Raw genomic sequence first — 57,671 nt, 5'->3', positions numbered from 1 at the left:
TTTGACGAGAGGCCTGCTGAATTCCTGCATAAGCATCGTATTTGGTAATAACGGTTCCAGAACGCCCCTTCTTTGTGGTAATTAACACCACACCATTGGCAGCTCGCGTACCATAAATGGCAGCCGCAGAAGCATCTTTCAAGATATCCACCGATTCAATATCATCGGGGCTCAGGCTGGACGGGTCTATACCCGGCATGCCGTCAACCACAATTAACGCGTCATTACTGCTGTTGATGGAGCCTGCTCCACGGATCTGAATCTTTGTACCGGCCCCCGGTGCAGAGTTGGTCTGGCTAATGTTTACCCCTGGTGCTTTTCCGTTCAACAATTGCAAGGCATTTGTATTGGCGCCCTGCGTAAAGTCTTTGGCTTGCACCCCTACAATCGATCCTGTAAGATCCGATTTCTTTTGAGTACCGTAGCCCACCACCACAATTTCATCTATCTCACTGATGGAAGGGTCTAAAGAAATGGTAAGGGCGTTATAATTGGTATAATCTACTCTTTTCTCCAGATAACCCATAAAATTAACAACAATGGAACCCCGAGCAGGCGCATTTTCAAACTCAAATTTCCCGGAACTATTGGTGCTCACCGTTTGTCCGGAGGGCAATAGTTTTACCGTCGCGCCAGACACAGGACTATTATCCTGTAGAATAACGCTGCCTCGTAAAGCTTGTTGAATGGAATTGCTGTTAATTAAAGTTTCAGATTTCTGTCTATTTTTAGGGAAAATAAGCACGTTATGTTTCCGCAGTTCATAGCTCAGTCCTTGCGAACTTAACAGTTCTTCCAATGCAAGCGTCCAAAGTTTATCTTGCACCACAAGATCAACTCGTTTATTTTCATCGACAAGCCTCGCATTATAGAGGAAATCCCGTCCGCTCTGCTTTCTTATTTTAGCCAATACTTGTTTAAAACGTTCACCTTTCGCATGGATGGAAACATTCTGTCCGTAAGTATTTGCACTGACATGTATGCTGCCAATACACAGCAATAGAATAATCAGTTTCATATACAGCATAATTTTAAGTGCATTCTTTCGCAAAGGATGCAGCAATAATTGATAAGTTTTATACATTTGAGTAGGGTATAAAATGATTTATAATTAGTCGTTATTGGTCATGTATTATCCTTGGGGGGTGTGGCAGCACCTCCCTTTTTGTTTGGTTTCAGTGAATAGGTTATTTATTTAGCACATGTATTCCTCCTTCCTTGATCTTAAATGTGATACTTGAAACCTCCTCCAAATTCTTTAATAGGTCGGTTAATTGATTGGTTCTTTTATAGGTTCCGGAAAAACGCTCCGTATTATTTACCTCTATTTGTACATATTTTACATCATACCAATCTTTAATTTGGTTCATGATTTCGGTAATGCTGGCATTGTCAAATTTAAAATAGCCTTCTTTCCAAGAGAGTAAATCCAACAAGTCAACGTCAAATTTATCAATGGCCTTAGCGCCGCCAACAGCCTGCTGTCCCGGTGCTAATAACAAGGATTTGCGCGCATTAGACACCTTCACTTTTCCTTCCATCAGGGTTACTGTAGCATCCTCGGAATTGGATGAGTTGACCGAAAAGTGCGTTCCTAGAACCTCGGTCAATAAAGCACCGGCTTTCACCTGAAAAGGTTTCAGCGGATTTTTGGCCACTTCAAAATAGGCCTCACCTGTTAATACCACATTCCTACGGATGCCTGAAAAGCGCGTAGGAACCACAATAGATGAATTGCTATTTAACCAAACTTTCGTGCCATCGGCTAAAACAAGGGCTTGAATTTGGGCGTGATTACTCTTGATCACTAAATTCGAAGGCTTGCTTGGAACACCTGAAGAAGCCTGATCATGAAATAATAAGGTGCCCGAGCTATCCATTTGCACGCCGTATTCGGCTAATGCCACATCATTCATGGCGCTAGCGCTATCCTGATCTGCCCCCTTTAGATAAACGGAAGCCCGATTATTTTTTAAAAGAATATTTTCTTCCGCATACAGCTCTTCTTGGTTTATGGTTGTTTTAAAATATAGATACCATCCAGCAAGCGCCGTAAAAAACAATAATATTGCAGCAGCTATTCGGATAAGCGAGGGCCAAATTCTTTCTTTCCGGCCAATTTGTTGTTGAATACCTTTCCAAACCGCATCTTTCTGAGGCCGCGGAAACGGGATCGTTTTTTTATATTGCTCGTAATACTGGGCAAACATGGCTTCCGATTCGGCATCCAAATCGTTGGTCATATGCTCCTGAAGCTCTTGTTCTTCTTCAACAGACAATCGATCGGTAAAAAACTTCCCCAGTAAATAGGCTAGCCTTACGTTTTTCATAGCATTGGTTTCTATAGTAACAACAATACTCGTGGCCGGCAAGGACTAGTCACTTGCGGAAAAATTTAAAAAAAATAAAATTGTAGATTATTGGATTAGAGAAACAGGTAAAAATAGAGCAAGGCATAAATGGAAGATTGGGTTCTTACTTCTTGCAGCTCTTCCTTCGCGGCTTTTAGCGCCGCTATTAAATGGTTTTTTACCGTGTTTTTGGATATCTGTAGTCTATCGGCGATTTCCTGATGGGATAATCCTTCTAACCGACTTAAGCGAAACACCAACTGCTGTTTCAGTGGTAGCTTTCGAATGACCTTTTCTATCAGGTCTTTCAAGTCTCGTTCGGCCAAAGGGTCCTCTTCGTGGCCCCAAGAGGAAGCCAGTTTACTGTCCTCCAGCTCAACAAAACGCGATCGATGACGTTGATTAACCTTAAAACGGTTAAAGCTATTATTTCTGCAGATCACAAATAACAAGGCTTTGAGATTGGAGTTTTCATCCAAGCTTTCCCGCCTATTCCATAATTGAACAAAGCTATCTTGCACCATCTCCTCGGCGTGTTGCTCTTCTTTCAGAATTTGCATCGCCAATTGGTACAGGCCTTCTGCATATTCATCATACAGCCAACGCAATGCAAGTTGATTGCCTTTGGAAAGATGAGAAGTGACATTGCTTGTACAGAACACAATAATCGATTTAATGGTCATACCAATATAATTATAATTTCAATTTTATATCAATATTTTTTAATTTATGCCAATGATAATTAGGAATTAAAGAATCGTAGATTGTTGTTTCGAAAATTTACAGGTATCAATGTAAAACGCACTAACCACGATGGTTTTGGAACAAAACTATTGTTCACGTAAAACTCATTAATCCATTACATATAAAGTCGGGCATTAAGCCACTTATCAGTTGTAAATATATTTTTTTCTTTTGAATCGAAAAATTTTCGTCAAAACCATTGTTTTTCATTTTTTAATCCGTTATCGCGGCATTTCTGCTATGCCCTATTTGCGTTTTGAGCAAGAAACCAGTAAAAGCCGATATTGATGCCCTTAATTACAGCGACTCGGAGAACATTTAATAAAGAGAAGGATGGAACCATGGCTGTTTCAAAAGGATGTAGCAACAATATTTAATGTTAGCGAGAACTGTATAACAGACTGGCAGGTCAAAGGAAGTGATCCTAGAATCAAATACTATCCATCTATCTTCGGGTGCTTATGATATTGTCCTTTTAAACTTGATGCATCTAAGTTTAAACATTTACCTAATATTGAAAGGATAACTGACAGGTTTATATACCATTCCAGATATCGGAATTGTAGGTGGTTCCTTTGATTTTTATTTTGTTTATCATGGTAATGAAATCGGATTAATCTGAAGCAAATTCCTTAACAATATTTATGAAGAAAAAGGTATGGCTGTCGAATAAATTTAATTTTACAAAATAATATTTTTTATCCTTTTGGTTTGAAGTATTCAGGAAGCGTATACCTAAATATCGAAACCAAAAAGAAATGTGTTCAACTACGAAAGAAAATGGAATATTGTTCCTTTTAGATCAGAGCCTGACTAGGAACGTTTTAAAGAATTATACCAAGCGCTCGTTGACCCAGTAAAACAATTTGATAAATCTGCCCCTGAACTACAAGCCAAAATAGAGTTTAAGTGTATACAGAACTCTTCAGGTGGTCATGTTCTCAATGAAGTAGTGTTGTTAAATTGACATTGATTGACAATGTGTTGCCGAAAAAAGCTGGCTATTTTTGAGACTATAACCGATATATTACCATTGGAAAGGACACTATTAACATAGGATTATGCCAACTGCCTTTATACAAACAAGTCCATATAACTCCAGGGGTTCATGGCTGCTATTAGCATAAAGCTGGATGGATAGTCTACCGTAATTTTGGCGCGTGAAATGGTAATGTTGCGGGATTCTAACGGCTGACGCATCACTTCTAATACCGATCGTTTGAATTCAGGCAGCTCGTCGAGAAACAGCACGCCATTATGAGCAAGGGATATCTCTCCCGGTCGGGGGTTCTTGCCACCGCCAACGAGGGCGACGTCTGAGGTGGTATGGTGCGGCGCGCGGAAAGGGCGCGCGGTCATAAGCGAGGAGGCGCTAGGCAGTAGGCCAGATACCGAGTGTATTTTGGTAGTCTCCAGGGATTCATCTATTGTTAGCGGGGGTAAGATGGTTGGAAGTCGTTTCGCTAGCATGGTCTTCCCTGCGCCGGTGGGCCAATGAGAATCACGTTGTGTCCCCCTGCAGCAGCGATCTCTAAGGCTCGCTTGATGTTCTCTTGTCCGCGAACTTCGGAGAAATCCACTTCGTAGTTGTTGATGTTCTCTTGAAATATATCATCGATAGAGATGCTGGCGGTAGGGAGTCGTTCGAGATTGGTTAAATGGTCGACAACTTCCGAAAGGTGGTTGGCGGCGTAGATGGTTAATCCATCGATAATGGCAGCCTCCTCAGCATTCTCTTTGGGAAGAATCAGGCCTTTAAAACCGTCCCGTTTGGCTTGTAAAGCGATGGGGAGAGCGCCTTTGATGGGGTTGATCTTGCCATTGAGGGAGAGTTCGCCAAGAATGACATAGTCCTCCAGTTCTGTGCTGTGGATTTGATAGGAGGCGGTTAATACCGCGATGGCAATGGCGAGATCGTACGCCGAGCCTTCCTTACGGATATCGGCAGGGCTTAAGTTGATAACAATTTTTTGCCGCGGCATCTGATGGTTAATCGCAAGAATAGCGCTTTCAATACGCTGTATACTTTCTTTGACCGCCACATCCGGCAAGCCGACGATGAAGTACTGTGTTCCGGATGTGATATGGGTTTCTACGGAGATGGTTGTAGCATCGATACCATGTACTGCGCTACTGTAGGTTTTTGCAAGCATCTTAGAATTAGATATTTCTATAAAAATAATTAACTTATTTTATAGTTAATATTAATTCTTTGCTAAGAGGCTGTTGTGTATATGTTTAATTGAAATACTTCCAAGCTGCCGCTGATACCTCGGCGATGATTTTTGCGCTTCCCGCTTCTCCTTCTTCACTATCAGTTACAAAAACCGAGATATAGTAGACTTCGCCATTAGGAAGGCTGACCACACCTACATCATTCAGGGCAGCAATAATACCGGTCGTTCTATTTCTGCCGGAATAGCCTGTCTTATGTGCTACGACTGTACCTTTGGGGAGATCGCCTTTTAGACGGTCCGGACCGGTTGTTGTACCGCGCATGGTATCCCATAGAAATTGGTGCGAGCTTGCTGAAAGCAGTTTCTTGCTGTTCGTATAGTAATCATATAATATCTGGTTGCTCGAACCTACCGTCGTCCAGTTTTCGAACTGCCTATTCCACTCTTTTTGCTGCACTGCTTCGATAAGTTTGATCGAGAGGTTGCTGTATCCCTTATCTTCAAAATACTTTTGGACATATTCAGGACCACCTAACAACTCAAACAAAACATCGCATCCTACATTATCGCTGGCTGCTATGGTGTATTCTAAGACTTCTCGCAGGGGCAAAGTGATACCATTAGGATATTTATCTTTTATGGGGCTATACATTTCCGTTGTAACCGCTTCTTTAGATATTTTGATAGGCTGATCCAGGCTCAATTTACCTTTGTCTACCTGATCTAGAATAACAATCCCTAAGTGAAACTTATAGACACTTTGAAAAGGGAAGTGGAAATCTCCGTTTACAGTCAGACTGTCAGTATAATCATGATTGTGTATAGCTATCCCGACTTTAGCTTGATACTTCGCAAGGATGCTATCAATAGCAATCTTGAGCTGTTCTTTTTTCTGTGCATTGCTGTAAGTGCTAAACAGGAGAAGGGCAATAATCGGAAGAATGTTTTTCAGGCTTTTATACATCTGTCTATATTTTAATGTCTAACGAATCTGCTGAAAAATTATTGTATTTCGTTAAATACGTCTATTAAACTCTTCGTTAATATTTCTGTCTAAGTAGACAAAGTGTTGTAGAAATAAGACACTTCGTGTAAAGGAAATTAAAAGCGGACTCGTTATTTATTGAAACATAATAAATGCTATTTTGTCATTTAGAGTTAAGTTTCTACAAAGTTTTAGGAAATGAAAACGAAACGGTCTTTTTTTTGTTATATTAAATGAAAGTGGAGTTTAACAATTGTATAACTAACAAAACACTATATTAAGATGAATGATAATGGAAAAATCGTAACAGCTTTATTAGCTGGTTTGGCAGCAGGAGCTGTATTAGGTATTTTATTCGCACCAGACAAAGGTTCTGACACGAGAGAGAAAATCAACGAATCCTTAGCTGACTTAGGCGATGCGATTAAAGAGCGTGCTGAAGAGCAATTCGATCAATTAAATGATTTTAAAGAAAAGGTCGTAGCTACTTTGAAAACTAAATTAGGTAAAGCTGAGTCGATGATCGACGAGGAAATCGAAGAACACGCGTAATTTCGTTTACATCTAGTAAACTTATTCACATAATTTAATAGAGCTGTGAATAGCTTATTCTACAGCTCTATTTAATCAAATCAATGCATGGAAGAACAAAAATTCTCTTTTTCAGAATCCTTTAAGAAATCAAAGGAGTATCTCGACACTCAGTTCGAACTATTAAAGCTGCAAGCCATCTCGCGGATGACGCGGATTATGGGATCTTTAATCGTTGATGCAAGTAAGTTGTTGTTGACACTCTTAGTGATCTTCTTTTGGTCGCTCGCTCTAGGTTTCTATCTAGGCGAAGTTCTCGGAAGCTATTCGTTAGGTTTTCTTGCAACAGGAGGGATATTTTTGATCATCATTCTATTGATTCGTGTTTTTGAACCAAAATTGGAAGCGAAGTTCATGAACTTATCGATTAAGCGGATCCTTGCGAAGTGGGATGATCCCGATGATGAAGAGGAAGAGGAGAAGCTTAATACGGATACAGCTTATGCATCGACCAATACGACCTATAATGCCCAAGAAACAGCAGAAGAGAAATTGGCTGAAGAAGAACTGAAACAGGAACAAGAAGAAAAAGAGCGAGTATAGACAACTATGAGAATCAAAATTTCAAATATTACAGATTTACAAACTGAGATTGCTCGTCTGAAGCTAGAAAAGAAAGAGCATGAGCAATTTTTAGTGAATCAATATCAGCTTTTGAAACACAAAGTAGAAGCACCTGCTCGAATCTTCAATATGGTTGTTTCTAATGTGCCGGGTGTTGATATGGTTAAAGGATTAATCTCGGGAATAGGTTCGAAGAAAGGATCTGGCAAGTCGGATTGGTTAACTAAGACCGTGCAACTAGCACTTCCACTAGTACTCAATCGTACGCTATTGAAAAATGCGAGCTGGTTGAAGAAAGGACTTGTTCTATTTGCTTCGGAGACTGCTGCTCGTGAGGTCAATCAAACTAGCGTGTCTTCGGTAATTGACAAGATTACATCCTTTATTAAGCCGAAAAAGAAAAAGAAGAAAGAAAAATTAGCGGAAGCCGAAGTCGTTACGGCTCAAGTGGCGCCTCCGCAACACCCTCCAATGATTACTGCAGAGGAGAGTGTGCAAGACAATATTTACGGAATTCCGAAGGACAGCGAGACTTATTAGTCTCGTTTTTCGTTTTCCTTTGACAGGAAGTCCTGATAAGCCAAAGCTATACCTTCCTTTAGATTAATTTTATGCTTCCAGCCAAGGCTGTGTAGCTTGCTTACATCCATAAGCTTTCTTGGCGTGCCATCTGGTTTGCTGCTGTCGAACTCCAGCTTTCCGGTATAGCCGACAACCTCCTGGATGGTTTCTGCCAACTCTTTAATACTGATATCTTCTCCTACCCCGATATTGATGAACTGCAACTCATCGTAATTCTCCATCAAGAAAACACAAGCATCTGCTAGATCATCAGCATATAAGAATTCGCGGAGTGGTGTGCCGGTTCCCCAAATGGTAACTGATGCTGCGTTGGCTTCCTTAGCTTCATGGAATCTACGGATCAGCGCCGGCAACACATGCGAGTTTTCCGGATGGTAATTATCATTGATGCCATAGAGATTCGTTGGCATAACGGAAATATACTTGTCGCCATATTGCAGACGGTACGACTCTACCATTTTAATACCGGCGATCTTTGCTATTGCATAGGGTTCATTGGTGTATTCCAAAGTGCCGGTCAACAATGAGTCCTCGTTCAAAGGCTGTGGCGCCATCTTCGGATAAATACAACTCGAGCCTAGGAACATCAGTTTCTCTACATTGTTCTCATGTGCAAAGTGTATGACATTGTTCTGAATAGCGAGGTTTTCATATATGAAATCCGCCCGATACGTATTGTTAGCCATGATTCCACCGACCTTAGCGGCCGCTAGGAACACATATTCGGGCTTTTCTGACTCAAAGAATTCTTTAACTGCTTGCTGATCACGAAGGTCGAGCTCTTTAGATGTTCTAGTGACAATATTGGTATATCCTAGCTCTTTTAATTTGCGGTAGATCGCAGATCCCACCATGCCACGATGGCCTGCAACGTATATTTTCGCTTGTTTTTCCACGAGAATGTATTGATTAGTACAAATATAAGGTTATTTTTGCGACTTAATTCAAAGTAATGGGTAAGGATAAACTAAGAAAATTTGCAGAAGTAGCTACATTTCCAAATGTCGTACAATTAGATGCCGGTAAACCGTTTAAAGGCAAATGGGCATCAGAATTCTTTAAAAATGAGAAACCACTTATCCTTGAATTAGCTTGTGGAAAAGGTGAATACACCGTCAATCTGGCAAAGTTATTTCCAGAGAAAAACTTCATAGGTATTGATTACAAAGGGAATCGTATCTGGAGAGGTGCAAAGACGGCAATTGAAGAAGGCATCTCTAATGTAGGATTCTTGAGAATCCAGATTGAGACGATTCTGGAGTATTTTGCGGAGGGTGAGGTCTCTGAAATTTGGATCACTTTCCCAGATCCTCAACCACAGGAAAGCCGCGAGAAGAAACGCTTAACAAATCCCACTTTCTTAGAGCGTTATAAACACATCCTTGTTCCGGAAGGTATTATGCACTTAAAGACTGACAACGATGGCTTCTACGCCTATACGGTAGAACAGATCGAACTGCAGAATCTTCCTAAGTTGAAAGAAACCACCGATCTATATCATTCTGATCTAGTGGACGAGGTATTGTCTATCAAAACATACTACGAGAAAAAATACCTTGCCGTAGATAAGAACATCAACTACGTTCAGTGGAAGTTTAAAAAGTAAACAGCAATAGATTTTCCTGTTTGTGATGATTGCCGCTTGTAAAAGCGGCTAGATACGGTATTGCCTAAAAAAAGGTTCAAAATTCGATTGCAAAAACGGTTTAAAAGAATTGTAACTATTTTGCTATCATACTTTTTTATTTATATTTGATATTCAACCGATACCCATTACAATACCTTTTTGAATCTAGCTGATGGTGAAGACTTATGAGCCATATAATGATGAGCAAACGCTACTTCTCCGTTTAAAATCTGGAGATTATCAAGCTTTTACGCAGCTTTACCAACGGTATAGCCTCCGATTGCTTGGTCGAATCATTCGCCTTGTCAAATCCGAACACACTGCTGAAGAAATTCTCCAAACGCTTTTTCTCAAGGTTTGGGAGCGGAGGGATCAGATAGACGCTGATAAACCGTTGAAACCATTCCTATTTACGATAGCACAAAATCTAGTCTACGACCATTTCAGAAGAATGGCGCTAGACGAGCGGTTCAGGAATGAATTCATCAAGCAGTATGCAGAGGATTATCAACATATCGAAGAGGAGCTCACCTTTAAACAGACGCAAGAAAACGTGATGAATGCGATAAAAGCACTGCCCCCACAGTGTCAAAAGGTTTTTATCCTGTTTAAGATCGAAGGAAAAAGCTACGCAGAAATCTGCGAAACCTTAAATATCAGTAAATCCACTGTCAACAACCATCTGACAAAAGCAAATTCCCTATTGAAAAGCAATCTCCCGCTGTATCAGTACAGATTGCTGGCAACTTTTGTCTTCCTTTGGTGCCAACTTTAATTTTTTTTTCAAATCCGGATAGGTACTTTTTAGGAGTTGAGCGTATTAGCTTATAAAACCTAAACTGACCAATGCCGAAATCCGATATCCAAATCGCTTTTGACAGGTATCTTGCTGGTCACTGTACGCGAGAAGATTTACAGATTATTCTGGATAGCCTTCAGCGTGTAGAGGACGAAACGCTAAAGCAACGTATCCTTCAGGAGCTAACGACAGAGGAGATTAGTCCTCCGCAGAATAAACATCAAGAGATACTCGACAGAGTGCTCTTAAACCTTAATATGAAGCGCGCAGAAGAACTATCACTACGCGAGGGGGATGAGCGTGAGCCTGAGAAGCCGACGCGCGCAGAAGGGCTTAAATCGAATATTATCAAGTTCCTCAATCCCAAGAAGTGGTTTCTGGTCGCTGCCTGTTTTCTAGGTCTTTGTTTTATTATCCCTGTCTTGTGGAATAGCACGGCTACTGATACGAGCACACCTTCCGCAAAGAAATACGACATCTCGCTTCCCTCAACAAATGCTGCAACGATCTTATTCGAAGATGGTGAGGTTCTTTCACTGCTGGATGCAGATTCAGCGGTTCTTCGAAGTAGAGGCATTGAGGTACTCAAAACTGCCAATAAAGAACTGCAGTTTAAGATCAGTGCAGTAAGCAATGCCCCTAATCTGAAACAGACCTTCCGTTCTCCCAAAGGGGTTGTCTCGCACATTATCTTATCGGATGGCACCCATGTATTGCTCAATTCGGCGAGCCAATTGAGTTACAGCAATGCATTCACGCAAGCAGAACGTCGCGTTTCCTTAAAAGGTGAGGCGTACTTTCAAGTGAGTCATAACAAGAAACGTCCTTTTATCGTGAATGCCAATGAGACACAAATCAACGTCTTAGGCACCTCCTTCAATGTTGTTACCGATGAAAAAAAGCAGCAGGTAGTGACCACCTTGGAGGAAGGATCGGTATTGGTAAAAACTAAACAGCAGGAGATGCACATGACGCCCGGGATGCAGTCGGCGTCCCATCTAAACGACGGCAAAATCGATACGGCACATGTGAATATCGCCAATGAAATGGCATGGAAAGAAGGCTTATTCAAATTTGCCGATGAGGATATATACACCGTTATGGAAAAGATTCAAACCTGGTATGACATCGAAGAGATTGAAATAACCGACAAAACCACCGACCGCTTTAGTGGGACGGTCAAGCGCACGCGCCAGTTATCCGAGTTGTTTCAAAACCTAGAAAAGATATCGAATTATAAATTTCAAATTAAAGACAGGAGGATCATTGTTAGCAAAGGAACGTAAATTTTCAATTCTGAGTAGCCCTGAGCCTATCGCTTATCGGGCCGTTTAACGCATTCAATCAATTAACTTATAACCCTATCTATTAACCAATGAGAAAACTCAACCCTAAAACGACGCTCTTTGATCGGCGCAAGCTGATCCGAGGCATTATGACCGTTAAACTTATTGTTTTCATCGTATGTTTAATGTTCGTGCAAACATTTGCAGCAAGCTATGCGCAGAATGTTTCCTTAAGATTTAAAAATGCTAATCTGCAAAAAGTATTGGATGAAATCCAACAGCAGACAGGCTTAGAGCTTCTATACAACAATACCTTGGTCAACCGCGCAAATAAAAAGGTGACCATCGATGTAACGAACGTTTATTATAAGAACGCGCTAAAACAGGTGTTAGCAGAAACTAACCTCACATTTGAGATCAACAACAACACCGTTGTCATCAAAGGATCTAATGCAAGCCCGAAGAGCAACACGAACAGCAGTAGTTCCGCTGCAAAGCAACAAAGTACAGTAACGGGTAAAGTTACTGATGATCAAGGGGCTCCGCTCAGCGGCGTAACGGTGACTGTGAAAGGAACCAACGTTGGTACTTCCACAGACAACGATGGTAATTACAGCCTTTCCCTTCCGGGGGCCGCACAGGTACTCGTATTTTCAGCAATGGGCTACAACAGCCAAGAACTCCCGATCAATGGGCAAGCAACAGTGGATGCTAAATTGGTAGGACAAGTGGACAACCTCGACGAAGTTGTTGTCGTGGGGTATTCCACCCAAAGAGTTCGTTACTTATCGAGCTCGGTAAGCACCATATCAGCAGAAAAACTGAAAGATGTTACTGCCAATGATCTTCCAAGCATGCTGCAAGGTAAAGCGCCGGGGGTAGTGGTTTCTACGGCAACTGGAGATCCTTCTAGCCCTCCTCGCGTGCTTATTCGTGGAGCAGGTACCATATCAGCGAGTACTTCGCCATTGACGGTAGTCGATGGAAATATCGGAGGTACCTATAACCCGGCGGATATCGAATCCGTATCTATATTGAAGGATGTTGCTGCTACAGGTCTTTATGGATCTCGTGCTGCCAATGGTGTTATCATCATCAACACCAAGACAGGAAAGCCGGGGCAGACCAAAGTAGAGTTCAATAACTCCTTCGGGATGGGAAAAGCGACGACAGGAAGTTTCCGCTTGATGAACTCTCAGGAATTATACGACTTCCAAAACACCTTCTATAACCGCGATGCTAAGTTATTAGAAAATAACACCAACTGGTGGGATCTTGCTTTCCGAACCAGTTATGTCAATAACCATAACCTTTCCATCTCTGGCGGGTCGGAAAAAGTGCAATACTATACTTCCGGTGTTTTCTACAAAGAACTGGGAACACTTCAAGGTACCGGCAATACGGGCTACAACTTCCGTAACAATCTGAACGTACAGATTACCGATCGTTTCAAAGCAGCGGTATATGTCAATGGATTGGTCAACAAGAACGAGCTGGAGAACAGCAATACCATGTATGACGCCTATACAGGATTGCCATTTGACCCGGCATTCGATGCAGATGGAAATCCAATCGATGGCCGTTTCTATGAAGGCTGGACAGGTCGTGAGAAAGAAAACTTCCTACATTCCCTGCAATACAATTACAATCGTTCGAAAAACTGGGAAGTAAGCGGAGATCTGAATCTAGATTATAATGTTACGAGCAAGCTTACGCTATCCAGCTATAACCGTATCCAATTAGGTAATGGAGCGTCTGCAACTTACTACGATCGCAGAACTAAGCAAGGCGGCGCAAATATTGGCGAGCTCTATAACGGAACAGACGAGTTCAGAAGATACCTGACTTCCAACCGCGTTCGCTATGCTGAACAATTCGGATTGCATAACCTCGTTCTATTAGGGGCTGCCGAGGTAGAAACTACCACTTCAGCTTGGGGGAACACCTCCGGAAAAGGACTTCCTGCAGGCAAGGACGTGATGTCTGTTGCTACAGGAGTTCTGCAGAATCCTAGCGGCGCGAGAGATCAAGTAGGCTTCAGAAAGTACCTGGCACAAGCAGATTACAACTTCAATGATCGCTATTTCTTGATCGGTTCCTTTGTCAATGAGTTCTCTTCGAAATTCGGTAGAAATAACTCCACCGCTAACTTCTATCAATTGGGTGCTTCTTGGATATTAACCAACGAAGAATTTTTGAAAAATCACCCGGCAATCACCTTCGCAAAGATCAGAGGATCTTACGGAACAGTGGGTAATGCCGATGGTATTTCTAATTTCGGTGCACGAGGCTTATACAGCATCACACAGGAGGCTAGTTACTCCGGTCTTCCGGGAGCAGCACCTTATCAGAAAGGTAATCCAGACCTCAGCTGGGAAAAGATCGAGTCCGCAAATATCGGTGCTGACTTCTCCCTATGGAACCGTATTTCAGTAAGCTTGGACGTGTATGAGAAGAAGGCAAGTGAGCTCTTGTATAGAAAGCCCCTTGCAGCAACAACAGGCTATAGCTATGTATGGGTAAATGCAGGTTCGGTACGCAATAGAGGTCTTGAGTTCAGTATCCTTTCTCAAAATATCAAGAAAGAGGACTTCACTTGGGAAACCAACTTCAATATGGCATTCAACAGAAATAAAGTATTGGAGTTAAGCGATGGCGCTGAGGTATTCAACCCAGGAGCGAGACAACCAATTGCAGTAGGCTATGATATGGATGCCTATAACTTCCCAATTTGGGCGGGTGTGGATCCAGAGAACGGAGATCCTCTTTGGGAAAAGATTACCGTTGATGGCAATGGCAATCAAACCAAAACAACAACCAACAAATACAGCGAAGCAGCGTCCTCAGACTCTCGTCAGTTCACAGAAACCTCCGCAGCACCAAAGTTTACCGGAGGTATGAACAATGCTTTAACCTATAAGGATTTCACCTTCTCGGCATTCTTCAACTTTGTCTATGGCAACTATGTTTACAATGATACCCGTGCGTATTTTGATAATGATGGTTTGTACGAGGCGTTCAACTCAATGGTATTGCCTGATGGCTGGACACGTTGGGAAAAACCAGGTGATAATGCAACACATCCGAAGCCAATTGTCGGCGGAAATAAGGAGTCGAATCAGTCCTCGTCACGTTACTTGGAAGATGGTAGTTATCTGCGCTTAAGAAATATCAAGCTAGGGTATAACCTACCGCAATCCGTAATCTCCAAGATGCGTTTATCCAAACTACATGTTTTCGTAAGTGCGGACAATGTATGGACATTAACCAATTTTTCGGGACCAGATCCTGAAGTTTCCCTTAGCCAGGTAGATTTAAGCTCAGGTATGTCGAGCTTCAAATATCCGGTAACAAGACGATTCCTTTTTGGTCTAAACTTAACCTTTTAAACTTAGAGAAATGAAATTAGCATCATTATATCGCTCGATAACACTCATTGCATGCTTTACGCTGCTGTTCTCCTGTGAGAAATACTACGACCCAACCGAATACATCGATGAAGAGGCTGCCTTGACCAATGAGGCCGATGTAGCAACAGCTACTATCGGTAGTTATGCCTTACTAAAAAGCGAAGCCTATATCCGTAGCGGTCACTTCCTGATGGAATACCCGGGGGATGCCGTTGCGCAGGGACAATCTTCCGGCGACGACTTAACACGTGCGTATCGCTATAACCATATCAATACCTCAGGTCATGCAACCAACTTCTGGTCGCAATCCTATAAGATAGTTGCTGCGGCGAACAAAGTAATCGAATTCGTCCCAGATGACGCTTCTGCGGGTCTCCTTCAACTTAAAGGCGAAAATCTATACCTACGTGCAATGGTTCACTTTTATCTCGTGCGTGTATTCGGACGTCCCTATCCGCAAGGAAAAGGAGAGAATATGGGTGTTCCGATTTTAAGAGAAGGATTGACAGACGAAGAAACCGCTGTCTTAACGCGCAGCTCAGTGAAAGAAGTGTACAACTTCGTTCTTGCAGACTTATTAAAAGCTGCAGAATTAATGTCTGAGGACAAAAGCAGTTCCTTTGCGTCTAAAGAGGTTGCCTACGCATTGCTATCGCGCGTTTATCTCTATATGGAAGACAATGCCAATGCCATCAAGTATGCCAACTTAGTCATCAACTCCGGTCGTTATTCGCTCTTAGAGGGTTCGGAATATCAAGGATTCTTCAAAAGCTCGCCGGATAATAACAGGGAAACGATCTTTTGTATCCGCCATACCAAAGTGGAGGATAGAGGCATGAGCTCTATCAATTCCATGTATTTCAGTGGCGATGTTGCAGGAAATCCGCTTGGGCAAGGCGTCAGCGGATGGGCGGAGATCTATGCTTCCAAAAAATATTATGATCTGGTTCAAACCTATCCGAACGACTTAAGGAACTCATTTATCACCCCTTATTTATTGGATGGAAAACTGCAATACAATCAGAAGTTAACTCCGGTTACTCCTATGTATTATGTCAATAAGTACGCTTTACAAGAAGGGCAGATCAACCTTAGCTCGCCGATCTTCCTGCGTCTGGCAGAAATTTATCTGATCCGCGCGGAGGCACAAGCGAAGTCCGGAAATACAGCTGCCGCACTTGCCGATGTTAATTTATTGCGTCAGCGTGCCGGCCTGACAGGCGCTGCATTGCGCACGACAAGCAATCTGCAAACTGCGGGAATGTCTGTTCTTGAAGCCGTAATGGAAGAAAGATACCTGGAGCTTGCATTCGAAGGGCACCGTGCATATGACCTGTTCAGAAATAATATGCCGATGGAAAGAAATTATCCAGGAACGCACTCCTTGAATAACACGCCAACAACGAATATCACGCAAAAGGTTTTACCTACGGATCCACGCGTTGTATTTTATGTTCCGCAGGCAGAGATCAATAGAAATAGCAATTTGAAACAAAATCCTTAATCAACATTAAAACCTAACAACTATGACTTTTTCAAGAAGGAAATTTATCAAAGCAGCAGGCCTTACGACCATGTCGGGCATCTTACTGAACCAATCCGGGATTGCTTCAGAACGTGTATGGTCGCTGAATAATAAGACATTGAAGGTAGGACTTATAGGTTGCGGTGGTCGTGGAACGGCCGCCGCCATGGAAGCTCTCAATGCAGATCCCAACGTCATTCTTTATGCGATGGCAGATGCTTTTCAGGATCACCTCGACGAGTCGCATAAGACACTTACGGAGAAGATGGGTAAGAAAGTGCAGGTTTCAAAAAACAATCAGTTTGTAGGTCTAGATGCCTATCAGAAGCTTTTGGCGACGGATGTTGACGTGGTGTTATTAGCTGCTCCACCAGCCTTCCGACCAAGCCATCTAGAGGCTTCTGTCAATGCTGGAAAGCATATCTTCTGTGAAAAGCCTTTCGCAGTCGATGCACCTGGTCTGCGTCGCGTTATCGCAGCATCACAAAAGTCCAAAGAAAAGAACCTGGCGCTAGTGGCAGGATTCTGTTGGCGATATCACCTGCCGAAGCGCGAAACGTTCAACAGAGTATTGAATGGTCAGATCGGGAATGTCCTGGCTTCCGAAAGCACCTATAACACCGGCGAATTATGGTATAAAGAGCGGAAACCAGAATGGACAGATTTTGAATACCAGCTACGAAATTGGCTGTACTACAACTGGCTTTCCGGCGATCATATCATTGAACAGGCAATCCACAGTATCGACATGCTGCAATGGGCAATGGGCGATCAGCTGCCTATTCAAGTAACAGGTTCCGGCGGGCGCCAAAAAAGAACTGATCCGAAGTTTGGCAATATCTATGACCACTTCGCTTTAGTTTATGAATATCCAAACGGCTCCAAATCTTATTTCTCATCCAGACAGCAAAGCGACACGGCACCGTCCTATATGGTGGAATTGGTTGGCGATCAGGGTAAATGCCTTGTCGACTGCCGTACCGGTGTGCATAGTATCACTGGAAAATCGCCATGGAAGTATGATGATGAGACGAAGTTTACGGACGAGAATGCTTATAAGAAATCCAACTCGCGAAGCATGTATCAACAAGAACATGATGAGCTCTTCGAATCCATCAGAAAAAATAAACCAAAAAATGATGGAGAATGGATGGTAAAATCTAATTTAGTAGCATTAGCCGGACGAATGGCAGCGTATTCCGGGCAGACAGTGACGCTAGACGCCGCATTAGCATCTAACGAAACCTATAGTCCGGCCGAGTTCTCATGGGACATGAAGTACGATTTACCGATTGCGATTCCTGGTGTAAACATTAAAATCTAGACTATGAACAGAAAGAATTTCTTAAAATCTGCAGCCATATTAGCCGGGTCGTCAATCGTTGCACCCCAGCTACAAGCAGCAGCCAATTTCGACTTCCCGAAGGCCGCAGTACAGGGAAAGCTTAAAAAGGGGATAGGCTTTGATATGATCAAGGAGGAAATTCCCTTGGTTGATAAATTCAAACTGGTTAAAGATTTAGGCTTTGATGGCATTGAATTCAATAGCCCGGTTGCCCATTCAATCAAAGATCTATTGAAAGCAAAAGCGGCCTCCGGCATCGAAATACCTACTTTGGTCAATAAAGACCACTGGTCAAAACCACTTTCGGATCCTGATCCCGAAGTGCGCAAGTTTATCATCGACTCCTGCACGAAGTCATTGCAAGAGGTGAAAGAACTAGGCGGTGATACTGTACTGGTTGTGCCGGGTGTTGTGAACGAGAAAGTATCCTATAAAACTGCTTATGACAATGCGCTGGATTCCGTTCGTAAATTAATCCCTGCCGCCGAGAAGACCGGTATGAAAATAGGATTAGAGAACGTTTGGAACAACTTTATTCTGAGCCCGATTGAAGCTGCACGCTTTGTCGATGAAATAAACCACCCCTTAGTCGGCTGGTATTTTGATATCGGCAATGTCCTTCGCTACGGCTGGCCGGAACACTGGATCGAAGTACTCGACAAGCGTATCTTCAAATTGCATATCAAAGAATTCAGCCGCGAGAAGATGAACAACGAAGGCCTATGGAAGGGATTTAACGTAGAACTGACCAAAGGCGATATCGATTGGGCGACCGTCATGAAGAAAGTACGCGAGGTGAATTACAAAGGACAATGGATAACCGTAGAAATACCGGGCGGGGATAGAACCCGATTAAAAACTATTTCTGCACAGATGGATGATATTATCGCTCATTATTAATGGGATAATATTGTTCGAATTTTCTTTCGAGAGCCCTTTAGTCAAAGGGCTCTACGTTTTAGATCTTATTTACAGCCCATCTATTTGGGATAGCTAGGGATATTTAAACCCAAGCACTCCATCCACTCGCCATTTTCCCTAAGAATTTGTAATTTCATTCTATTATGAAAAGAATCTACCTAATCAGCCTATTGTTTTTAAGCCAATTTGCATTTGCGCAGGAGGCTTTGAAAGATAATTTTGAAAAAATATACCAAGATATCAACCAACATTCAGAAGCATACGACAGACTAAAATATAGTACGGAAAAGATTGGACACCGGCTCACCGGTTCAAAAAACGGAAAGAAGGCAGAGACCTATGTGCATGATCTCTTGAAGTCTTATGGCTATCAAGTATCCTATCAGCCTTTTTCCGCGGAGGCATGGTCCAGAAAGTCATTGAAGCTGCGGTTCAATAAGCAGGAGGTGCCTTCAGTTTCCCTAGCGCATTCTCCCGTTCGTGCAAAGGTTGAGGCCGAGCTTGTCGACCTTGGGAATGGCCTAGAAGCCGATTATCAGCGTGTGGGCGAAAAGGTAAAAGATAAAATCGCTTTGGTATTTCTGCATATCTTACCGAATTCAGGTCAAGGTTTAAAGAACCTGCATCGATCGGAGAAAACCGCACTTGCCGAGAAATACGGAGCTGCGGGTATTATCTTTATCAACAGCGTAAAAGGCAATGTGCTTTTAACGGGTACAGCATCTATTACCGGTAAGTTGATTAATATTCCGGCTGTTTGCATCGGTTTTGAAGACGGGATGAAATGCAAAGAAACCTTAGCTTCGCAGCCTATATTGGCGGCAATCGATATGAAGAATAAGTCTGGCGAGGCAACGGCGCGCAATGTGCTGGTGCATATTCCAGGGACGAGCCTAGCAAACGAAAAGATCGTTATTGGCGGTCACTTGGATAGCTGGGATCTGGCAACAGGAGCCATCGACAACGGAATTGGCTCTTTTGCGGTAGTGGACATCGCACGAGCTTTCAAAAAATTAGCCTTACAGAACAAGCGCTCGATAGATCTTGTGCTGTTCATGGGGGAAGAGCAGGGCTTGTTAGGCGCCAAAGCCTACGTGGATCAGGCAATTAAAGAGGGCAAAATTGACCAGATCAAGTATATGATAAACCTTGACATGGTGAATGCTCCGATAGGATTTACTACCACGAGAGAAGAAATGAAGCAACTTTTTGATCAGTGGGGAGCTGTATATGCGGAGCTTGATGACAAATTTAAAAATGAAAACAGTATAGCAGCAGGTCTACATAGTGATCACCAGCCCTTTATGCTGCAAGGTATTCCTACGGCTACAGGAAGGGGTGGCGCATTGCCAAATAATGCAGGCATGTACTATCACTCTAACCGCGATGTTTTTGGATTGGTCGATAAGGGCGGCTTAGAGCAAACCATTCGCGTAAGCGCGGCATTGCTCTATGCTTTAGCGAATGCGGACCAGATTCCGGCAATCAAATTATCGGATACCGCGATCAAGCAGTTCCTCGAAGACAAAGGGATGAAAGAGCCGCTAAAAATCTCCGGTGAATGGCGTTGGGGACAAGATTAATCGACTTCTGGTGAATAATTTTCTATTAGCAATTGTAGTTTCTTCCAGGTACTCGACTGTATCGGTGAGTGGTAGTCTGCATCAGCGTCCAATGTTTCTATTTTAGCTTCAATATAGGCTTTGCGATCGTTCGGCGAGGGATGCGTGGATGCCCAAGTTAGGTCAAGATCGCCTGTTAGATACACATCAAATAATTCCATCACCTGCTGGAGGCTTTTCGGATCTACACGAGCCTCTTCTAGATAAACCAATGCCTGTTCATCGGCCTCGCGTTCTAACTTTCTGCTGAAGGCCTGGCCAGTAAGAAAATTGGTTACTTCGGAGGTGCCCGATCCTGATAACAGTAAGTCTAGTCCGAATTGCGTAATCAGCGACTTCATCACATGTTTCTTTTCGCAATGTGCCATTTCATGCGCTAGTATCGCGGAAAGGTAGTTTGCGCTGTCAAGAAAATTGATAATACCAGTAGTGAGTACGATATGTCGATCAGGAAGCGCAAAGGCATTGATCTGCGAATCCTCCACAACGATGATTTTATAGCTCTTGCGCGAAATGCCATTTTTGGAAGCTAAGGGATTGAAAAGAGAGTCTACGATTTGCTTGACACTATCATCTCGAATTATGGTCATCGTATTCTCCAACTCATTAATCACCAATTTGCCCAACCGCTTCTCCAGTTTTTCTTGTTTCTCGTCCAACTCGAAAAGCTTGCTCCAGTTTACCTGAGAAAGACCGAAGTATAACGCTGCAATGCCTGCTAATAGTAAAATGAATTTTCCAACTATCTTCATTTCTTGAACAAATTATCTGTGATATCACCAAATAGAAACCAACGCACATGAATGCCTTTTCTGGTGCGTATTGAAGTATAAATCGTTGAAATAATCTCAATGATGTTGATGAGGATAACGATTGTTAGGTAGGAAAAATAACGATTGAATTCTGCGTCAGTCATCATCTCGTCTCTCCAAAAGATAATCCGTATCGTCCACCAAAACGCAACGGTATTGAAGAAAAAGATGAACAGTTGCGATATTAAGGCTTGCATACAATGCCATTTGACAAAGGCTGTCGACTTTCTATTCCCTAAATAGAAGATAACCGTCGCTAAAAGATTAAAAATAGGGAGGGGTAAGCCCACAAAAAGAGCAAACAATGACATGAGGTAGCTATTGGAAGCGTACTCCCGTTCATTCTCTGTAATATCTCTTGGCGAGAAGTTTATAGTCCTTTCTTGATATTCCATATCCAATTTAAAAGGATGAAAAGAATTAAGATGATACTTAATAAACGCTGCTTCTGCAAGGTATGCTCGATCCAGCGGTATGCGCGAAAGAAGTAGTCCTTTTGAAAAATAAGATCAATCAGCATCAACACGATTATTCCGATGGCAAGAATACTGACCAGCAATCCTAAGGGATTGATCATGATAGCTTGCATGATGTCGCCGTCTAGCAGACTTTTTACAGACCGAGTTGTTCCGCAGGATGGGCAGGGATAACCTGTAACATGCTTAATCGGGCATAAGGTTGTTCCGGTCGGACTATGATAATCAATATAAAGCCATATTAGTCCGAAAAAACAAACTATACCTGTCGTAAGGTATAGTTTATTCTTTGCTGATATCGTTTTTAGTAACTCAATGATTGTACTAATTTTTCGAAGTTCTTGCTTTTCGTAGCACCCATGATCAAGAAATAATCAATGATTGCCCAGATGCCGAAGCCGCCGCATGTTAAAAGTTTACCAATTCCAAGTCCTGTATCTCCGATCATAAAACGGTCGATACCTAAAGGGCCCGCTAGTAAGGATACAATCAATACCGTCGTTGGATCTTTATACTGTTGTATTTGTACGTTGGTAAATTTGCTGTCGTCCGCCTTTGTTAGTAAGTCTTTGATTTCCATTAAATGATATGATTCAAAGTACTTGTTATGAGACATTAAAAACATGTCAACTCTTTGGCTTTCCATTAGTGTTTTGAGGTTTATTGTTAGAAAATAAAAAATCCATTTATGGTATTAAGATAAATGGATTTTTTTGATAAATATAGAAAACTTTAATTTTTAATAAGTTTTTTATGCTTGCGTTTACTAATTTTTTCGATGTTCACCGGTTGCGGAACTTTTACGTAATATCCGGTTCCATCATATTCGCGTTTACGAGGATGTGTTTTACACTCGTCTGAACAACAGCCGTCCATCTCCCAGCCGCACTCATCGCACTGCGTAAAGTGTTCATTACACACCGGATTGGCACAATTGATCATCTTCGACGTGGTCTTTCCACAGTTTCTACAGGTAGAAATTACTTCCGGATTTACGGAGTTTACATCTACCGTAACGCGGTTATCAAACACATAGCATTTGCCTTCGAAATCTTTTCCGCCAGCTTCTTTACCATATTTGATGATACCCCCGTGTAACTGATAAACATCCTCAAATCCCTCTTTTAATAATAATGCAGATGCCTTTTCACATTTGATACCGCCAGTACAGTATGTCAATATCTTCTTGCCTTTATACTGCTCCAGTTCTTTTACTTTTTCAGGAAACTCACGGAAGTTTTCGATATCTAATGTAACAGCATTCTTAAATCTGCCCACCGAATGCTCATAATTTGAGCGAACATCCAAGATAACGACATCCTCATCATCTTTCATCTTCATGAAGTCCTGAGGCTCTAGGTGCTTACCTGTCTGCTTGTTCGGATCGATTACTTTAGGGTCTCTAAGTCCCGAGTGTACAATTTCCTCTTTGTAGCGACAATGCATTTTGATGAAAGAAAGTTCTTCCACATCGTCGATCTTAAATTCAGTCTTTGCAAATCTAGGATCCGCGTGTACCGTATCCATGTAGGTCTTTACAGACTCAGGCGTACCGGAAATAGTACCGTTCAAGCCTTCGTCAGCAACAATAATACGACCTACAAGATTAAGGGATTTACAAAAGTTTAAATGATCGTCAGCGAATTGTTCTGCGTTCTCGATCGGGCTGTAACAATAGTACAGCAGGGTTTGATATTTTGCCATATATTCATTGATACCGCTGCAAACGGCGTTTAATGTTAAAAATTATACGCAAAGATACGTAATTAGGAAAAATAAAAATTGATACGCATCACTTTTTGATCAAAGGGCGTAATAAATATTCCAGTCCGTTCACCTTGATTTCATACAGACTAGCAAGTTGAATCCCTAATTTTCCGGGTGGGAATCCTTTCTTTTTGAACCACACTAAATAGGGTTCCGGTAAGTTGCAAAGCAGATAGCCCTGATATTTGCCAAAGGGCATCTTTGTGTTTGCCAGCTCAATGAGCATCTCCGGGCGGAACAAATCAGTCTCTTGTTTTGCCATTTTTAAATCGATGTAACATTAAGCGCAAGGCGATAATGCCGTGGTTAAATAAATTAGGAATGAAACCGTAGTATTTTTTGAAGATCTCGTAGCGTTCTTTAAGGCTCTGTTTGTGTCGCTGCTGCGACATCCCACCCACTAAATACTTCGCTACATAATCCTTGACGTTGACAATCTTGTCCGCTTTTTTTGCTGCACGAATGACCCAGTCAATATCCGAGCTAAGTTTATATTGCAAGTCGTAGGGCTCAGCAATGCTGCGCTTAACGTAAATCGCCTGGTGGCAGACATTCATGCCATATTTAAACGACTTCCAGTCAAACTGCTCCGGACAGGCATGACGACGGTCGCCGAGAATCTTCCGATCCTCATTCACGAGCTTTGTTTCCCCATAATAAATGTCTGCATCAGGAGCAGAACTGAAGACTTTGCTCAACGTATCGCTCGCAAACAACTCGTCACCGGAATTCAAGAATAATACATAATCGCCAGTGGCAGCACGCAATCCCTTGTTCATCGCATCGTAGATGCCCTTATCCTTTTCAGAAATCAAAGTGCTTATATGCTGCTTAAATTCCTGGATAACATCCAAGGTTCCATCCGTCGATAGACCATCGACAATAATATATTCAATATTCGGATAGTCCTGCTTAGCAACGGAGGCTAGGGTATAGCGGATATCCCGAACATTATTGTACACAATGGTGATTATGGAAATTTTTGGCTTCTTCTCAAGCATGCTGATGTCCCGAATTTCAAAACACAAAAGTACGGAATATCGCGGGATTATCTTCGACCGTATTTTGGCAAAGTAATAGACTGCTTCGGGATAGTCCTATATCATACCTTAATCAAACCCAAATCAAAGCCGTTTGGAAGCGCTTTTGATTGGGTTATACATTGGGTTTGAAACGGGAATGAAAGGGTTCTAAGCGGATGATGCTAGGAGTGAATCTTCAACGAGTTCTCTACAAATTATTAGCGAACCACATTTCTATTTTTGCGAAATATTTTTAAGTTTGTGTTGCGAAATTATCTATGAAATTGCTGAGCTGTTTAAAAAAGGTTTTTCGCGATTTAACCATTTATTGATTTTTATTTGATGCGCTTTTTTCCCTTTGTCTTTCTCTTTTGGATTTCTTTCACTTCCTGTCAATCTTCTGGTTCTGATGTACGTCTTGCGGTCGAAAATTTAGACTTGGACTCTGTAGGAATCCAGTTCTCTCATTATATGACCGGGCAAGAAATATTAGATACCGTAGTGCCTGTAGGTGATTTCGTTACGATTTCGGGTCTGCCAGAGGATATGTACATCGTCATGCTACGTTGGCCGAGAACTTATATTCCGCATCATTATCTGCGGAGCCGCGAATTTCAGCAGGGCGTAGGCACGCAGTACTTAGTCAATAAGACTTTCTACGTCAATCCGAAGGAGCAAGTAGACTATAAGTTTTCGTTCGATAAGGGTCTTCGCGCTGAAGATATCGAAATGAACGAAGTGGAAAAGGTGAATTTAGATTTAGGAGAGTGCAGCAGCTGCGCTATTGCAGAAACCTATTGGAAAGCTTATCATGACTTTATTGCTCGCAAGGACTCGAAAATCAAGGAGCTGAGCCAGGTATATTATAAAGCTTTGGATGAGAAGGATGCATCTAGCAAGGAAAAGTACCAACAGATTGAAGCGTATAAGCAGGATACAAATGCTGATGAAGCATTTTTGAACGAGTTTGATAAGCTTACAGCCTCGTTCGGAAATGAAGCGGTCAGTAGCTTTTTTGTGTTCTTTCAGTCGAACATGGATAAAGAGAATAAGCGGTACCTGAAGAATTTTGAGGATTTAAAAGGGGAAGCCTTGGAGTCGCGGTATTATGAGCAGATGTTGAAGAGAAATAAGTGATACGCTATTTATACTAAAAGTTCTTCCATTCTTTATCTTTCCAGATACTATTTGTAACTTATTGCTGTTATTTAATAAGTTAAACCAGTAAACTGAATGCCCTCATTAAAAAAGACCATTTTAAAGTACTTTCCGATCGATAAGTTTTTCTTTTCCAGATCTTATTCACAAGAGGGCGAGGATATGCTCATCCGCAGTTTTTACGAGACACGCAAGCGCTACAAAGGGTACTATGTAGACGTTGGTGCACATCATCCCTATCGTTTTTCGAATACGATGTTTTTTTATAAGCAAGGTTGGCGCGGAATCAATATTGAGCCATCACCGGAAGCGATGAAATGGTTTCAGTTTTTTCGACGTCGCGATGTGAATCTGAATATCGGAATCAGCGAGAGTCCGCAGGAACTGACCTACTACTGTTTCAATGAGCCTGCTTTAAACGGCTTTTCTCAGGAGATTTCAGAGAAGCGTGATGGGCTGAATGCGAAGTATCATTTGGTCAAGAGCATTCCTGTTCCTACGCTGCCACTTTCGGAGGTTTTGGACAAGCATTTGCCCAAAGGACAGGAGATTGACTTTCTGTCGATCGATGCCGAAGGATTTGACTATATCGTATTGCAGTCGAACGACTGGGAGCGCTATAGACCTATTTTTGTGTTGGTGGAAGAAGAGCTGAGCATTAAGGATTTGAGCCAGTCGGCAGTTTACCGCTTTCTGAATGAGAAAGGGTACGAACTAGCCGGCAAAACGAAACGCACCTTGGTGTTCAAACGTGCCGATACACTTTAGCGCAATGCTTTCTTAGCCTTCCTTTGGTTTATTTTCTTTTCGATGAAGCGAGCTAAGCGTTCGAAAAATGTTCCTTTTCTATTCTTGTAGAAATGCTTAATCGCTGAGAATGCAATCGGGTCTTCCTCAACAAGGGCCGGGTATTTACGGATTGTTGTTTTCGCCAATTGGACTTTGTAGACCTGATCGACATCAGAATGGGTTCCGGAGCCGTCAGTTCCGGTATTTTGTATATAGGAATTGCGCGGATAGAGGACCAAGCCTTGCTGATTAAATACCGATAGGTACCAGCGGATTGCCCAGGAGTTGATCTTTCCGGCTTTAAATTGCTTCACCTGTTTCCAGAAGTTCTCACTATGGTCTACACTGAAAGCCTTGATGTCGCGTCGCTTAAAATCCTTCGTCAGTTCCTCGATATCCGGATTGAAATGCTTCCACGCCCGGTCCCATGTTGCCCATCCCCAGCTGCTGGCTACACGAAAGAAGAACGACTCAGGAAGCGACTTAGGGTTCTCAACGGGATACATATAGCCTGCAATTTGCATCACTTTCTCGTTCTCGGCATATTGATTCAATGCGGAGTTGAAATAGGTCAGCGCAAAGCGGGAAGTCTCGAGGTCATCTTCTAACACAATAATGCGCCCATGTTTCTGAACTACCTGCGTTACTCCGTCAATAACCGAATTCGCAAGACCTTTATTCTGTCCACGTTCAATAATATAGATGTGCTTAAACTTCCAAGGTTCTCGGATAATGGCGCGCACGCTGTTGACATCGTCGATATCATCGGCCGTCTTTGCAGCATCTGAGAAGATGTAGATTTCAGACTGATCAGCCAGTCTATTGGCTTCTAAAGCCTGTAGTGTTTTTCTAGTGTGAACGGGTCTGTTATAAACAAATAGTGCAATCGGTGCTAACATGAAGGGGTTTTACTATCTATATTGTTCAAATATATGGAGTTAATCTCGCAATGCTTATGTATATTGGTATTTTTTATATGCTGTACAAATATCTTTCCTAAATTTGATGAGTTTTAAAATTCATGAGCGATAATACAAAAAACATCACCCTCAACGGCCTTTTCTGGAATGCCCTTGATCGTTTTGGTAATCAGATCATTGTTACCCTCGTCACGATCATCACTTCCCGAATTTTAAATGAAGAGGATTTTGGAGTGATTGGTGTTTTGATGATCTTCTCGACGATCGCCACAGCATTTGTCGATAGCGGACTAGCCACTTCTTTAGTACGCTCCAAAAAAGTGGATGAATTGGATTATTCGACCATGTTCGTTTTTAATCTATTTGTCAGTATTTTTTTCTACCTGATTTTATTTTTCTCTGCGCCTTATATCGAGGATTATTATGGTATTCCGAATCTTGCGCTCTATGCGCGAGTGCTGTTCCTGCAGTTGCTGATTCACGCTTTCGGGATTGTACAGTATGTGAAGATCCTGAAGAATTTCCAATTCAATGTGACCGCGAGAATCAATGTATTGGCGATCTTTTTTTCCGGGATTATCGTCGTTGTTCTGGCTTTGACAGGCTTTGGCGTTTGGGCTTTGCTGCTACAGACGGTACTCTATACCTTGTTTCGGACCGCGATGCTCTGGTATTGGGGCGATTGGAAGCTGAGCACGCTGGTGTCCATGGCCTCGCTTAAGCATCATTCCTCCTTTTCATTGTCTTTTATGGTTGCTAATATGATGGGGAAAGCACTTTCGCCTTTGTATTATTCTTTTATCGGTAAGCATTTTTCCATTAAGGAAACCGGCTATTATTATACCGGGAATAAGTGGGGAGAGACACCCGGGATGATGATTTCTGCGATCATTCAGGGCACAACCCTGTCGACCCTTACGCCTATCCAAGATGATTATCCGCGATTCCTAAATGCCTGTAGGAAATCGATGTCTTCTTTGGCTTTTGTGTTGCTGCCGGTTAGCCTTTTGGCGATTGCAGTCGCTAGGCCGGGTTTCAGTTATTTCCTGACGGATAAGTGGCTGCCGTCTGTCGAATATTTTCAATGGTTATGTTTTGCTGGCTTCTTTATCTCCTTTGCAGATATGAATGTCAACTTCTTAAATATTAAGGGGCGTTCGAAATACGCCCTAGGCCTGGAAATTGCTAAATTTTCCTTGGCGATAATCGCGCTGTTGTTGACTTATCAACATGGTATTATATATATTGTTTACGGGCAGGTTGTGGTAAGAATATTGATCTATTTGGCAACAACCGTGATGAGCGGCAAGGTCTATGGTTATCATTTCCTCTCGCAAATGAAAGATCTTGGGCCATCATTTCTCATCAGTATCTTCGCTGCGGTATTGGCGTATCTACCTTTATATTTTCAGCTTATTTCGCACGATTTACTGCTCATCATCTGCCAAAGCCTTATATTCGTAGTCGTTTATGTCGGCATCAATCACCTGATTGGAAATGCCATTTGGATGGAGGTGCTCGGCATGCTTAAAAAGAAATTTGCTAAATAGTTTTCATGGATTTTGTTGCACAAGGAAATTGGGTTGGATATCAGACTGTTTTTTATCATGAGAAAACAGGTGCTTATGGTTTGGATATCAATGATGTCATTGACTACGGCAACCTGGAGATTGATCAGGAAGGCTTAGCAGCTTATCTGGACTTTGGTTATTCCGTGTTCGGACATACCCCTGTCAAACATGTGAAATTCTTGTTGCCGAACCAACGTCTTTATCTCGAGGATGGGAAGCCAGTGGTACGCGAGCGTGCGGATGCCATTGCTGCAGAATTGGGAAAAGAAACACATGAGGACGATGTTTTCCAATTGATACATCATCGCGTAAACAATTGGGCGAATGGTTTTTCCGAGAACATCCTTATCCCTACCAGCGGAGGCTTTGATTCGCGATTAATGAATGTATTGATCGATGACAAATCCCGTATTCATGCTTATACCTATGGCACTTCGTTTAATCAGGGTGCTTCGCGCGAGTCGGTGTATGCCGGTTTGCTTTCCGAGCGCTTAGGGACGCAATGGGATCGGATTCCTTTGGGGCAGTTCAACGTCTATATGGACGATTGGTACGATCAGTTCGGCCCAGCGGTGGCGGCTTCGGGAACTTACCATATGGAGTTTTACGAGAAGATTAGAGCGAAGGAAAATCAAGCGAAATTGGGACTGTTGAGCGGTATCATTGGCGATGCCTGGGCAGGAGCCGTCAAAGTGCCGGAAATAACGTCGGCAAGTCAGTATCGTACCTTAGGCTATACCCATGGGATGAGTGCGGACTCCAAGTTGGCGATGAACGTAGACTACACAGGGCTTGGGGAAACATTGTTTGATAAACAGAAAGAAGACTTGAAAAGTCCGGACTTCCGAATTGTTACCGCAATGCGGACCAAGATGATGATGCTACAATATTTAATCGCTGTGCCGTCGCGTATGGGTTTCCCGGGGTATTCACCTTTCGTGGAAGAGGATATTGCCTTAGCGATGCTCAATTTGCCTGTAGAGCGAAAGCAAGATCGTGCATGGCAGCGAGATTATTTTAGAAAACAAAATTTGCTCTTCGAAGAGGAGAAGCATAAATATACCTACCAAAATTCGCTAAACTATTATGCTTTGCTGCATGAACAGCTAGAACCGCTGGATGCATCTTTATTGCGCGAATTGATCAAGCCGGGGTATCTGGACTGGATAAACCAACGAATCCTAAATATCGGCGCGAAAGAGCGCGTTTTCCAAACGCTTATGCATACGCCGAAGGTGAAAGGCGTGCTGAAGCTATTAGGGGCTAGGAACGGTCTATTAGCAGCTTATTTTGCGTATATTACGATTAAACCTATCGAAACCTTATTAAAGAAACGCAATGCAAGCATCACATCAGCATAGATTTCTATTCGTCGGCGACGCGGTGTTGCAAACGGAGCCTGAACTGTCGGAAGAATTAAAGGCCTTGCTTTTCTCTGCTGATATCCGCTCATGCAATGTGGAAGCACCCTTGCAGGGCTTTGGTAGTCCTATTGCAAAGACAGGACCCTTGGTGGCACAAAATCGGCTAGCGGCAGATTGGCTGATTGCTTCGGGATTCAACCTCTTTCCCATGGCGAATAATCATATTTATGATTATGGAATTGAAGGCTTATTGCATACCATGGAAGCTTTTCCACACGATGCTACTTTAGGCGTAGGAACGGAGGAAGATGCCTATGATATTTTAGTGCAGACCTTTGACGATGTGAAGTATGCTTTTTTGGCGTATGGCGAGAATGGTTATGGGGCGTTAAATGGTGATCGAGAGGCTGGGCATGCTTGGGTAAATAGCCCGCGCGTTCAGGAGGATATACAGCGCTATAAGAAAATGGTCGACGTGTTGATCGTTCAGGTGCATGCAGGGGTAGAGCTATTGGATGTGCCGATTCCGGAATGGCGTGCTCGCTATCGTCGTTTGGTAGATTTAGGAGCTGATGCGGTCATTTGCCATCACCCGCATGTGATGCAGGGAATTGAAGAATACAAGGGCAAGCTGATTTGCTATAGCTTGGGGAATTTTTATTTCGATTACCCCAGCAATCATCCACAGTGGAATCTTGGTGCGGTGTTGACTTTAGACTTCCAGAACAAAGAGCGTGTTGCGTATGACTTCCAAGTGGTCAAGAAAACGGGGACTCGTGTGGAATTGGAGGACGAGTCGGTTTCTGCAACTTGGCTGAAGAATCTTAATGAGAAGCTAAATTCTGCCTCGTATATAGAATATGTGAACGAGGCTGCCGTGCGCGATTGGGAACAGCACCATGCAGCATACTATGCGAAACCGTTCAACGGATTAGCGAAATATAGCTTGAAGAACATGCTGAAGCATGCGAAAAGGGTGTTGTTCAATAAGAATATTGATTACAATATGATTTGGCACAATATGTTTATCGAAAGCAACAAATGGCTCGTTGAAAGAGCCATTCGGTATAAATTTAAGCAGGAACAAAAGTAAGATTTAAATAACCGTTACTTGGTTTCTGAACTCTTTTAAGCTTGGATGATTGGGGTCTAAGTCGGTAATCAGGTAGTTGATATCGCGCAATGGTGCTACACGCATCTTCTGATTGGAATTCAGCTTTTCTACGATGCTCAATACGCCCAATTTCTTCGAGCATTTAATCATCGCTTTTTTGATCTGAACAACCTCCCAGTCAGAATCTGTAATTCCTTCTTCTACAGATAAACTGTTGGTTCCTAATAAACAAAGATCGACCTTAATTTCTGACAAGGCATTGATCACCTGAGAACCCGAAACAATATTGGTGTTTCTGGATAGATGCCCGCCTAGTAAAATAACTTCTAGATTTTCTTTCTCGGCAAGTTCCAAGGCTACTAATGGGCTGATGGCGAAAAAAGTACACTGTATATCCTTCGGCATCAAGCGCGCTAGTTCGATCATACTGGTACCACCGCCAACTAGTACGGTCATGCCGCTTTGTATAAGGGAGATTGCTTTGCTGGCAATTTCTTTCTTTGCCTCTTTTGCATAGACATTGTTTTCCTGGAAAGGGTAGTGGAAAGACTTCGATAGTGCACCACCATATACCTTTAGCACTTGTCCGCTCTCCGCCAACTCATTTAGATCCCTACGAATCGTATCCTCCGAAACATTAAGTTGTACACTTAGATCAGATGAAAGTACTTTATTGTGGAGATTAATTTGATGGATAATAAATGCCTGTCTTTCTTCTTTTAACATAACATATGTATTGATTAGGTCTGTAAAAATATAAAAATATTGGATAGTTCGAATTAAGAAGCATCATCTGTTGGAGAATCTTTTCCTTCCTCAGCTGTTTTCTTTGCTTTGAAGCGCGGCGTGAAGCCTTTAGGCTTTGCTGCTATAATAACGCTTTCTTCGCTTGATTCCGTATCGGGCGTCTGCGGTTTTTCCTCCGGCAGCTGATCTGGGATGTCTGGGCTAGGTTGGGTAGATGTAGTCTCTGGACTCGCTGTTGTTTTTGTTAATCCTGCTTTAAAGCGTGGTGTAAAGCCTTTGGGTTTTGCGACCGGGCTAGGTTCCTCTTCTTTTTCGGAAGCAGGGGGCTCGGTTGCAGTAGGCGCAGTCCCTGCGCTGGGCCCGACCGCTTTAGGCGGATTGGCTGCTTTAAAGCGAGGCTTAAAGCCTGCGGGCTTCGTAATAACCGGTTTATTCTCTGCCTCTGCTGCGGCCGAATCGCTTGCAGTCTTGGTTTCTTCTGCTGGACTATCTTCTACTTTTTTAGGAAGGTTGTCCGCTTTGAAGCGAGGCTTGAAACCGCTTGGCGCTGCGGGTTTTGTTTCTTCGTTCGCAGCCTCTTCGGTTTTCTCTTCGGTAGGCTTTGCCGCTGCAGCTACTTTAGGGCGGAACTTAGGTTGAAATCCGGCAGGTTTTGGCGCTGCTGGCACGTCCTTTTTTTCCTCCGCTTCTGTTGTTTTCGATTCTGCCGTTCCAGCGCTTGCTGCCGCTTTAAACTTAGGACGGAAGCCTGCTGGCTTCGCTGCTACCGTCTCCGGCTTGTTCGCTGTTGGGCTAGATGCAGGAGCTGGTTTTGCCGCTGATGCTGTACTGATAGCTTCCTCCGGAAGGAGATAGCTTTTACGAAGTCTATTGAACCAGAACTTCTTACTGTGATCGAAACTCTTCTCGCCCATCAGTTCATAATGTTCCGCAAATTCTTGATATAAAGAGGGCTCAGCCTTCTTTAAAGCTTTGATGTCGATTTTCTTCTTGGCAAAAAAGTCTGCGAATGTCAGCATATACAAATGTACATAATCGAGATTACTTTTTAGTTATGCACGGTAATGTTGATTGGAAGGGATAAGGCACAAAAAAACATTCATGATACTCGGGTATCACCAACAGCCATGAAAGTCACGGGCTCATAGTCCCAATAGGCATTTAGCCAAAACGGTATCTTAGTACCAATAAATATAAGACCTATGGCTGTCAGCGGATTACCCTTTATTCTTGATCGTGGCTGTGGACTGGATGTCCATAAAGACACAGTAGTTGCTACCATTAAAGGTAGTGATTTTGATACAGAGACAAAAACCTTCTTAACTTTTACGGATGACCTGTATGATTTAGTGCAATGGCTTCAATCCCATTCCATTACACAGGTTGCCATGGAGAGCACCGGTGTTTACTGGCGACCGGTTTACGCGGTTTTGGAAGATTACTTTCACATTTTGTTGGTCAATGCCCGCCACATCAAGAATGTTCCGGGGCAGAAGACCGATAAGAAGGATAGCGAATGGATCGCCAAACTGCTTCTTTCCGGTCTACTGAAGGGTAGCTTCATTCCAGCACAACATATCCGGGAGCTCAGGGAGCTCTACCGACATAGACGCAAGCTGATCGCGATGCGGACTGCAGAAAAGAACCGGTTGCAGAACATCCTTGAATCTGCCAACGTCAAACTGCGGAGCGTGGTCAGCGACGTATTCGGTGTAAGCGCCATGGAAATGGTCCGATCCATGGCTAAAGGTCAGAGCGATCCTTTGCTGTTGGCAAGCATGGCCAAGGGTTCACTGGTCAAGAAACACGCAGAACTGATTAAAGCACTTACTGGCAAGGTCACAGATCACCACCGCTTCATGTTGACCCTTATACTGCAATCCATCGATCATATCAATCTACAAATAGCACAATCAGAGGCTCAGATGGAACAGTACGCAAGGATCATGTATCGGGAGCTGGAACTACTGGAGACTATTCCGGGAGTGTCTTCCAAAGTAGCATTAGGAATCGTCTCAGAGATCGGTACGGACATGACCCAATTTGCAACACATCAGAACCTTTCCTCATGGGCTGGTGTTTGCCCGGGCAACAATGAGAGTGCAGGAAAAAAGTATTCCTCCAGAACAACACATGGAAATAAGTATCTCAAGACGACGCTCGTAGAGGCCGCATGGGTAGCTTCTAGATCCAAGGCCAATCCCTTACTTGCAGTCAAGCATCACCAGATCGCTGCCCGAAGAGGACATAAGAAGGCGACAATAGCCATTGCACATAAGATATTGACCGCTGCATACCATGTGCTGAGGGACATGGAACCCTATCAATTACATCCCCAGGATATAAAAATACTGGAAAATAGAAGACTTAAAAGAATTGACAGATTACAGAAACAATTGAGTACCCTGAAGAACACGTCTTATAAATAAAAGATCGACCTTTTTTTGGTGGTTAGACTCCCCGTGAAAAAAACTGATAACAGACGTTTAAGAACCAACAGTTGATGCCTTTAGAGCTCGAAGAAAAAATTATACTCTTGTTTTTAGTAATAAAGTCCTTTTTTTGATCAAGAAGAATACTTAAGAAACAGAAACAAAATATTCCAGACAAAAAAATAGACCCTTGAACAATCACTGGTCTGATTTTTTATTGGTTTAGATTGAAAAAACAACAATAACTTTCAGAAAAAAAGAGGGCAAAGCCCTCTTCTAAATATTTTGTTGTTGGATTAGTCCATATTGTGGTAGACCGCTTGCACATCATCATCCTCTTCGATCTTATCGATCAATTTAAGCACGTCTGCTGCCTGTTCTTCGCTAAGCGTACTATGTGATAGGGAAATGCGTTCAAGCTTCGCAGAGCTTACCTCAATACCTTTCTCTTCCAGTAATCTTTGCATATTACCAAAGTCTTCAAAAGAAGTCTGTACAACGACTACGTCGTTTCCTTCTTCATCAGCCTCTACATACAGTTCCTCTAAACCTCCATCGATAAGTTCTAATTCTAGTTCTTCTACATCCAATTCCTCTGTAGCAGGGAAACGGAAGATGGATTTACGTTGGAAGATAAAGTCTAATGAACCCGTTTTGCCTAATGAGCCGCCGGACTTTGTAAAGTAGCTGCGGATATTTGCTACGGTTCTGTTGGTATTATCAGTTGCTGTTTCGATCAATACTGGAACGCCATGCGGACCATAGCCTTCGTATACATATTCTTCATAGCCTTTTGCGTCTTTTTCGGAAGCACGCTTGATGGCAGCTTCTACACGGTCCTTCGGCATGTTTACTGCTTTCGCGTTTTGAACAGCAGTACGCAGTCTGGAGTTGTTTTCCGGGTGAGGGCCGCCTTCTTTTACTGCAATAGCAATTTCTTTTCCAAGACGTGTGAACTGGACAGCCATTTTGGCCCAGCGTTTAAATTTTCTTTCTTTTCTAAATTCGAAAGCTCTACCCATTTTATTATAATTTTGATTTCAGATTCGATAACATGTCCTCTGTCATCGCTTTCAGATCAAAAGTTGGTTTCCAACCCCAATCTTGTCTTGCTTCGTCATCGTTGATGCTTTTTGGCCATGAGTCTGCAATTGCCTGACGAGGATCATTCTCGGAATACGAGATTTCAAAATTAGGAAGAATTTTTTTAATTTCTTCGGCTATTTGTTTAGGAGTGAAGCTAATTCCTGCTAAATTATAGCTCGAACGGATGGTTAATGCTGATTCCGGGGCGTCCATTAACTCGATTGTTCCTCGTACGGCATCGTCCATATATAGCATAGGGAGTTCGCTGTTTTCGGATAGGAAGCTCGTGTATTTTCCTTGGCGAATGGCTTCGAAGAAGATATGCACCGCATAATCCGTTGTACCGCCTCCTGGTTCTGTACGCCAAGAGATAATACCTGGGTAGCGAACACTGCGGATATCTAATCCATAACGGTTATGGTAGTATTCTACCAAACGCTCACCGGCAAGCTTACTGATACCATAGATACTGTTAGGATCCATAACGCAATACTGCGGGGTATCGATTTTTGGAGAATGTGGTCCAAATACAGCGATAGAGCTTGGCCAGAAGATTTTCTTGATTCCCAATTCTACGGCAAGGTCCAGAACGTTCAATAAACCGTTCATGTTTAAGTCCCAAGCTTTTTGAGGGTATTGCTCGCCGGTTGCAGATAGCATAGCGGCAAGTAAGTAAATCTGTGTGGGCTTGTATTTCTCTAATATGGCGCGGATTCCTTCTTTGTCAAGGACGTTTAATGTTTCGAATATTTCACCCTCGGCAATTTCTTTGGGAGGTCGGATGTCAGAGGTGATCACATTTTCTTTTCCGAATTTAATTCGTAAAGCTGCTGTTAATTCAGAGCCGATTTGACCGTTGGCTCCAATCATCAAAATGCATTCTTTCATTGCTGCAATGATATTTATGTAAGGTAGTTTCTGTTATTAACGATGTAAATCGATTACCCCGGCGAAATTAGTAAATTAATGCTGGGTAATCCCCCTCGAGAGCGATTTTACGCAAACGTATGAGTGAGAAAATAAGTGTTTTAACCCTGTTTTTTCTGAATATCTCTGTCTTGAGAAACCATCAAGAGCGTTCATTCTTGTTGCGGTTTCGACGGAAACATGAGCGTTTTTTCATCATTTCCAAGGGTAAAATCATTTTCTCCACGAAAGTACTAAATCGCCAAATTCTACTATCTCCTTTTAGATTGATATATTGTCAACAAAGTACTGGACTTTCTGAATTTATTTCAGCGAAATAACTGATGTCTTGAATATTGTTCCGTGAATAGGCTTATTGCTTATTAATAGCTAAAATTAATTGCAAACATTGATGTTTATTTAGTAAGTTTGCTCACTTAGATACAATGAGTTATAATCTATTTTACTTAAAATTTAAAGCAAAAATTTAAACTATGAAAGTTGCAGTAGTAGGCGCGACAGGACTTGTCGGGTCAGAGATGTTGACAGTATTAGCGGAACGTAATTTCCCGGTAACAGAGTTGATTCCCGTAGCTTCGGAGCGTAGCAAGGGTAAGGAAATTGACTTTAAGGGAAAGAAGTATAAGGTTGTGACGCCTACTGAAGCTATTGCACTGAAACCAGATGTTGCTTTATTTTCTGCAGGTGGCGGTACATCGACGGAGTTTGCTCCTTTGTTCGCGGAGGCTGGAATTACGGTAATCGATAATTCATCGGCATGGCGTATGGACCCTAGCAAGAAGTTGATCGTTCCTGAAGTAAATGGAGATGTGTTGGAAGCGAGCGACAAGATCATCGCAAATCCGAATTGTTCTACAATTCAGATGGTAGTCGTGATGAAACCGCTTCATGAGAAATATAAAATCAAACGTGTCGTGGTTTCGACATATCAGTCGGTAACCGGTACGGGCGTTAAAGCTGTTGACCAGCTGATGAACGAGCGTGCAGGTAAGGATGGAGAGAAAGCTTATCCGTATCAGATCGACTTAAATGTTATTCCTCATATTGATGTATTCCAAGATAATGGCTACACGAAAGAGGAAATGAAAATGATTAAAGAAACAAATAAGATTATGGGTGATGATTCCATCAAGGTGACGGCTACTACAGTTCGTATTCCGGTAGTTGGTGGCCACTCGGAGTCTGTGAATATTGAGTTTGAGAATGATTTCGATCTTGCGGAATTAAGAGCTACTCTAGAAGCGCAAGAAGGAATTATTGTTGTTGATAATCCTGCTAATCTAGAGTATCCAATGCCTAAGGATGCTCACGGTAAAGACGAGGTATTCGTTGGGCGTATCCGTCGCGATGAGTCGCAAGCGAATACGGTAAATCTTTGGATCGTAGCAGATAACTTACGTAAGGGTGCTGCAACAAACGCTGTTCAGGTAGCAGAGTTATTGCAAAAGAAGGGATTGATTTAGATTTTAGACGTTAGATTTAAGATATAAGATGGATGAGGCTGTCTAAAAAGGTCTCTTAAAGAAAGAACCCCGTCATTAAAAAATGGCGGGGTTTTTCTGTTTTTTTGTCCTTAAGATTTTGTATCTTAAGGTGCACCCAAAAAAACAATATGGCAAACATACAATTCAAAGCGCTTCCATCCAATAGTCCGAGTCTATTTCCTGAGAATATTTTAGATCGTATTCCAATGAATCATCCGGTTCGTTTGGTGAGTCAGGTTGTTGATCAGTTGGATCTTGAACCTATTATCCGTCAGTATAAAGGCGGAGGCACCACTAGTTTTCACCCTAGAATGCTCATTAAGGTGCTGTTCTACGCCTATTTAAGCAATATCTATTCTTGCCGAAAAATCGAGCAGGCCCTTCACGAGAACATCCATTTCATGTGGCTTTCAGGGAACAGTACACCTGATTATCGTACGATCAATTATTTCAGAGGAAAGCGTCTTAAAGGACAGATACAAGAGCTGTTTGCCAGTATCGTTCGTATGCTACATGATATGGAGTATGTTAGCTTGAAAGTTCAATATGTAGATGGTACCAAGATCGAGTCTGTCGCTGGTCGTTATACGTTCGTTTGGAAGAAATCGGTCGAGAAGAATAAGGTAAAGTTAGAAGCAAACATTGCTTCGGTTCTTTCGGAAATCGAGGCTCAGATCGCCCAAGACCAATCTTCATTAGGTAATCAAGAAGTTAGCAAGGCCATCGATAGCAGTCAGTTGAAGGAAAAGATCGAAGCGATCAATGCCAAGTTCAAAGGAGCCAATAAATCTACTGATAAGCAACTTAAGAAACTTGAAGAGGACTATTTACCTCGACTAGAGAAATATGAAGAGCAACTGGAAGTACTGGGAGATCGCAATAGTTATAGCAAGACCGATACCGATGCTGTGTTTATGCGGATGAAAGAGGACCACATGAAGAATGGCCAGCTTAAGCCAGCCTATAATGCCCAAATCAGCACCGAAGATCAGTTCATCACCCATTACAGCATCCATCAAACAACTGCCGACACCACAACCCTGCCGGAACATTTGGAAGGCTTTGAGTGCCATTACGGAAAACAAAGCGAACAGCTTGTAGCAGACGCGGGTTATGGTAGCGAGCAGAACTATGAATTGATGGAAAAACAGGGCATAACTGCCTTTGTCAAGTACAATTACTTTCATGTGGAACAGAAGCGCAAGCATAAACAGGATCCTTTCTCGGTACAGAATCTGTATTACAACCAGCAAGATGACTATTATGTATGTCCCGCAGGACAGAAGCTCAGCTTTATCGGTCATGCAACCAGAGTTAGTGCCAACGGATACACAGCCCAGGTCAGCTGTTATCAGGCTCAGCGATGCGAAGGCTGCCCGATGCGCAGTGGGTGTCATAAAGCTAAAGGCGATCGGCTCATTGAAGTGAACCATAGACTCAATCAGCTCAAGGATAAAGCCCGGGAAAGGCTGGTATCGGAAGAGGGAATGTACCATCGAAGCAAGCGCCCCATAGAAGTGGAATCCGTTTTCGGTCAGATGAAAAGCAACAACAGGTTTACCCGGTTCACAATGAAAGGACTGGAGAAAGTCGCTGTGGAGTTCGGATTGATGGCCATTGCCCATAACCTCAGAAAATGGGCGAAAAAGTGGGCAAACGATGTCTTCTTTGGGAATGGTTATAGCGATAAAACACTATATACAATAAAAATTCGAGTCAGGAGCGTTAAAACCATAAAATATCGACTTACTGCTTAAAACTCAAAAATGAAAACAGTAATGAAATCGCAAAAGCTATAAAACAGAAGAAGGTGCCTTTTTAGACACCTTCATTTTTTTCTGAAAGTGTCTGTTTTCAGAGGCCATCAAGAACTTTCATCCCTGTTGGTGTTTCAAAGGAAACATGAAAGTTTTATTTGATCGATGCCTAGCGAGACTGGGGAGTGCGAGAAGCTTGCAACTCTTCTTTTCTGTTTAAAAAACTGATTATTATTAGATGTTTTGGGGGCAGTGTTACATAGTGGTTAGCCTTGTGTTTTATAGAGATGGTACACATGCTGAATGCGCTGGCTTCATAAAAACTTAATGTTGAAATGATTATTCTTTTGCCAGTAAAAGCTATAGTTTTGAGCCGATGAATTTGATAGGGTGAGAACGAAGATGAACATAAAGTATGCTGTTTGTCGTTCCGAGAGGAATAGGCATAAACTGCTCTTTGACATTTTGATATGGTATCTACGATGCCTTTGACCTTTAATAGAAAGGTGTGCATTTTTACACATATAAAGAGCAATGGCATGGTCTGTATTGTTCAGTCTTAGGGCTGATCTAAAACAAATAAAGCTGTCCTTTTGGACAGCTTTATTTTATTTATTGGAGGCTATTAAAAGCACTCCACTGTATGTCTTGTTTCTGTTAATTATCTAACAGGAACGAATTGCCAGTTATCATCAAGGTAAGTAGAAGCTGAAATACCAGTTGCTACATAACCTTTACCATCGATTGCAAAACCGATTGCTTTTTCACGAGCAATGGATAAAGCTTGGTGTTTGCTAGTCCATGAATCGTCTGAAGGCGTGTATTTCCAAACGCTAGTTACAACACCTGATGCTGAACGACCACTAACTACATAACCATTGCTACCAATCGCAAATGCAGAAGCATTAGCACGTCTAACATCGATATCATCAGTTTTTAAGTCGCCTAATTTTTTCCACTCTGTTCCGTCGAATGAGAAGAATTCTTCAGGGTATGCATTATTTGAAGTACCACCACCAACGTATGCTACATTATTGATTACGAACGCGAAAGCATATGCTTTTTTGTAAGTAAATTTAGTAGTGATTGCAGTCCAAGTATCTGTTTTAGGGTTGTATCTGTAAAAATCGCTGAATGTTTTATCAGTTGGAGTTGCTCCTAATCCTACGTATGCATTGTCACCAATGGTGAATGCTACAGCACCAAAACGAGCTTCGCCAGGGAAATCAGCTTTCTTAGTCCAGGTATTTGCTGTTGGATCATATTGATAGAAATCTTTTAATGCTTTTTCGCCATCATATCCTAAACCAACATATCCTTTTCCATCCACAGCAAAACCTACTGCTGAATGTCTAGCTGAACCTGTAAAATCTGCTTTTTGAGTCCATTCTGTACCATTGAAAGCATAGTTGTCGTTCAACGTATTACCAGTTTTGATGTAACCACCTACTAAGTAAGCAACTTTATCTAATGTGAAAGTAGCAGCGTTACTACGAGGGTCGCCAGTAAATACTGATGATCTTGTCCACTCTGTCGGTCCATTGTCTGTTGTATCCGTACCTTCTTCGTCTTTTTTACATGAGTTAAGTGATGTAATAGCAAAAACGCCGACTAAAAGTAATACAAGCCAGTTTCTCTTGTTCATAGATTATTTAAATTTTGTATATACGATGTTTAATTTAATTTTTGGTTTGTTGTTCTCCGTTGCTAAAATACTAGTATTTGTGCTATAGTACAATTCCGAAGGGATGATCAATGGTGGAACTTGCTGTCCTTGATTAATTTGTTCCCCTTGTGGCGAAACAGATAAAAATAAGGATTTATCTTTTGCATTCTCATCATTGGCTGAGCGAATGTATTGGATCATGTTGAAAACATAACGTCCGTTACGCCCAGTATTATTACCTACTACGTAGTTCCCGTGTTGAATTGCATTCGCGAATGGTGTATTGACATAGCCTGTCGCAATATTATCTGTTGCAATCCACAACATAGGTTTCAGTGCAGCAGTATAATGTCCAAGATCTTTGGAAGCTACTTCTATGATCAACTCAGCTTTATTGATAGCGATATTCTGGGTCTGCATGAATTCAGCCAAGCCTGGGAAAGTAATTTTTGTTACTACACCTGTGCCGCCTTGAATATAGCTTACGCCATTGCTTGCTGTACTAGGTATTTCTTTCGTTGTACTAAGTGTTGCAAAGGCTGTTCCTGATCTGTCTGCTACGAAGTTGTTGTAGTGGAATCTACGATCTCCCATTTGTAAAGTCTTAGCAGTTGACTTTTTAAAGCCATCAGCACCATTATATGAGTAGTGTATTTTGACAGAAAGGATATTGTGGAAACCGATAATTGCTGTGTTGCTTGATGCCGGCACCAACACCATACCTTTAAAATACTCCTGGAAGTTGGCAGTTGAATTGAAGATATAGTCTGCTGTGCGGATTTTTTCGAATAACTCCGTCCCCCAAGTATCTGCTAAACGGATACTTACAGAATCACGTTTGTTCATATGTGGCATAAAGGTCACCGAACCCAAAGGATTCGCATCGTATGCGAACTTTTGCTGTCCGAAAATGGAAGCACCTGAGATATATACTGGAATCGGTTGCCCTGTCATCGTGTTATTCAATGTTGTTTGCTCTAACGTTTGAGTTACGCGATGTGCTACAATGGTTTGCAATTTCGTTGTATCGCCGTGTGTATATTTGTCAAAGGTTGGACGTAGAACTAACGTGATAGAGTCATAAACTGCGTTCTTTGGAATATCATTGCTTACATTTTCCGGCATTAAGCGGAAATAAGCATTAGACGTAACACTTCCTATTGGACCTTGTGAAACTTTACCTACCAATAAACGCGTTGTTGTGTCACCAGTTCCGGAAGTCGGAATGTTCGGCATAAGAACAGTAGAAACAATAGCGCTAAGTGTATCGGATGAAGTTAAGTTTAAGTTATCGATGTTTTCATTTTTCAATGAAATAGACATATCCTTATCGCAACTTACGAAGAATAGGCTCACACTCAAACTTAGGATAATAAGGAAAGTTAATTGTATATTTTTAATCATAAAATCACCAGTCATGCAAAAGTAATTAATGGGAACTGTTAATCAGTGTTATATTTTGTTAAAAGTGGCCCTGAACCTATGCGGTGCAAATCTACTAATTTAATTTTGTTTTAATTATGTTAAAAAAGTATAAAATATTGATACTGGCGATTATCCTGACGGCTGGAGGTATAACGTTGGTGCTAAGCGTATGGCTTTACGGCAACTACCAGAACCGCAAAATGTATTTCCTAGGAGCCGCCGATCATATCCTTTTTGATGTAATTCAAGACTTTTATCAGGAGAACGAACAGGAGCTGGTTGAGCAGAATCAAATCTTAAGGTACGACCGTGTTGAACGCGTCGTGAAGGCGATCAGCGATCGTTATCCCAACATGAACAGAGACACGGTGAAGAAGCTAGTGGAAGATAATGGCTTCAACAAAGATAATATCCTAGATGAGGTGGCGGTTTCCAAACGTGGGAAGTTTGGTGGCGGCAAGTTTTCCAGACATCTTATTTCTACCATGGCGATCCGCAACATCAAATGGGATCAAAGAACCGTTGATACGCTTTCCAATCGATTGGAACAGGCGCTACGCGCCAGAAAGCAATACAGTCCGTTCGAGTTAAAAGTCGTCACGTTGACAGGTGTCGACAGCATGAGCAGAGATGAAATTTACAAAACGAGGTATAAGCTGTTTAAGACACGTCCGATTTTGATCGACCCCTCGGAAGACAAGTATCTGGAAATTGACTTTTCGGATCCTCGATCCTTCTTATTATTTTCCATCGGTTGGCAATTAACGATTTCGATATTCTTAGTATTAGCGCTCGTGGGTACATTTTTCTACTTGCTGACTACGATCAAGAAGCAGAACCAACTGGCGATGTTGCGGAAGTCTTTTGTTAATAACATGACCCATGAGCTGAAAACTCCGGTCTCTACGGTGATGGCTGCGGTGGAGTCCATACAGCGCTTTGGGGCGAAAGACGATAAGGAACGGATGAATCGTTATCTCAACATCTCGAAGCATGAGCTTGAGCACCTCTCGAGTATGATTGAGCGGGTGCTGCAGGTAGATATTGCCGAGACGAACGGCGTATCACTGAATAAAACATCCTTCGAATTAGCGACCTTAATCGAGGAATGCGTAGAGAATACACGACTATTTGCAAAAAAACCGATATCCATAACCTTCCAAAACGATAGCAAGAACAGCCTAATACAAGCCGATCATGCACATTTGAAAAATGTATTGACCAATCTTTTCGACAATGCTGTGAAATACTCATCCGATGAGGTAAAAATTGACGTACATTTGAAGGAACAGGACGATCAGTATATCCTTCAAATCCGCGACAACGGCAATGGTATTCCGAAAGCTTATCAGAAGTCTGTATTTGATTTATTCTTCCGCGTGCCTTCTGGAGATATACATGACGTCAAAGGCTTTGGCTTAGGATTAGCCTATGTCAAGCAGATTGTCAACCAACATGGAGGTCATATCGAGCTCGATAGCGAACTCTCGGTTGGCAGCAATTTTGTAATAAGCTTACCAAAGTAAGGATATGACCAATGTGCTATATGTAGAGGACGAGGAGAGTTTGGCGATGATTGTTTCTGATAGTTTAGAAGCCCATGGCTTTATGGTTAGGCATGTGCCTAATGGTCAGCAAGCGCTATTGTTCCACGGGAAATATAAGCCCGATATCATTGTCTTAGATGTGATGATGCCCCTCATGGATGGGTTCACCGTCGCTAAGGAAATTCGTAAGACAGACCTTCATACGCCTATTATTTTCCTAACAGCTCTGACGCAGACTGAAGATGTCGTGAAGGGCTTCAAATTAGGCGCAAATGACTATGTGCGCAAGCCTTTCAAGATCGAAGAGCTGATCGTACGCATCGAGGCAGCCTTAAAGAAAACGGGTCAGGGAATGTCGGATACTAAGTTTGTAATCGGCAATTATACGCTGGATACGGTCAAAAATATTTTATCCAATGGCGAAAGCAACGAAAAGCTGTCCTATCGTGAAGCAGAACTGCTGAAGCGCTTGATCGAAAGTAAAGATAAAGTGCTTCCACGCGATGAAATCATTCGTACCTATTGGAGCAATGACACCTACTTTACAGGCCGAAGCCTGGACGTATTCATCAGTAGAATACGCAAATACCTATCCGCCGATGAGCGAATCAAGATAACGAATATCCGAGGCGTTGGATATATGTTATCTTTGGATTGATTACCTTAAAATAAAACCACATGAAAGCACTTATTATCGTCGATGTACAGTACGATTTCCTACCAGAGGGTGCACTAGCCGTTGCAAAGGGAGACGAAATTATCCCAGTTATAAATAGCATCCAAAAAGATTACGACCTGATTGTTGCCACCCAAGACTGGCACCCCAATAATCATAAGAGTTTCGCGAGCCAACATGTTGATAAGCTCACCTTCGATGTCATCGAGCTCAATGGCCTGCTGCAGGTTCTGTGGCCTGACCATTGCATCCAAGGTTCTTATGGCGCTGAATTATCGGAAGAATTAGAAACCGACCGTGTGGAAGCAATCTTCCGAAAAGGCATGGACCCCGAGATCGATAGCTATAGCGGATTTTATGATAATGGCCGTCGCAAGAATACAGGCCTCGCTGGATATTTAAAGGATCGCCAGGTGACGGAGGTACATGTTTGTGGACTCGCGGCAGACTATTGCGTATTTTATACCGCTATGGATGCACTAGACGAAGGCTTTAAAACAAGTATTGTGAGCAAGGCAACTAAAGCAATCGATAAGGGAGCCTTTATCGAAAAGAAAAACGAATTTGTACAAAAAGGGGGCTCATTATTGTAGCCCCTTTCCTTTTAATTTCTTCCCCTGCGGTTTCCTCGAGGTCGATCTCCTCGACCACCTTCATCATCACCGAAGATCATCTTTCCGCCAAAGTTCCGCAGGTTATACGTGAAACTTAATAAGAAATACCGATTTAGGGTATTGGATGTTACGCTGCTTATGGCAGTTTCAGACGCCGTACGTCGGATGCTCGAAGCATTATTCAATAAGTCGAATGCTTTTAGAGACAACTCCGCATTCTTCTGCTTGAAGACTTTATAGCCCAAGGAGGCATTTAATAAAGTCGTTGAAATCCCCTCAGAACCACCAATACCGGAGTTATATAAATAAGCTAAATTATAAGAGAAGGCCATGCGCTTCAAAAACTCCAGCGTCAATGTATTGCTCACTCGGTGGGTCTGTACCGTGTAATTCTGTATGCGCGCAGTCGGGTTGTTCGTGAAATTCACGTTCGCATTATAATTCATACCGATTATAATGTTTTTGCTGAAGTTTGTGAAGATCCCGACATGTTGACTGAAACCATATCCTTTGCTTGGAATTAGTTTATCGTTCAGGTAAGCAAAGTTCTTATTGTAGAATAGATTACTGTTTAGATTGAGGTTAATGCCTAGTTTTTTTATTGGTAAACCATAGCTATTTGTCGCCCGGATTGAGTAGACTCCATCCACATTCACAGGAACTGAGTACTGTCCACCCGCTCCGAGAATAACATCGTCGAAGAGGACCATCGTCGTGTCGGTGATCAAGACCGAGCGTACGATCTTGTTTTTGGTATAACTGAAGTTGATATTGCTATTAAAACTTCTGCCATTTGTTCGGTTTACATCCCGATAACGCAATTGTGCGGTATGAATATATTCCTGATTCAAATTCGGATTACCGTTGCGGATATTCAGCTCGTTGGATACATCGACATAATCCTGTAGATCATTAATGCTAGGCGTATTGGTGTTTGTGTTGTAATTGAATTCGACGTTTTTAGTCTTCGTAAAATAATAAACGGCTGTTACTTCCGGTAAAAGGCTGGCGAAATCAGCTGTCGTACGAAGGTCGATTGGAAAAGTTCGATCATTCACGCGCATTCCATGTTCGTAATTAAGTCCTACCTGGATACGTAGGGTATCACGTTTGTTGTAGGCGTAAGAGGCACCTACGCTATGGAAATTAAAATCGTTCTGAAACTCGTTAGAGAGGCGTTCATTCAGCTCGTCATACTGTCCTGTCTCTGCAAGAAACTCCATTGTTTTACGGTCGGAATAATTTCTAGTATTTCGGAAGTTGTAGTTCGCCTGCAATCTTGAATATTGTGCTAAGCGGTGCGTATAACTGAGTCGGCTGTTGATACCCGATCCATAGCCATTGGTAATGCTTTCCCGATTGTTGGTGTCAATACGGCTTAAGAGCGCATCCCTATAGTATTCATTAAAAGCGAGGGTCTGGCCGAAGCCGTCATTGGTACTCTTGTTTCCATTGACATTTAAGGAAATGGTCTGCCCAGGATTTTTTAGCCTACGCATATAAGTCATATTACCGCCAAACGTGAAATTGCTAGTGTTGTTGGTGTTATTACGATCTGAAGTATTCAAAAGCTCAGATTCACCAATTCTACGGATACTATTTCCAATGTTATGGTTGTTGTTTTCGGTATAGGTGAAATTCGGAGAGAAGTCCAACTGGTTTAAACTATCGATCTTCCATTTCACTCGCGTACTAAAGTTATGGTTAATGTTGCCCACATTAGACTCGGTCTGCGAATCTTGAAACTGATTTGCTCGCTCCTGCATGAGGTATTCCAATGCGGTTAAAGAATTGGTGTAAGCATCGGAGCGACGGAAATTGTAATCTGCATTGAAATCCATCTTGTCCGCCAAAAAGGTATTGCTATAATTCAACGCGCCTGCATAGGTGTCCGCAATCCCGCGATCGGTATTATTATTACCGCGACGCTGCCCTCCATATCCCTGCTCGGCAAAGTTCGTTTCGTTAATATTATTGGCCATTAAGTTAATGGCGATCTTCTGGTCTTCGTTAAAAGCATTGATATTGCTGCTAAAAGCGAATTTGTCACTATCACCCTTTCCCGCATTTGCGCGGCCGAAGTAGCCCTTTCTTTTATCAGGCTTCGTTACGATATTGATGATTTTATTTCGCTTTCCATCGTCAAAACCTGCAAATCGAGATTGCTCGCTTCGCTCATCGATGATCTGAAGTTTATCAATAATATCCGCCGGAAGGTTTTTTAAAGCAATCTTAGGATCTGTGCTGAAGAATTCCTTTCCATCAACCAAGATGCGCTTCACTTGTTCGCCATGTGCTGATACATTACCTTCCTCATCGATGGTAACTCCCGGCACTTGCGCAACCATCTCATTCGCTTCCGCGTATTCCCTGGTGGCAAAATTGCGCGAATTGAATTCTAACGTATCCCCTCGAACCGCAACATTGGGTGCAGCTGTAACTGCAATTTCCTCCAAGACAATTTCGCTCGGCTCCAATTGGTAGTTAATTGTTAATTCTTTATCAGCAATCTTCACCGATCTGCTACCCACTTTATAACCTAATATCGACGTATTGAGACGAAACTGCCCTGTCGGAACTTTTTCCAGAGTGTACAGTCCTTCGGAATTGGTCCGAGTACGGGCCAATACGGAGTCTTTATCATTTAATAACTGCAGGGTAACATCGTTGAGCGGGTTGCTGTTTGTCTTATCAACAACAGTTCCGGTAATCCTTTGCTGCGCAAAAGCCGTCAGGCTTAAGAGGCTCAGGGTGAGGACAACTAGGACGTTTTTCATAAAATAAGTATGCGTGGGTTTTGACGCGTCAATATTAGCTGTTTTTGTTGGAAATGCACATGCAATCACAAAAAAGATACATTTGCGCACTCTGCACGAAAAAGGGTATATTTGTCATGAAGTCTAAATGAAAGAGTCAACAATAAGTAGGAAAGAGAGAATTCTGCAGACAGCTATGCAGTTATTTGCAAACAAGGGGTACTTGGATACCTCCACCAAAGAAATTGCAGCAAATGCTGGCGTATCAGAAGCATTGATTTTTAAGCATTTCGGAAATAAAGACGCCCTATTGTCTCATATTGTGAAAGCAGGATATCGGAAGGTGTTGATGCATCATAAAGGGATGATGACTTATAAGTCTGCGAAGGATTTCCTACGAAACATGGTTAAATTGCCGTCTGAATTAGTTGCTGACGACCCACAATTCTGGAAACTACAGGAAAGACTTTCCCACCATTCATTCTCCAAAACGCAACACGAGCTGTTCATAAAGCCGGTGCAACCTATTGTACTTAAAGCGTTCAACGAACTCGGATATGCCAATCCGGAGTTGGAAACCCAGCTTCTTTTACTTATTATCGACATGCTCTGGAAGAAAGAAGCGTGCGGTGAGATTGCGAATGCAAACGAGCTGGCATCCCTTATTGAGGAGAAATACCAGTTGAAATAAATGCGTGTTTATGCATGTTTCGATGTGAATGTGCATAAATATTTCATATTCTAGCGGAAAATACCGTATTTCGTAGCAAACTATTTTTATGATGATCAAACGTATATTAAGCTGTGGATTATTGACTTGTCTTTTTACGACAGCAGTTTTTGCTCAGAAAAAGCCTGACTTTATCCCTTTCATCAATCAAAAACATGCATGGGTAGACTCGGTGTTCAACACCTTGACGCCGAAACAAAAGATTGGACAGTTATTTTTAGTCCGTGCTCACACTAATTTGGGCGAGAAATATATTGACTCGGTTGCTAAAGTAATCGAAAAAGAGCAATTAGGTGGATTGGTGGTGTTTCAAGGCGGGCCGGTTCGACATGCTAATATGTTCAACAAATACCAGAAGGCGAGCAAAGTGCCTTTGTTGATTACCTTTGATGGCGAGTGGGGATTAGGGATGCGTATGCCGGATTCGACTATTTCTTATCCATATCAAATGACATTGGGCGCGATCCAAAACAATAGTTTGATTTATGATATGGGTCGTCAGATTGCGAAAGACTTCCTTCGCATTGGAATGCACTTCAATTTTGCGCCTGTCGTTGATATCAACAACAATCCTAAAAACCCGGTAATCAATTTCCGTTCTTTTGGGGATGACAAAAACAATGTGACACAGAAAGCGAAAGCTTATATGGATGGTATGGTTGCTGGTGGCATCTTAGCATCGCTAAAGCATTTCCCTGGTCATGGTGATACCGATGTGGATTCACATTATGATCTTCCGCAATTGAAGTTTGACAAAAAGCGCTTAATGGAGCTTGAAATCTTCCCGTTCAAAGAACTGATCCAAGCGGGTGCTCCATCTGTGATGGTTGCCCATATGAATATCCCTGCGTTAGACGCTACACCGAATATCCCATCTTCTATTTCTAAAAAAGTAGTGACAGACCTTTTGCGTAATGAGTTAGGCTTTAAAGGGCTGACCGTTACAGATGCGATGGACATGAAAGGGGTGAAGAAGCACTTTCCGAACGGAGAGGCTGATGTGATGGCGATTGCTGCAGGACACGATCTTTTGGAAGTTTCAGAAAACAGCGGTCGCGCAATTGATTTAATTGAAAAGGCAATTAAGAGCGGAAGAATTAGCCAAGCAGACTTAGATGCTCGGGTTAAAAAAGTATTAGCAGCGAAACTTTGGCTAGGATTAAATAAATATCAAAAGGTCAATACGAATAACCTGATCAATGATTTGAACGATGCCAGTTCAAAAACATTGGTTCAACGCTTAGCGGATGCCGCTGTAACCGTTGTGAAGTCCGACCGTGGATTAAGACGTTTCGATAACAAACGCAAAACCGCAATTGTCTCTATTGGTATTGATAAAGCACAGGATTTCGAAAAAGGGATGGCTAGCCAATTGACAGACTTTACGCAGATTTATGTAAAGGGGAATGAAAATGAAGGTCAATTAGACAGTTTAATGAAACTTGCTCGCGACCATAAACAAGTGATCCTTGCTATCCACGATAATCGTTCAAGACCTCGTAGTGAATTGGAATTGAGCGAAGATGTGAAGATGTTTATTGATAAACTAGCAGGTCGCCGTACTATTTCGGTATTGTTCACCAACCCATACGCGCTGAATTCTGTTGATGTCATGCGCAGTAGCTCGGTCGTATTGACCTACCAAAACGATGGTTTTATGCAAAAAGCCGCTATCAAGTTGTTCACAAAACAATTAAAAGCAACAGGAAAATTACCTGTTACAATCAATAAGGATTTAAAATTTGGCGAAGGGATATAGAATCATTTAAATTAATGTGTTTTAGTATATAAAGCACACCGTACGGTGTGCTTTTTTTTGTGCCTTTTCCAGGGGTTAAGTTCGTAGTGAGTATAAGACATGTACCGCTCAATCCCCTTTCATAGCCCTTTCAAACCCAATGTTTAACCCAATCATACCCAATGCCAATTGGGTATGATTGGGTTATTAATAGAATTATTTCCGTATTAAATCAGATTAATACCAGAAGAAGATAATTCGGAATCCTTGGAGAAAGGATAGTATTCACATAAACCTTCAAAGGATTGTTGATTTTTTTTGCCATTGCTCCTTGGAATTACTAGAAATTTTTAAAAACTCATATATTTTTCGCGGGTCTTTATATTGAAAAAAGAAAGGTTATTTTTGCTTTGGATAGATCAATTATATGGCAAAGGAGCAAATTTCAATTTTTGACATGTTTAAAATCGGGATTGGACCATCCAGTTCCCACACCTTAGGACCTTGGCGTGCTGCACAGCGGTTTGTACAAGTGCTTAAGGATCAGTCTGTATTGCAAGACGTCGAACAGCTTAACATTTTGTTGTACGGCTCATTGGCAAAAACAGGTGTTGGGCACGGTACGGACATCGCGGTGTTACTGGGACTTTCTGGGGATGATCCGGTGACTTTTGATGTGCACGATGTTGTGCCAAAAGTCGACCGTATTAAAGCCAGTAAGAAATTGAATGTCGGCGCCCAACAAGAGATTGATTTTTCTTATGAAGACAATCTATTGTTTCTATTTGATCAGAGCTTACCTTTCCACCCGAATGCCGTTACTTTTCAAGCGTTTTTGAAAGACGGAAAAGCTATCAGTGAAACGTATTACTCGATTGGGGGTGGTTTTGTGGTTCAGGAGAACGATTCCGAAGGGGTCTTATCTGAAGTGGATTTGCCTTTCCCTGTGGATACCGCGCAGGAGCTGATGGTCGCTTGTATGCGTACCGGTTTGAAAATATCGGAGTTGGTATTGGAGAATGAGCTTTCATGGCGTCCGGAGCAGGAAACTAGAGCCGGAGTTTGGAAGATATTCGAAACTATTCGCGATTGTATCTATAAGGGATGTCACACAGATGGAGTGCTGCCGGGCGGTTTGCATGTAGAGCGACGAGCTTCGAAACTCAACAAGCGTATGTTAAAGGGTCGTAGTTATTCGGACTTTGATACTTGGGTTCAGGCGATCCGCGAAGGCGGTCGTGATTTCGGTTATATTTTAGACTGTGTAAGCTGTTTTGCTCTTGCGGTGAATGAGGAGAATGCTTCATTTGGACGCGTTGTTACGGCACCAACGAATGGTGCGGCGGGTGTAATTCCGGCAGTTTTGCAATACTATATCGTGTTCCACGATTGTTATAACGAAGATAAGATCATCCAATTTATTGCTACGGCTTCAGAGATTGGCTCTATATTTAAAAAGGGTGCTACGATATCGGCAGCGATGGGTGGTTGCCAGGCTGAAATCGGTGTGTCATCGGCAATGGCAGCCGGTGCCTTGACGGAATGCTTGGGTGGTTCTCAGCGACAGGCCTTAATGGCGGCGGAGATTGCTATGGAGCATCACTTAGGACTTACTTGCGATCCGATTGGAGGATTGGTGCAGATTCCATGTATCGAGAGAAATACCATGGGTGCTATCAAGGCAATTACTGCGGCACAGCTGGCATTGCAATCGAACCCGGATAAAGCGAAGGTGAGTTTGGATGCGGTGGTGAGCACTATGTGGGAAACGGCCCAAGACATGAACGTGAAGTATAAGGAAACGGCCGATGGCGGTTTAGCAATCAAGGTGCCGTTGAGTTTGCCAGAGTGTTAGCAATCATTTGATTTTTTTAGGCTTAGGGCTCAAGGATTTTATATCTTTGTAACCATGATTCGGTATTGCGCGCTTGCTTCAGGGAGTAATGGAAATTGTTATTATGTTGCCAAAGACGATACGGCTATCTTAGTCGATGCAGGCATCAATAATAAGCATATACATTTACGAATGAGTAGTTTAGGTATTATGCCGAGCCATATCAAAGCGCTATTCATCACCCACGAGCATTCGGATCATATTCAAGGCTTGTCGGTTTTTGCTAAGCGCTATCAAATTCCGGTCTATATTACCGCCGGCACATTGGCGGGTTCTCGCTTAAACCTTCCTGATCATCTGGTTCGAATCATTCTGCCGCAAGAAGTGGTGCAGATTGGTCCTTTGACTATTTATGGTATTCCCAAATACCATGACGCTAAAGAACCTTGTAGCTTTATGATTTCGGACGGCAAGTTGAATATTGCTGTCCTGACGGATTTGGGTCGCGTTTGTGATAATGTGAAAACGGCGATAAAACATGCCGATGTCCTGTTCTTGGAGTCTAATTATGATGAAGAGATGTTGGATAAAGGGCGTTATTCCTATTACCTCAAAAATAGGATCAGAAGTGGTTGGGGGCATATTTCGAATGCCGCCTCTTTGCAAGCTTTTCTCGAAAACAGAAGTTCACGCTTGAAGCATTTAATTCTCGGCCACCTGTCTGGAGAAAATAACAGGATAGAGCTCGTTCAGGAGACGTTCGAACCGCATTGTGGGGATATCAGGTTGTCTATTGCTAATCGATATGAGCATACGGCAATGTTTGAAATCAGTACTGCGGAGGTGCATGTGGAGCGTCTTGTTATTGTGGAGGAGACGGAGGAGATCCAAAGGATCGTGACGAGTGAGAGAATTGAGATTAGGGGGTGAGGTAACAATATTAACGTCTTATTACATTATTTCTTTAGCTACCGGTATTCACTTCAACAATATTATTGATAATTACTGTTCTATTTCTAGCTCTCGAATCTTGCTGTCTTTCATATTAGTTGATATCGGTGACTGCGAGTCGCTTGGCATCTCGCTTGACTTGTTAAATTTTTATTAATAATCTATATTTGGGAACGATTTGCCTTAATGACAGTTCCTACTCAGAACACCGATGAAAGATTATTGGAGTTGATTCACCAAAATCAAACGACTGCTTTTCATGAACTCTATGAAAGATATAAAGCGGGTATGCTGATTTTTGCTGCCCAACGCGTGAGTCGTGACATTGCGGAAGATTTGGTGCAAGATGTTTTTTTGAGTTTATGGAAAAACAGGACAAGGTTAGAGATTAAAGAGCGCATAGCAGGTTATCTTTTCAAAGCTTTAAGGACGAAAATCATCGATCATATGTCCAAAAGCATTAATGCGCAAAAGTACCTAGATTCCATTGATGTCTTTGCAAAATCACACACCGGTACCGATGCAAAAGTTCGAGAAGAAACCTTTCTAAAACGTATCGAAGATTTGCTGCATCGTTGCGGTCCTCAATATCAAATGATTTTAAAAATGAGACTCGAAGGGTATAACAATCAAGAGATAGCTGACCATTTGGGTTTATCTGAAAAAACGGTGCGAAATCAGTCTTCAAATTTGATGAAAGTCTTGAGATCGAAGTTGTCGACTTGGATACTTTTTACATTTTTTTAGGGACAATTGTTTATTATATCCGTTTTTTTTAAACACTACATACATTGGCTTAAAGGAGGGGAAACCTTATGAGTTTGGATAAAAACATTCTGAATAGATATAACCAGGGAAACGCTTCTGAAGAGGAGAGATCCACAGTTGAATCTTGGTTTGATCAATATCATGGCGAACGACCGCTCAGCGATCAGGAAGTGTTAGATATGTTGAACTCATTAGATAAGAAGATTTTCCCGGTTTCGGAAAGGAAATCTATTCCTTGGAACCGGATTGTTGCTGTTGCTGCGAGTTTGATTTTGGTTCTGACTATTTCTTATTACTGGATGAAATCGAAGTCTAATAATAATATAGAAGACCAATTAGCGCTATATGAGGCACCTAAATCCTCAAGTCCCATCATAGTTCTTGAAAATAATCAGGAATACAACATCGACAGCTTACATGCAGGGGACACGCTGAGTGTCGGTAAATATTTTATCACGAAGTTGGAAGATGGTGAGATTAAATATATTCTGGACCCGACGACGACAGAGATTGTATATAATACAGTACGTACGAAAGCAGGAAGTACAGCAAGTCTAATGTTGTCTGATGGAAGTAGGGTTTGGCTCAACGTGAATTCTGAGATTAAATACCCCATCAACTTTTCATCCGATACGCGGGAGGTGCAACTCAAAGGCGAAGGCTACTTTGAGGTTGAGCATCAGGAGCATGAATTGCGTAGAATTCCTTTTTACGTAAGAGGCAGTACACACACAATTGCAGTTTTAGGAACAAAGTTTAATGTCGATTTTACGAAATCAAATGTCACCGCGTTAGTTGATGGCAAGGTTTCCATTGCTAAAGGGGATCTAAATGATCAGGTTCGTGATTTGGATTTTAATGTTACGCTCTTGCCAAATCAAGTTTATTCCGAGGGGCGAGTCAGTTACAGTGATAATATTTTGCAATATCTTGATTGGAAAGAAGGCTATTTCAGTTTGAGCAACAGAACACTCGGTTCGGTCGTTCAAAAGATATCGGCTTGGTATGGAATAAAAGTGATTGTAGATGACTCAATTAAGAATAGTCTGTTGTATGGACGTATTAATAGAAAAAAGAGTCTTAAAGAAGTTTTAAGTCTTATTTCAGATGCTATTCCTCTAACCTACGAATTTGATAAAAATGTGCTTTACCTAAAAAAAGCAACGCAACCTTAAACCTCGTTTTCATAGCTCCGGATAATGCTGTAAATATCTTTTTTGAAAAAGTTAGGGACAAAACTTCATTTGTCTCGTTTTACAGTCGATAGCATACCAATTAAAAGTAATCTGCTCTCCGATATATCTGATTGAACTCTTGTGGTAAGTGTTCGTTTCGATGGTCGCTGACGGCAAATTTACATTTATGGTTTGCGACCTGAAAAACAACCATTAATAACTAATAAATTATTTTTATGAAATTCAAAAAGCACCTGAATTTAAAGGAAGGCTTCCTAGAACGAAGCGGCGGACTGACTCTTGGTTCGGCTGTCAAGGGGTTCTGTAGCCTGTTTCTTTCATTGACGGTAGGAGTGTTATTTGCACAGTCGGTATCATTAAAAGAAACGAACGCTAAGATGGCGACTGTGTTGGACAAATTGAGTAGGCAAACTCAAAGTGATTTAGTTGGTGATATTGCATTGCTGCAGCGCACCAACCCAGTAAATATCGACGTAGAAGGCAAGGATATTCAATTAGTTCTTCAAGAGCTTTCGAAAAACCAGCCTATCAATCTTATTTACCGGAATAATACCATTGTTGTGCGGCCAAAGGCGACTTCAAGTAATCCGAATAATCAATCTAGTTCAACCCGTAATCAAGAAACATACATTTTGAGAGGGCAGGTTAATGATGAACAAGGTCAGCCCATATCTGGAGTTAATATTCAGGATATGAAGACGGGACGTTCCTTGGGACGAACTCAAGCACAAGGTCAGTTTAGTATAGAAGTCGAAGGGAATCAAGAGCTAAGGATTTCCATCGTAGGCTTCGGTTCACAGGTAATTAATGTGGGGAACAGAAGGGAAATTCTTGTTACGATGAAAGCAACGAACACTGAAATTGAGGAGACTATCGTAACAGGATATACTAAAGCGCGACGAGAGAATTTTACAGGAGCGGCAACCACAGTTACGCGCAAGGAGATCGAAAAGTTTAATACAGGAAATATCTTTAGCATGCTGCAAGCTTTAGATCCTTCCTTTAAGGTTGATGAACGTGTAAATGCCGGGTCAAACCCGAATGCGCTTCCGGAGATCAATATTCGAGGGATTTCTAGTGTAGGGGAGTACGCAGTGAATGCGCCTTTAGTGATTTTAGATGGGTTTGAAGTGGCATTGTCGACGCTATACGATTTAGATGTAAACCGGGTTGAATCGATTTCTATTTTGAAAGATGCGAGCTCAACGAGTTTATATGGATCGCGAGGAGGAAATGGGGTGATTGTAATTGAAACGAGAATGCCTAAAGACGGCAAGTTTACTATTACATATGATGTTAAACCAACAACCTCGATTGTAGATCTGTCAGATTACAATTTAATGAACGTTGCGGAAAAGCTTGAATACGAACGGTTAGCAGGTATTTACGTCGCTGATTCAGAAGATCCAGTTTGGAATAATATGGAGCAGGAAATGTATAACAACCTTTATAACGACCGGTTGCGAAATGTACAATCAGGAATCGATACATATTGGCTTAAACAACCTGTAAGAAATACATTTTCTTTAGGTCACAGTATACGTATGGAAGGTGGCGGTAATGACGTTCGCTATAGCTTAGAGGGTAGTTATAATGATTATAAAGGCGTCATGAAGGAATCTGGTCGAACTAGAGGTGGAGCTTCTTTTAATTTAATTTATAGAATTCCTAATGTTATTACATTTCGTAATGTGGCCTCTTATCAATATACTAAAGCATACAATAGTCCCTATGGAAGTTTCGAGCAATACACGTTGTTAAACCCATACGAACGTATGAAGGATGATAATGGGAATTACATTGTTCGTTTTGGGG

The 57,671-nt window shown here is 42.1% G+C and carries 48 protein-coding genes and 2 pseudogenes (2 of these 50 only partly in view); 29 read left to right on the top strand and 21 right to left on the bottom strand.

The window, feature by feature from the left end:
- The 5 genes and pseudogenes from DSM08_RS17530 to bla all read right to left on the bottom strand — a co-directional run.
- Nucleotides 1-1,018, bottom strand: partial view of a TonB-dependent receptor gene (locus DSM08_RS17530; protein WP_187773907.1) — the 5' end (the start) only. It extends 2,276 nt beyond the left edge of the window; the window shows 1,018 of its 3,294 coding nt (coding positions 1-1,018); the start codon lies at nt 1,016-1,018; the stop codon falls past the left edge of the window.
- A gap of 169 nt (nt 1,019-1,187) precedes the next feature.
- Nucleotides 1,188-2,330 (bottom strand): FecR family protein, encoded by a 1,143-nt coding sequence (locus DSM08_RS17525; protein ID WP_149527346.1) that lies wholly within the window; start codon nt 2,328-2,330, stop codon nt 1,188-1,190.
- 95 nt (nt 2,331-2,425) lie between these two features.
- A complete protein-coding gene (locus DSM08_RS17520) occupies nt 2,426-3,034 on the bottom strand; it encodes an RNA polymerase sigma-70 factor (RefSeq protein ID WP_149527345.1) in 609 nt (202 codons plus the stop codon).
- Nucleotides 3,035-4,196: 1,162 nt separating this feature from the next.
- Nucleotides 4,197-5,248, bottom strand: a pseudogene (locus tag DSM08_RS17515) (YifB family Mg chelatase-like AAA ATPase); the annotation flags it as partial.
- Nucleotides 5,249-5,333: 85 nt separating this feature from the next.
- Nucleotides 5,334-6,236: a class A beta-lactamase gene (gene bla / locus DSM08_RS17510; protein WP_149527344.1), complete on the bottom strand. Its 903-nt coding sequence runs from the start codon at nt 6,234-6,236 to the stop codon at nt 5,334-5,336.
- Nucleotides 6,237-6,539: 303 nt separating this feature from the next.
- Between bla and DSM08_RS17505 the strand changes: the two genes are divergently transcribed.
- From DSM08_RS17505 to DSM08_RS17495, 3 genes are all read left to right on the top strand, one after another.
- Nucleotides 6,540-6,809: a YtxH domain-containing protein gene (locus DSM08_RS17505; RefSeq protein ID WP_149527343.1), complete on the top strand. Its 270-nt coding sequence runs from the start codon at nt 6,540-6,542 to the stop codon at nt 6,807-6,809.
- An 87-nt stretch (nt 6,810-6,896) separates the two neighbouring features.
- A complete protein-coding gene (locus DSM08_RS17500) occupies nt 6,897-7,391 on the top strand; it encodes a hypothetical protein (RefSeq protein ID WP_187773906.1) in 495 nt (164 codons plus the stop codon).
- A gap of 6 nt (nt 7,392-7,397) precedes the next feature.
- Complete coding sequence (locus DSM08_RS17495; protein WP_187773905.1) at nt 7,398-7,952, top strand: hypothetical protein; 555 nt, start codon at nt 7,398-7,400, stop codon at nt 7,950-7,952.
- Here DSM08_RS17495 and fcl read toward each other — a convergent pair.
- The gene (fcl, locus tag DSM08_RS17490) at nt 7,949-8,890 is read right to left on the bottom strand and encodes a GDP-L-fucose synthase (RefSeq protein ID WP_149527342.1); all 942 of its coding nucleotides are present in this window, start codon (nt 8,888-8,890) and stop codon (nt 7,949-7,951) included. The genes DSM08_RS17495 and fcl overlap by 4 nt on opposite strands.
- Nucleotides 8,891-8,946: 56 nt before the next feature.
- Between fcl and trmB the strand changes: the two genes are divergently transcribed.
- The 8 genes from trmB (at nt 8,947) to DSM08_RS17450 (ending at nt 20,490) form a co-directional block, all read left to right on the top strand.
- Nucleotides 8,947-9,600 carry a tRNA (guanosine(46)-N7)-methyltransferase TrmB gene (gene trmB, locus DSM08_RS17485; protein WP_149527341.1) on the top strand — a complete coding sequence of 218 codons (654 nt, stop codon included), beginning with the start codon at nt 8,947-8,949 and terminating at the stop codon, nt 9,598-9,600.
- 193 nt (nt 9,601-9,793) lie between these two features.
- Complete coding sequence (locus tag DSM08_RS17480; RefSeq protein WP_149527340.1) at nt 9,794-10,396, top strand: RNA polymerase sigma factor; 603 nt, start codon at nt 9,794-9,796, stop codon at nt 10,394-10,396.
- A 71-nt stretch (nt 10,397-10,467) separates the two neighbouring features.
- Nucleotides 10,468-11,706, top strand: coding sequence for a FecR family protein (locus DSM08_RS17475; protein ID WP_149527339.1), 1,239 nt, complete (start codon nt 10,468-10,470; stop codon nt 11,704-11,706).
- An 89-nt stretch (nt 11,707-11,795) separates the two neighbouring features.
- Nucleotides 11,796-15,095, top strand: coding sequence for a SusC/RagA family TonB-linked outer membrane protein (locus DSM08_RS17470; protein ID WP_149527338.1), 3,300 nt, complete (start codon nt 11,796-11,798; stop codon nt 15,093-15,095).
- A gap of 10 nt (nt 15,096-15,105) precedes the next feature.
- Nucleotides 15,106-16,620, top strand: coding sequence for a RagB/SusD family nutrient uptake outer membrane protein (locus tag DSM08_RS17465; RefSeq protein ID WP_149527337.1), 1,515 nt, complete (start codon nt 15,106-15,108; stop codon nt 16,618-16,620).
- Between the two features lie 22 nt (nt 16,621-16,642).
- The gene (locus DSM08_RS17460; RefSeq protein ID WP_149527336.1) at nt 16,643-17,965 is read left to right on the top strand and encodes a Gfo/Idh/MocA family protein; all 1,323 of its coding nucleotides are present in this window, start codon (nt 16,643-16,645) and stop codon (nt 17,963-17,965) included.
- A gap of 3 nt (nt 17,966-17,968) precedes the next feature.
- Nucleotides 17,969-18,886 carry a sugar phosphate isomerase/epimerase family protein gene (locus DSM08_RS17455; RefSeq protein ID WP_149527335.1) on the top strand — a complete coding sequence of 306 codons (918 nt, stop codon included), beginning with the start codon at nt 17,969-17,971 and terminating at the stop codon, nt 18,884-18,886.
- A 164-nt stretch (nt 18,887-19,050) separates the two neighbouring features.
- Nucleotides 19,051-20,490, top strand: a complete 1,440-nt coding sequence (locus tag DSM08_RS17450) for a M28 family peptidase (protein ID WP_149527334.1) — start codon at nt 19,051-19,053, stop codon at nt 20,488-20,490.
- On the opposite strand, the gene DSM08_RS17445 is transcribed toward DSM08_RS17450, so the two are convergent.
- The 7 genes from DSM08_RS17445 to DSM08_RS17415 form a co-directional block, all read right to left on the bottom strand.
- Nucleotides 20,487-21,281: a M48 family metallopeptidase gene (locus DSM08_RS17445; RefSeq protein ID WP_149527333.1), complete on the bottom strand. Its 795-nt coding sequence runs from the start codon at nt 21,279-21,281 to the stop codon at nt 20,487-20,489. The two genes, DSM08_RS17450 and DSM08_RS17445, sit on opposite strands and share 4 nt — an antisense overlap.
- A complete protein-coding gene (locus DSM08_RS17440; RefSeq protein WP_149527332.1) occupies nt 21,278-21,736 on the bottom strand; it encodes a DUF4870 domain-containing protein in 459 nt (152 codons plus the stop codon). The genes DSM08_RS17445 and DSM08_RS17440 overlap by 4 nt, the downstream gene beginning before the upstream one ends.
- Complete coding sequence (locus tag DSM08_RS19305) at nt 21,712-22,008, bottom strand: DUF2752 domain-containing protein (RefSeq protein WP_260043674.1); 297 nt, start codon at nt 22,006-22,008, stop codon at nt 21,712-21,714. Before DSM08_RS19305 ends, DSM08_RS17440 begins: the two co-directional genes overlap by 25 nt.
- A 113-nt stretch (nt 22,009-22,121) precedes the next feature.
- Complete coding sequence (locus DSM08_RS17430; RefSeq protein WP_246172338.1) at nt 22,122-22,397, bottom strand: TM2 domain-containing protein; 276 nt, start codon at nt 22,395-22,397, stop codon at nt 22,122-22,124.
- Nucleotides 22,398-22,549: 152 nt separating this feature from the next.
- Entirely contained in the window at nt 22,550-23,521 is a 972-nt protein-coding gene (gene trhO / locus DSM08_RS17425) for an oxygen-dependent tRNA uridine(34) hydroxylase TrhO (protein WP_149527329.1), read from the bottom strand.
- A gap of 88 nt (nt 23,522-23,609) precedes the next feature.
- Nucleotides 23,610-23,846 (bottom strand): DUF3820 family protein, encoded by a 237-nt coding sequence (locus tag DSM08_RS17420; RefSeq protein WP_187773904.1) that lies wholly within the window; start codon nt 23,844-23,846, stop codon nt 23,610-23,612.
- Nucleotides 23,827-24,585 carry a glycosyltransferase family 2 protein gene (locus DSM08_RS17415; RefSeq protein WP_149527328.1) on the bottom strand — a complete coding sequence of 253 codons (759 nt, stop codon included), beginning with the start codon at nt 24,583-24,585 and terminating at the stop codon, nt 23,827-23,829. Before DSM08_RS17415 ends, DSM08_RS17420 begins: the two co-directional genes overlap by 20 nt.
- A gap of 492 nt (nt 24,586-25,077) precedes the next feature.
- On the opposite strand from DSM08_RS17415, the gene DSM08_RS17410 reads away from it, so the two are divergent.
- Nucleotides 25,078-25,743 (top strand): hypothetical protein, encoded by a 666-nt coding sequence (locus tag DSM08_RS17410; RefSeq protein WP_149527327.1) that lies wholly within the window; start codon nt 25,078-25,080, stop codon nt 25,741-25,743.
- Nucleotides 25,744-25,839: 96 nt separating this feature from the next.
- Nucleotides 25,840-26,532, top strand: a complete 693-nt coding sequence (locus tag DSM08_RS17405) for an FkbM family methyltransferase (protein WP_223110835.1) — start codon at nt 25,840-25,842, stop codon at nt 26,530-26,532.
- Here the strand turns inward: DSM08_RS17405 and DSM08_RS17400 are convergent.
- On the bottom strand, nt 26,529-27,452 hold the full coding sequence (locus DSM08_RS17400; protein ID WP_149527326.1) for a glycosyltransferase family protein: 924 nt from the start codon (nt 27,450-27,452) through the stop codon (nt 26,529-26,531). The two genes, DSM08_RS17405 and DSM08_RS17400, sit on opposite strands and share 4 nt — an antisense overlap.
- Nucleotides 27,453-27,574: 122 nt before the next feature.
- On the opposite strand from DSM08_RS17400, the gene DSM08_RS17395 reads away from it, so the two are divergent.
- From DSM08_RS17395 to DSM08_RS17385, 3 genes are read left to right on the top strand one after another with little or no spacing between them, the layout of a single operon-like run.
- Nucleotides 27,575-29,023: a lipopolysaccharide biosynthesis protein gene (locus DSM08_RS17395; RefSeq protein WP_149527325.1), complete on the top strand. Its 1,449-nt coding sequence runs from the start codon at nt 27,575-27,577 to the stop codon at nt 29,021-29,023.
- A gap of 5 nt (nt 29,024-29,028) precedes the next feature.
- Entirely contained in the window at nt 29,029-30,405 is a 1,377-nt protein-coding gene (locus DSM08_RS17390) for an asparagine synthetase B family protein (protein ID WP_149527324.1), read from the top strand.
- Nucleotides 30,383-31,501, top strand: a complete 1,119-nt coding sequence (locus DSM08_RS17385; RefSeq protein ID WP_149527323.1) for a CapA family protein — start codon at nt 30,383-30,385, stop codon at nt 31,499-31,501. Before DSM08_RS17390 ends, DSM08_RS17385 begins: the two co-directional genes overlap by 23 nt.
- Before the next feature lie 3 nt (nt 31,502-31,504).
- On the opposite strand, the gene DSM08_RS17380 is transcribed toward DSM08_RS17385, so the two are convergent.
- Nucleotides 31,505-32,248: a DeoR/GlpR family DNA-binding transcription regulator gene (locus tag DSM08_RS17380; protein WP_149527322.1), complete on the bottom strand. Its 744-nt coding sequence runs from the start codon at nt 32,246-32,248 to the stop codon at nt 31,505-31,507.
- Nucleotides 32,249-32,301: 53 nt separating this feature from the next.
- On the bottom strand, nt 32,302-33,288 hold the full coding sequence (locus DSM08_RS17375) for a hypothetical protein (RefSeq protein ID WP_149527321.1): 987 nt from the start codon (nt 33,286-33,288) through the stop codon (nt 32,302-32,304).
- 183 nt (nt 33,289-33,471) lie between these two features.
- On the opposite strand from DSM08_RS17375, the gene DSM08_RS17370 reads away from it, so the two are divergent.
- A complete protein-coding gene (locus DSM08_RS17370; protein WP_149525248.1) occupies nt 33,472-34,698 on the top strand; it encodes an IS110 family RNA-guided transposase in 1,227 nt (408 codons plus the stop codon).
- 299 nt (nt 34,699-34,997) lie between these two features.
- Here DSM08_RS17370 and DSM08_RS17365 read toward each other — a convergent pair whose 3' ends face one another.
- Together DSM08_RS17365 and DSM08_RS17360 are read right to left on the bottom strand one after the other, a co-directional pair.
- Nucleotides 34,998-35,723: a YebC/PmpR family DNA-binding transcriptional regulator gene (locus tag DSM08_RS17365; protein ID WP_149527320.1), complete on the bottom strand. Its 726-nt coding sequence runs from the start codon at nt 35,721-35,723 to the stop codon at nt 34,998-35,000.
- Between the two features lie 4 nt (nt 35,724-35,727).
- On the bottom strand, nt 35,728-36,675 hold the full coding sequence (locus DSM08_RS17360) for an NAD-dependent epimerase/dehydratase family protein (protein WP_187773903.1): 948 nt from the start codon (nt 36,673-36,675) through the stop codon (nt 35,728-35,730).
- A 512-nt stretch (nt 36,676-37,187) separates the two neighbouring features.
- Here DSM08_RS17360 and DSM08_RS17355 point away from each other — a divergent pair.
- Both DSM08_RS17355 and DSM08_RS17350 read left to right on the top strand, forming a co-directional pair.
- Nucleotides 37,188-38,177 carry an aspartate-semialdehyde dehydrogenase gene (locus DSM08_RS17355; protein WP_149527318.1) on the top strand — a complete coding sequence of 330 codons (990 nt, stop codon included), beginning with the start codon at nt 37,188-37,190 and terminating at the stop codon, nt 38,175-38,177.
- Nucleotides 38,178-38,326: 149 nt separating this feature from the next.
- Nucleotides 38,327-39,868 (top strand): annotated as a pseudogene (locus DSM08_RS17350) (IS1182 family transposase); the annotation flags it as partial.
- A gap of 748 nt (nt 39,869-40,616) precedes the next feature.
- Here DSM08_RS17350 and DSM08_RS17345 read toward each other — a convergent pair.
- The gene (locus DSM08_RS17345; RefSeq protein WP_149527317.1) at nt 40,617-41,600 is read right to left on the bottom strand and encodes a Kelch repeat-containing protein; all 984 of its coding nucleotides are present in this window, start codon (nt 41,598-41,600) and stop codon (nt 40,617-40,619) included.
- A 3-nt stretch (nt 41,601-41,603) separates the two neighbouring features.
- Entirely contained in the window at nt 41,604-43,025 is a 1,422-nt protein-coding gene (locus tag DSM08_RS17340) for a DUF4270 family protein (protein ID WP_187773902.1), read from the bottom strand.
- A 116-nt stretch (nt 43,026-43,141) separates the two neighbouring features.
- On the opposite strand from DSM08_RS17340, the gene DSM08_RS17335 reads away from it, so the two are divergent.
- The 3 genes from DSM08_RS17335 to pncA are packed head-to-tail and all read left to right on the top strand — an operon-like array spanning nt 43,142 to nt 45,862.
- The gene (locus DSM08_RS17335; RefSeq protein ID WP_149527315.1) at nt 43,142-44,572 is read left to right on the top strand and encodes a sensor histidine kinase; all 1,431 of its coding nucleotides are present in this window, start codon (nt 43,142-43,144) and stop codon (nt 44,570-44,572) included.
- 4 nt (nt 44,573-44,576) lie between these two features.
- The gene (locus tag DSM08_RS17330; RefSeq protein ID WP_149527314.1) at nt 44,577-45,251 is read left to right on the top strand and encodes a response regulator transcription factor; all 675 of its coding nucleotides are present in this window, start codon (nt 44,577-44,579) and stop codon (nt 45,249-45,251) included.
- Nucleotides 45,252-45,271: 20 nt separating this feature from the next.
- Nucleotides 45,272-45,862 (top strand): bifunctional nicotinamidase/pyrazinamidase, encoded by a 591-nt coding sequence (gene pncA / locus DSM08_RS17325; RefSeq protein ID WP_149527313.1) that lies wholly within the window; start codon nt 45,272-45,274, stop codon nt 45,860-45,862.
- Between the two features lie 11 nt (nt 45,863-45,873).
- On the opposite strand, the gene DSM08_RS17320 is transcribed toward pncA, so the two are convergent.
- Nucleotides 45,874-48,660, bottom strand: a complete 2,787-nt coding sequence (locus DSM08_RS17320) for an outer membrane beta-barrel protein (protein WP_149527312.1) — start codon at nt 48,658-48,660, stop codon at nt 45,874-45,876.
- A gap of 127 nt (nt 48,661-48,787) precedes the next feature.
- Here DSM08_RS17320 and DSM08_RS17315 point away from each other — a divergent pair, with 127 nt between their 5' ends.
- The 7 genes from DSM08_RS17315 to DSM08_RS17285 form a co-directional block, all read left to right on the top strand.
- Nucleotides 48,788-49,330 (top strand): TetR/AcrR family transcriptional regulator, encoded by a 543-nt coding sequence (locus DSM08_RS17315; RefSeq protein WP_149527311.1) that lies wholly within the window; start codon nt 48,788-48,790, stop codon nt 49,328-49,330.
- Between the two features lie 91 nt (nt 49,331-49,421).
- Nucleotides 49,422-51,128: a glycoside hydrolase family 3 protein gene (locus DSM08_RS17310; RefSeq protein ID WP_149527779.1), complete on the top strand. Its 1,707-nt coding sequence runs from the start codon at nt 49,422-49,424 to the stop codon at nt 51,126-51,128.
- Between the two features lie 406 nt (nt 51,129-51,534).
- Entirely contained in the window at nt 51,535-52,962 is a 1,428-nt protein-coding gene (locus DSM08_RS17305) for an L-serine ammonia-lyase (RefSeq protein ID WP_149527310.1), read from the top strand.
- A gap of 54 nt (nt 52,963-53,016) precedes the next feature.
- Nucleotides 53,017-53,871 carry an MBL fold metallo-hydrolase gene (locus DSM08_RS17300; protein WP_246172334.1) on the top strand — a complete coding sequence of 285 codons (855 nt, stop codon included), beginning with the start codon at nt 53,017-53,019 and terminating at the stop codon, nt 53,869-53,871.
- Nucleotides 53,872-54,078: 207 nt separating this feature from the next.
- Nucleotides 54,079-54,639, top strand: a complete 561-nt coding sequence (locus DSM08_RS17295) for an RNA polymerase sigma factor (protein ID WP_149527309.1) — start codon at nt 54,079-54,081, stop codon at nt 54,637-54,639.
- A 68-nt stretch (nt 54,640-54,707) separates the two neighbouring features.
- On the top strand, nt 54,708-55,835 hold the full coding sequence (locus tag DSM08_RS17290; protein ID WP_149527308.1) for a FecR family protein: 1,128 nt from the start codon (nt 54,708-54,710) through the stop codon (nt 55,833-55,835).
- 236 nt (nt 55,836-56,071) lie between these two features.
- A protein-coding gene (locus tag DSM08_RS17285; RefSeq protein WP_149527307.1) for a SusC/RagA family TonB-linked outer membrane protein crosses the window boundary here: on the top strand, nt 56,072-57,671 show its 5' end (the start). Its footprint extends 1,790 nt past the window's final position; the window shows 1,600 of its 3,390 coding nt (coding positions 1-1,600); its start codon is at nt 56,072-56,074; the stop codon falls past the right edge of the window.

This window comes from Sphingobacterium hotanense (assembly GCF_008274825.1).
Taxonomy (GTDB): Bacteria; Bacteroidota; Bacteroidia; order Sphingobacteriales; family Sphingobacteriaceae; genus Sphingobacterium; species Sphingobacterium hotanense.
Note: the sequence above shows the minus strand (reverse complement) of the source record. Positions and strands in the feature narration are given on the sequence as shown.

Bases quoted from the DNA above. Each gene is read 5' to 3' on its own strand.
- DSM08_RS17525 (WP_149527346.1), bottom strand. From the start codon at position 2,330: ATGAAAAACGTAAGGCTAGCCTATTTACTGGGGAAGTTTTTTACCGAT.
- DSM08_RS17520 (WP_149527345.1), bottom strand. From the start codon at position 3,034: ATGACCATTAAATCGATTATTGTGTTCTGTACAAGCAATGTCACTTCT.
- bla (WP_149527344.1), bottom strand. From the start codon at position 6,236: ATGTATAAAAGCCTGAAAAACATTCTTCCGATTATTGCCCTTCTCCTG.
- DSM08_RS17505 (WP_149527343.1), top strand. From the start codon at position 6,540: ATGAATGATAATGGAAAAATCGTAACAGCTTTATTAGCTGGTTTGGCA.
- DSM08_RS17500 (WP_187773906.1), top strand. From the start codon at position 6,897: ATGGAAGAACAAAAATTCTCTTTTTCAGAATCCTTTAAGAAATCAAAG.
- DSM08_RS17495 (WP_187773905.1), top strand. From the start codon at position 7,398: ATGAGAATCAAAATTTCAAATATTACAGATTTACAAACTGAGATTGCT.
- trmB (WP_149527341.1), top strand. From the start codon at position 8,947: ATGGGTAAGGATAAACTAAGAAAATTTGCAGAAGTAGCTACATTTCCA.
- DSM08_RS17480 (WP_149527340.1), top strand. From the start codon at position 9,794: ATGGTGAAGACTTATGAGCCATATAATGATGAGCAAACGCTACTTCTC.
- DSM08_RS17475 (WP_149527339.1), top strand. From the start codon at position 10,468: ATGCCGAAATCCGATATCCAAATCGCTTTTGACAGGTATCTTGCTGGT.
- DSM08_RS17470 (WP_149527338.1), top strand. From the start codon at position 11,796: ATGAGAAAACTCAACCCTAAAACGACGCTCTTTGATCGGCGCAAGCTG.
- DSM08_RS17465 (WP_149527337.1), top strand. From the start codon at position 15,106: ATGAAATTAGCATCATTATATCGCTCGATAACACTCATTGCATGCTTT.
- DSM08_RS17460 (WP_149527336.1), top strand. From the start codon at position 16,643: ATGACTTTTTCAAGAAGGAAATTTATCAAAGCAGCAGGCCTTACGACC.
- DSM08_RS17455 (WP_149527335.1), top strand. From the start codon at position 17,969: ATGAACAGAAAGAATTTCTTAAAATCTGCAGCCATATTAGCCGGGTCG.
- DSM08_RS17450 (WP_149527334.1), top strand. From the start codon at position 19,051: ATGAAAAGAATCTACCTAATCAGCCTATTGTTTTTAAGCCAATTTGCA.
- DSM08_RS17445 (WP_149527333.1), bottom strand. From the start codon at position 21,281: ATGAAGATAGTTGGAAAATTCATTTTACTATTAGCAGGCATTGCAGCG.
- DSM08_RS17440 (WP_149527332.1), bottom strand. From the start codon at position 21,736: ATGGAATATCAAGAAAGGACTATAAACTTCTCGCCAAGAGATATTACA.
- DSM08_RS17430 (WP_246172338.1), bottom strand. From the start codon at position 22,397: ATGGAAATCAAAGACTTACTAACAAAGGCGGACGACAGCAAATTTACC.
- trhO (WP_149527329.1), bottom strand. From the start codon at position 23,521: ATGGCAAAATATCAAACCCTGCTGTACTATTGTTACAGCCCGATCGAG.
- DSM08_RS17420 (WP_187773904.1), bottom strand. From the start codon at position 23,846: ATGGCAAAACAAGAGACTGATTTGTTCCGCCCGGAGATGCTCATTGAG.
- DSM08_RS17415 (WP_149527328.1), bottom strand. From the start codon at position 24,585: ATGCTTGAGAAGAAGCCAAAAATTTCCATAATCACCATTGTGTACAAT.
- DSM08_RS17410 (WP_149527327.1), top strand. From the start codon at position 25,078: ATGACCGGGCAAGAAATATTAGATACCGTAGTGCCTGTAGGTGATTTC.
- DSM08_RS17405 (WP_223110835.1), top strand. From the start codon at position 25,840: ATGCCCTCATTAAAAAAGACCATTTTAAAGTACTTTCCGATCGATAAG.
- DSM08_RS17400 (WP_149527326.1), bottom strand. From the start codon at position 27,452: ATGTTAGCACCGATTGCACTATTTGTTTATAACAGACCCGTTCACACT.
- DSM08_RS17395 (WP_149527325.1), top strand. From the start codon at position 27,575: ATGAGCGATAATACAAAAAACATCACCCTCAACGGCCTTTTCTGGAAT.
- DSM08_RS17390 (WP_149527324.1), top strand. From the start codon at position 29,029: ATGGATTTTGTTGCACAAGGAAATTGGGTTGGATATCAGACTGTTTTT.
- DSM08_RS17385 (WP_149527323.1), top strand. From the start codon at position 30,383: ATGCAAGCATCACATCAGCATAGATTTCTATTCGTCGGCGACGCGGTG.
- DSM08_RS17380 (WP_149527322.1), bottom strand. From the start codon at position 32,248: ATGTTAAAAGAAGAAAGACAGGCATTTATTATCCATCAAATTAATCTC.
- DSM08_RS17375 (WP_149527321.1), bottom strand. From the start codon at position 33,288: ATGCTGACATTCGCAGACTTTTTTGCCAAGAAGAAAATCGACATCAAA.
- DSM08_RS17370 (WP_149525248.1), top strand. From the start codon at position 33,472: ATGGCTGTCAGCGGATTACCCTTTATTCTTGATCGTGGCTGTGGACTG.
- DSM08_RS17365 (WP_149527320.1), bottom strand. From the start codon at position 35,723: ATGGGTAGAGCTTTCGAATTTAGAAAAGAAAGAAAATTTAAACGCTGG.
- DSM08_RS17360 (WP_187773903.1), bottom strand. From the start codon at position 36,675: ATGAAAGAATGCATTTTGATGATTGGAGCCAACGGTCAAATCGGCTCT.
- DSM08_RS17355 (WP_149527318.1), top strand. From the start codon at position 37,188: ATGAAAGTTGCAGTAGTAGGCGCGACAGGACTTGTCGGGTCAGAGATG.
- DSM08_RS17345 (WP_149527317.1), bottom strand. From the start codon at position 41,600: ATGAACAAGAGAAACTGGCTTGTATTACTTTTAGTCGGCGTTTTTGCT.
- DSM08_RS17340 (WP_187773902.1), bottom strand. From the start codon at position 43,025: ATGATTAAAAATATACAATTAACTTTCCTTATTATCCTAAGTTTGAGT.
- DSM08_RS17335 (WP_149527315.1), top strand. From the start codon at position 43,142: ATGTTAAAAAAGTATAAAATATTGATACTGGCGATTATCCTGACGGCT.
- DSM08_RS17330 (WP_149527314.1), top strand. From the start codon at position 44,577: ATGACCAATGTGCTATATGTAGAGGACGAGGAGAGTTTGGCGATGATT.
- pncA (WP_149527313.1), top strand. From the start codon at position 45,272: ATGAAAGCACTTATTATCGTCGATGTACAGTACGATTTCCTACCAGAG.
- DSM08_RS17320 (WP_149527312.1), bottom strand. From the start codon at position 48,660: ATGAAAAACGTCCTAGTTGTCCTCACCCTGAGCCTCTTAAGCCTGACG.
- DSM08_RS17315 (WP_149527311.1), top strand. From the start codon at position 48,788: ATGAAAGAGTCAACAATAAGTAGGAAAGAGAGAATTCTGCAGACAGCT.
- DSM08_RS17310 (WP_149527779.1), top strand. From the start codon at position 49,422: ATGATCAAACGTATATTAAGCTGTGGATTATTGACTTGTCTTTTTACG.
- DSM08_RS17305 (WP_149527310.1), top strand. From the start codon at position 51,535: ATGGCAAAGGAGCAAATTTCAATTTTTGACATGTTTAAAATCGGGATT.
- DSM08_RS17300 (WP_246172334.1), top strand. From the start codon at position 53,017: ATGATTCGGTATTGCGCGCTTGCTTCAGGGAGTAATGGAAATTGTTAT.
- DSM08_RS17295 (WP_149527309.1), top strand. From the start codon at position 54,079: ATGACAGTTCCTACTCAGAACACCGATGAAAGATTATTGGAGTTGATT.
- DSM08_RS17290 (WP_149527308.1), top strand. From the start codon at position 54,708: ATGAGTTTGGATAAAAACATTCTGAATAGATATAACCAGGGAAACGCT.